The following is a 57671-nucleotide window of genomic DNA, read 5'->3' as shown; positions in this document are numbered from 1 at the left end:
ATTGAAATTCAAAAGCTCGAAAAGAAGGTTGAAACGGAAAGCAGCAGAGTTGATGACCTCGAAAAAGAAGCCGATATGCTGAAAGAGCCGGACCGTATCATGGATATCGCCCGGAAAAAAGGCCTTAAATTAGGTGATAAAAAAGTGAAAGACATACAGGAATGATGGACAATGCCGAAAAAAAATAAATTCATGAACAGAGGAGCGGCAATACTTAGTATTTGTTTTGCCCTCTTTTTCTTTGTCATCGTAGGACGATTTGCGTTTATTCAAGCGACGGGAAAAGTGAACGGTGAAGTGCTTGCACAGAAGGCGAACGAACAGTATGAGAAAAAGCGGACGATCGAAGCCCAGCGGGGATCGATCCTTGACCGGAACGGAAAAGTGCTTGCCGAAGACGCTACGACATATAAGCTTGTCGCGATTATGAGCGAAAAGATGGAACCTCAATACGTGAAAGACAAGCAGCTGACGGCTGAGAAGCTTGCGCCGATCCTCGGCATGGATGAGGGGAAAGTGCTCGATATTCTCAATAAAAAAGGAGCGTTTCAGGTCGAATTCGGATCGGCGGGGCGGGATTTGACATACGCCCAAAAAGAAAAAATCGAAAAGCTGAAGCTGCCGGGCATCGTGTTCACCCGCGATACGAAGCGCTACTATCCAAACGGAATCTTCGCTTCCAACCTCATCGGCTATTCGCAGGTCAACGGAAAAACGGGTGAAATGCAAGGCATGATGGGCCTTGAAAAAACGCTGAACGATTATTTGAAAGAAACGGACGGATACATGACGTACGATACCGACAGAACGGGCTGGCGCCTGCCGAACAGCAATGAAAGTATTAAAGCGCCAAACAACGGAGACAACGTGTATTTGACGATCGATCAAAAAATCCAGGCGTTTTTGGAAGACAGCATGACGACCGTCCAAAAAGAATACAAGCCGAAGAAGATTATGGCGGCGGTCGTTGATCCGAAAACGGGCAAAGTACTCGCGATGGGGCAAAGGCCGAGCTTCAACCCGAATGTGCGCGATGTCACGAACTATTACAATGACCTTGTCTCCTACAGCTTTGAGCCGGGCTCGACGATGAAGATTTTCACATTGGCGGCGGCGATCCAAGAAGGCGTATATAATGGAGGGGAACAATACAAGTCTGGATCATATTCGGTTTCTAAAAAAGATAAGCCGATCAAAGACCATAATGGCGGCAACGGCTGGGGCCCGATCACATTTAATGAAGGTGTTGAACGATCCTCAAACGTCGCGTTTGCGATCCTTGCCAATGATAAACTCGGCACAGACCGCTTCAATCAATATTTGCGGAAATTCCATTTTTACGACAAAACGGGCATCGACCTGCCCGGGGAAGCGAACAGCAAAATCAATTTTGAATATTTGCGTGATAAAGTATCAACTGCCTTTGGTCAAAGTTCTGCGGTTACACCGATCCAGCAGCTTCAGGCCGCGACGGCGATCGCCAATAATGGAAAAATGATGAAGCCTTATGTCATCGATCATGTCGTTGATTCTGACAAAAACAAAACGACTTATCAAAATAAACCGGAACAAGTCGGCCAGCCGATCTCTTCCAAAACGGCAAAAGAAGTGCGCGACCTGTTGGGAAAAGTCGTCACATCTGAAAAAGGAACGGGGAAGCCGTACAAGATCGAAGGATTTGATGTCGCCGGAAAAACCGGTACGGCGCAAATTGCCGGAGAAGACGGCAGATATTTGACCGGCCGCGAAAACTACGTGTTTTCCTTCATGGGTATGGCCCCGAAGGACGATCCGCAGCTTCTCGTTTATGTAGCCGTACAGCAGCCGCAATTAAAGGCTACGGAAACAGGCTCTGCACCGGTAGCAAAAATTTTCAATCCGGTGATGAAAAACAGTCTTCACTATTTAAATATCACACCAAAAGAGACCAAAAAAGAAGACAAGCAGGAAGAAAAACAGCTGGAAATGCCTGATTTCACCGGCAAACGAGCTGAATCCGCCGCAAAAGAGGCACAAAACAGCAGCCTTGTTCCTGTTACGATCGGCGATGGCTTGGCTGTGAAAGAACAGTATCCGAAAGCAGGCGAAACCGTCCTGCCGAATCAACGGGTCTTCCTGAAAGCCGACGGGAAAATCACACTGCCTGATATGACGGGCTGGTCAAAGCGGGACGCCCTCCGCTTCGGCGCCATGGCAGGCATTCATATCGAAACGAGCGGCCAGGGGTATGTGAAGAGTCAAAATGTAAAAGCAGGCAAAGAATTAAAAGCAAACTCGGTCGTAAAAGTCAGATTGAAAAACGAATAGATCCCGTCTAAAAGGCTATCGGCTCAAAGTCGATAGCCTTCCGTTTGGGTGCGGCGCCTTGAATATATGAAAAATCGGGCCGTTCTATCAAAACGCTCCAAGGCATAAAATGAAACAAGCCTAAATAAGGAGTGAACGGTCTCTTGCGCGTTTCCAATGTAACGGTCAGAAAACGTTTAATATTCGTTCTGCTTTTTGGTGTGATCATCTTTTTGATTATTGATACAAGGCTAGGATACGTTCAGTTCGTTCTGGGGGATAAACTGACGACTTTAGCAAAAGATTCGTGGAGCCGGAACCTTCCTTTTGAGCCGGAAAGGGGCGAAATATTGGACAGGAACGGTGTCAAGCTGGCGACAAACCAAAGCGCGCCATCGGTTTTGGTTGTTCCGAGGCAGGTTGAAAATCCGATCAAAACGAGCAAACTGCTGGCCAGCGTTTTGAATATGTCGGAAGAAAAAGCGTATCAACATGTCACGAAAAAAACATCGATTGAAAGGATCAATCCCGAGGGCCGGAAAATTTCCCACGAGAAAGCAAAAGAAGTCAGAGATCTCAACTTGAAAGGTGTATACATTGCAGAAGACTCGATCCGCCATTATCCGTTCGGCAGCTATCTGTCCCACGTGCTCGGATTTGCGGGCATTGACAACCAGGGTCTGCTTGGCCTCGAAGCCTTTTATGACGAAGAGCTGAAAGGTGAAAAAGGCTATGTGAAATTTTATTCCGATGCAAAAGGCAAGAGGATGCCGGGTGAGGCGGATGACTATACCCCGCCGAAAGACGGGCTTGATATGAAGCTGACGATCGATTCAAAGGTGCAGACGATCATGGAGCGGGAGTTTGATATCGCAGAAGCGAAGTATAATCCGGACGGAATGGTCGGTGTTGCGATGAACCCGAAAAACGGGGAGATATTGGCGATGGTCAGCCGGCCGGACTTTGATCCCGCAAACTACAAATCAATCGATCCTAAAGTCTATAATCGGAACTTGCCTGTATGGAGCACATATGAGCCCGGTTCTACTTTTAAAATCATCACGCTTGCCGCAGCTTTGGAGGAGAACAAAGTCAACCTCCAAAAAGATCACTTCTATGATAAAGGTTCCGTTGAAGTGGACGGTGCAAGGCTGAAGTGCTGGAAACGCGGCGGACACGGCGCACAATCGTTTCTCGAAGTCGTCCAAAATTCGTGCAACCCGGGATTTGTGGAGCTTGGTCAGCGGCTGGGCAAAGAAAAACTGTTCAGCTACATTAAAAATTTCGGCTTCGGACAAAAAACCGGGATCGATTTGCAAGGCGAAGGAACAGGCATCTTATTCCCTCTTGACCGCGTCGGTCCTGTAGAGCAGGCGACAACCGCTTTCGGCCAGGGGGTATCGGTGACACCGATCCAGCAGGTCGCCGCCGTTTCTGCGGCTGTCAACGGCGGAACGCTGTATACGCCGTATATTGCTAAAGAGTGGATTGATCCCGTAACAAAACAAACAGTGAAAAAACAGACGCCGATCGCCAAGAAAAAAGTGATTTCTGAAGAGACATCCAAACAGATCCGTTACGCACTGGAGAGCGTTGTCGCCCAGGGGACGGGACGGAACGCTTTCGTCGACGGCTACCGGGTGGGCGGCAAAACCGGTACGGCTCAAAAAGTAAAAGACGGGAAATATTTAAAAAACAACCACATCGTCTCATTTATCGGAACGGCTCCTTCCGATGATCCGAGCATCGTCGTCTACGTCGCCGTCGACAACCCGAAAGGCACGATTCAATTCGGGGGTACGGTTGCAGCGCCGATCGTCGGAAACATCATGAGAGACAGCCTTCCGCAGCTCGGCGTTGAGAAGCGGAAAGATCAGATTGAACGCGAATATCAATGGCTGGACAAAAAGCTGATCGAGGTCCCGAACCTTATAGGGCTTTCCGTGACAGAGCTTGAACCATTGCTGATCAACCTCAGGCTGAAAGCTTCCGGAGAAGGCGATGTCGTCGTTCAGCAGTCCCCTAAACCGGGCGAGAAAGTAAAAGAAGGATCAACCATTCGCATTTACCTTGACAGCGAAGACGGAGCCTCTGATTAATTCGGATCAATATGAGGAGCGGCAGCCGGCTGATGTCCGGGGGCCGTTCCTCCTAAAAAATATATCGATTTTAAAGGATTAGCTGGATGTATCCTCTTTTTTACGCTAAAATATGAACTGTATGTCTGCGCGAAGCTCGTGCGGAGAATCAATGCAGGAAAATATGACAACGAATGAAGAATGATTAGACTTGAGAGGTTTGATACGATGAAATTAACAAAGATTCTTACATATTTAAAAAATGCACCTTCCTATGCCGGCCAAGAAGACCCTGATATAACTTCAATTGAGATGGACTCCAGGGAAGTCAAGACAGGGAGTCTTTTTGTTTGTATAAAAGGCTATACAGTCGACGGGCATGACTACGCCCGGCAAGCCGCTGAAAAAGGGGCCGTCGCCATCGTGGCGGAAAGGGAAGTGGACGCCGATGTGCCGGTGATCATCGTCCGTCATACGAAAAGAGCGCTTGCCGTGCTGTCGGACGCCTTTTACGGCCAGCCGACGAAACAGCTGAAGCTGATCGGCATTACAGGCACAAACGGCAAGACATCGACTTCCCACATGGTGGAGGAGATCTTCAGAAAAGCCGGGAGCCGTACAGGACTGATCGGCACGATGTACACGAAAATCCATGACGAAACGTTTGACGCGAAAAATACGACGCCTGAAAGTGTCACACTTCAAAAAACGTTTCGGAAAATGGTGGATCAGGATGTGGATACAGCCGTCATGGAAGTATCTTCACACGCTCTCCACATGGGCCGGGTACACGGGTGTGATTACGATATCGCCGCTTTTACGAACCTGACGCAGGACCACCTTGACTACCACCAGACAATGGAAGAATATAAGCATGCGAAAAGTCTGCTTTTCTCGCAGCTTGGCGGATCTTTTAACCACGAAAAACCGAAGTGGGCCGTGCTGAATACGGATGATCCTGCTTCAGCCTATTTCGCCCAAGTGACGTCAGCACACCTTTTGACATACGGAATTCAAAACGATGCCGATGTCAAGGCTGAAAATATCAAAATGGCCCCGAAAGGGACAACCTTTGACCTGGTGACGCCCAAAGGTTCTGCCCAAGTGACGATTCCGCTTGTCGGCCTGTTCAACGTCTACAATGTTTTAACGGCTGCCGCGATCGCGATTGCAGCGGATATCCCGTTTGCTACGATTACAGAAGGAATTGAAGGGCTGAAAGGCGTCAGAGGCAGATTTGAACTTGTGGACGCAGGCCAGGACTTTCCGGTGATCGTCGACTATGCCCATACCCCTGACAGCCTCGAAAATGTCCTGAATACGTGCAGAGGCTTAACGGAAGGAAAGCTGTTTGTCGTCGTCGGCTGCGGTGGAGACCGTGATAAGACGAAGCGTCCGAAAATGGCGAAAATCGCCGTTGATCTTGCTGATGAACCGGTCTTTACAGCCGATAACCCGAGAAGCGAAAACCCGCTCGCCATTTTAAACGATATGGAAGAAGGCGTAAAAGGGGCTTACTATCACAGCATCGTTAACCGCGAGCAGGCGATCTTTTTTGCGATTGCAAACGCCAAAAAAGGCGATGTCGTCCTGATCGCAGGCAAAGGCCATGAAACTTACCAGCAGATCGGCGGTAAAACCTTTGATTTTGATGACGCTGAGGTGGCCAAAAGAGCCATTCTTGAGCTGAAATAATCGAAAAAGAACTACAGGAAAGAGTTGTTGAAATGATGGATGAAATAAATCAACATATGAAAAAAAACAGTGAATATGATAAATGCGTATGCTGCTTCTTATATCATGCGGAAAGGAGAGAAGAACGATGCTCGAACAAGTAATTTTATTTACCATTATCATGGGCTTTTTAATCAGCGTTCTTTTATCTCCGATTTTCATTCCGTTTTTAAGAAGGCTGAAATTCGGGCAGAGCATCCGTGAGGAAGGTCCGAAATCCCATCAGAAAAAATCGGGAACGCCGACGATGGGCGGCGTCATGATCATATTGTCGATTATCGCGACGACGATTGCCATGACGATGAAATTTTCCGAAGTCAGCATGAACATGATCCTCCTTTTGTTTGTTACGGTTGGATACGGTCTGCTCGGCTTTCTGGATGATTATATTAAAGTCGTGATGAAGCGCAATCTTGGACTCACATCCAAACAAAAACTGATCGGCCAAATCGTGATTGCTCTGGTATTCTATGCCGTCTACCACGTTCAAGGGCTGCCGACTGACATCCGCATTCCGGGAACAGAGCTGTCGTTTGATTTCGGCTGGATTTATCCGGTGCTCGTCATCTTTATGCTTGTCGGCGGTTCAAATGCCGTCAACCTGACTGACGGGCTTGACGGTCTGTTGTCGGGTACCGCCGCCATCGCGTTCGGTGCGTTTGCGATTTTGGCGTGGAACCAGTCGCAATACGATGTCGCCATTTTCGCAGTTGCCGTTGTCGGAGCGGTATTAGGATTTCTTGTGTTTAACGCGCACCCCGCGAAAGTCTTTATGGGAGATACAGGGTCGCTTGCCCTCGGCGGCGCGATTGTGACGATTGCGATTTTAACGAAACTGGAAATCCTGCTTGTCATCATCGGCGGCGTATTCGTCATTGAAACGCTGTCTGTCATTTTGCAGGTCATTTCATTTAAAACGACCGGCAAACGAATTTTCAAAATGAGCCCTCTTCACCATCATTACGAGCTTGTCGGGTGGTCTGAGTGGAGAGTTGTCGTCACTTTTTGGACAGCGGGGCTTCTGCTAGCCGTCTTAGGAATTTACATCGAGGTGTGGTTATAAGTGGATACTCAAGATTTATTGCAAAATCAAAATGTGCTCGTACTGGGGCTGGCGAAAAGCGGATATGCTGCCGCTTCGATCCTTCATGAGAAAGGCGTAAAGGTTGTCGTGAATGACCAGCTGCCTTTTGAGGAAAATGAACCTGCGCGGATTCTCGCGGAAAAAGGGGTGGAAGTCGTCTGCGGCTCTCATCCGACGGAACTGTTTGATCTTCATTCGATCGACATTCTGATTAAAAATCCGGGCATCCGCTATGAAAACGTGATGGTCGAAGAAGCGCTGAAGCGGGGGATACCGGTCTGGACGGAGGTTGAACTTGCCTATCATCTGACAGATGCTCCGTTCATCGGCATTACCGGTTCAAACGGAAAGACGACAACGACAACGCTTGTTTATGAAATGCTGAAAGCCGATTCGAAAAAAGCGCTCGTTGCTGGGAATATCGGCACGGCGGCAAGTGAAATGGCCAATCAGGCCCGGGGAGACGAATGGATCGTGACAGAGCTGTCGAGTTTTCAGCTTATGGGGACTTATCAATTCAGACCGAAAATCGGATTATTATTAAACGTATTTGATGCCCATCTCGATTATCACCATTCGCGCCAAAATTATGAGCTTGCCAAACAGCAGGTCTATCGACATCAATCGGAAACAGACGTTGCCGTTGTCAATTTGGACGATGAGACAGTCGTCCGGCTCGCCGAGTGTTCAAAAGCGGAGAAAGTGAATTTTTCTGTCCGCCGGACACTTGAGCGCGGAGCGTGCGTGAAAGACGGCGTGATCATGTTTAACGGCGAACCGGTCATGCCGGTGGAAGACGTCGTTTTACCGGGAGAGCACAATTTGGAGAACATTTTGGCCGCCCTTTGCATCGTTAAAACCGCAGGCGTCTCCGATGACGCCGTCCGTAAGGTGCTGACGAGCTTTACCGGTGTAAAGCACAGGATGCAATACGTCGCGACGATCAAAAACAGACTGTTTTACAATGACAGCAAAGCGACAAACATTCTTGCGACGAAAAAAGCGCTGTCCGCCTTTCAAAAGCCGGTCATTTTGCTGGCAGGGGGGCTTGACCGCGGTAATGAATTTGATGAACTAAAGCCGCACATGTCTTTTGTCAAAGCGGTGATCACATTCGGCGAGACCGCGCCGAAGTTTGAGAAGCTGGCCGAAGAAATGGGAATACAACAGGTTAAACGTGTCGATAATGTTGAACAAGCAGCAACTGCGGCGTTCAGCCTGTCAGACGAAGGAGATGTCATTCTTCTGTCCCCGGCCTGCGCAAGCTGGGATCAGTACAAAACATTTGAAGAACGTGGTGACATGTTTGTAAACGCCGTGCATATGCTTAAATAAGGGCTTGTCTCGTAAAGATAGCCCTAAGAATTAGAGCTTGGGGTGTTCGGCTTTGCAAACAAAAAAAACGTCACCGGATTTTTTGCTGGTTATCATTACGCTATTGCTTTTAACAATTGGACTGATTATGGTATACAGCGCCAGTGCGGTATGGGCGACTTACAAATACGACGACTCCTTTTTCTTTGCGAAACGGCAGCTTTTGTTTGCCGGCATCGGGGTCATCGCCATGTTTTTCATCATGAACGTCGACTACTGGACGTGGAGGACTTATGCGAAAATACTGATCATTGTATGTTTCTTTCTGCTCATCATCGTCCTTGTTCCCGGGATCGGCATGGAACGGAACGGGTCGAGGAGCTGGATCGGAGTCGGCGCTTTCAGCATTCAGCCGTCCGAGTTTATGAAGCTCGCGATGATTGCATTTTTGGCCAAGTTTTTATCAGAAAAGCAAAAGAAGATTACATCGTTTAGAAAAGGCTTTGTGCCGGCGCTCGGCATTGTCTTTTCAGCTTTTCTGATCATCATGATGCAGCCTGACCTCGGAACAGGAACCGTGATGGTCGGCACATGCATCATTATGATCTTTGTCGCGGGGGCGAGAATTTCGCACTTCGTTTTTCTCGGTCTTCTAGGTCTGAGCGGCTTTATCGGCCTTGTGCTGTCGGCGCCGTACCGGATCAAAAGGATCACTTCATACTTGAATCCTTGGGAAGATCCTTTAGGAAGCGGCTTTCAAATCATTCAGTCTCTTTATGCGGTGGGGCCCGGCGGGCTGTTCGGCCTCGGCCTCGGCCAGAGCAGGCAAAAGTTTTTTTATCTGCCTGAGCCGCAGACAGATTTTATTTTTGCGATTTTATCAGAGGAGCTCGGCTTTATCGGCGGATCGCTGATTCTTTTGCTCTTCAGCGTTCTACTGTGGAGAGGCATCAGAATCGCGCTCGGTGCGCCCGATTTATACGGCAGTTTTGTCGCCGTCGGCGTCATTTCGATGATAGCGATTCAGGTTATGATCAATATTGGCGTCGTGACCGGCCTGATTCCTGTTACAGGCATTACGCTTCCGTTTTTAAGCTATGGCGGTTCATCACTGACCTTGATGCTCATGGCGGTCGGCGTGCTGCTGAATGTCAGCAGGTATTCTAGATACTAGATTTTGGCGATAACCCTGTTGCGAGATAGCAGGGTTATCGGCATGTACATAAGGAATAAGGGGGAGAACAGATGCGGATTGTTGTTAGCGGAGGCGGAACGGGCGGCCATATTTACCCCGCCCTTGCGTTTATTAAAGAAGTGAAAAGGCATCACGAAGATGTTGAGTTTTTATATATCGGAACCGAAAAAGGCCTGGAGAAAAACATCGTCGAGCGGGAAGGGATCCCTTTCAAAGCGATTGAAATTACGGGTTTTAAAAGAAAACTGTCATTTGAAAACGTCAAAACCGTCATGCGTTTTTTAAAGGGCGTAAAAGAATGCAAAACAGAATTAAAACGGTTTAAGCCCGACGCCGTGATCGGCACGGGCGGCTATGTGTGCGGACCCGTGGTGTACGCCGCTTCAAAACTGGGAATTCCGACGATTATCCACGAACAAAACAGCCTTCCCGGACTCACCAATAAGTTTTTATCCAAATATGTTGATAAGGTAGCGATTTGTTTTGATGAAGCGAAAACACATTTTCCTGCAGAAAAAGTTGTTTTTACAGGAAACCCGAGGGCGTCTGAAGTCGTCTCTATAAAAGGGGGGCGTTCCCTGACCGCTTTAGGTCTTTCAGAAGGCAAAAAAACGGTTCTTATTTTCGGAGGCAGCCGCGGTGCCGCTCCGATCAATGAAGCGGTCATCGCGATGCAAAACGAGTTAAAAAAGCGGGATTACCAGGTTCTTTATGTCACAGGGGAAGTTCACTATGATAAAGTCACAGCTGCGCTTGACAAAGAAGGCGCCGCTCCGAATATGGTCGTTCAGCCGTTTCTCCATCAAATGCCCGAGTACTTAAAAGAGTTCGATGTCGTCGTGGCGCGCGCGGGTGCAACGACAATAGCGGAAATTACCGCGCTCGGGATTCCAAGCGTTCTGATTCCGAGTCCGTATGTTACGGCCAACCACCAGGAAGTGAACGCACGCTCACTAGGGGAGCAGAACGCCGCAGTCGTTTTAAAAGAATCAGAGCTTAATGGAGACCGCTTAATTCAGGCGATCGATCATATTTTACAAGACGAAATGACGTTGAAAGAGATGAGCAGCCGTACGAAATCACTTGGCGTGCCGGACGCCGCGGAACGCTTGTACAATGTGCTGAAAGAACTGAAACATCATGCAAAATGATAAGTCAGAAGGATTTTGGAGGTTTTCGATGGATAAGGTGATACAAGAATTAAAAGAACTTGAAGTCGGCAAAGTTCTGGAAAACGAGCCGCTCAGCAACCATACAACGATTAAAATCGGAGGACCGGCTGATGTGCTGGTGATTCCGAAAAACATTCAAGCTGTCAAAGATACGATGAAGGTGATCAAGAAGCACGGCGTCAAGTGGACGGCCATCGGCAGAGGCTCGAATCTTCTTGTCCTCGATGAAGGGATAAGAGGCGTCGTCATCAAGCTCGGCCAAGGACTTGACCATATGGAAATCGACGGCGAGCAAGTGACGGTCGGCAGCGGCTACTCTGTCGTAAGGCTTGCGACAGGCATCAGCAAAAAAGGGCTTTCCGGCCTTGAATTTGCCGCAGGCATTCCGGGTTCGGTCGGCGGAGCGGTTTACATGAATGCCGGGGCCCACGGCTCTGATATCAGCAGGGTATTGGTGAAAGCATTGATCCTGTTTGAAGACGGAACGATCGAATGGCTGACGAATGAAGAGATGGCGTTCAGCTACCGCACGTCCATCCTTCAAAACGAGCGGCCGGGCATTTGTCTTGAAGCCGTTCTCCAATTGGAGCAAAAAGAACGCGATGAGATCGTCGCGCAGATGCAGAAAAACAAAGACTACCGAAAAGAAACGCAGCCTGTGTCCAACCCTTGCGCAGGCAGCATTTTCAGAAACCCGCTGCCTGAACATGCGGGCCGGCTAGTTGAAGAGGCTGGTTTGAAAGGCCATCAGATCGGCGGGGCAAAGGTTTCAGAGATGCACGGCAATTTCATTGTCAATGCAGGAGGCGCAACAGCGAAAGACGTCCTTGATTTGATTGCATTCATTCAAAAAACGATTAAAGAAAAATACGATATCGACATGCACACTGAGGTCGAAATTATCGGAGAAAAACGGTAAACGGCCTCTCTACTTCAGATCGCCTTATGATATAATGTATGAAACAAACAAGCAAACGGCATCCTAGTATGTCGTTTGTTTCGCTAAACGGAAGCTTTTTAGCTTGCCCCGTGCTTTCATATGTCGGGGAGCGCGTCTTTTTTTGAACAAAAATAAGCAAATAAAAGTCTTTTTGTCTGCTTTATTAACCTGAGGTGAGCCTACGTGAAACCCGGTATTGATAAAGAAAAAGTAGTGAATATAGAAGAACGGATTCCCAAAATTAAAGAACAGCGAAAGCAAAAGGCAAACCGCCGGCTGATCACCTTTATTCTGCTCTTTTTCACGATGATGCTGATCATCATTTACCTGCAGACGCCGATCAGCAAAGTCTCGACGGTAGAGATTAAAGGAAACAAAAACGTTTCAAAAGACCAGATCATTTCCCTCTCTTCGATCCATAAAGGACAGACGGAATTCTGGAGTCTGAGCAAGCAAAAAGCCGCAGAAAAGATCGAGCAGAATAAACTGATCAAAAAAGCCGAAATTTCTAAACAACTGCCCAACAAAATCGCCATCTCCATCGAAGAGTATAAAAGCATTGCATTTTTGCAAAAACATAATGTGTACTACTCCGTGCTTGAAAACGGCACGGTGCTTCCTGAAGAGGTGACGCCGACTGACATCGGACCGACCCTTAATAACTGGGAGGAAGACGAAAAGCTCGTTCAAATGGCGAAACAGCTGAACAAGCTTTCCGATTCCGTGAAAAAATCGATTTCCGAGATCAACTATACGCCTCAAAAATCAAACCCCTGGCTGATCAGGCTGTATATGAACGACGGCTATATCGTGACAGCTTCGCTGAAAACGTTCGGACAGAAAATGAACAGCTATCCGGCGATCGTAAAAGAGCTTCCGAAAGGGGAAAAAGGGATTATCCATATGGAAGTCGCGACTTATTTTGAACCGCTGAAAAAAACGGATGAAAGCAAAAAGGGAGACGGAAATTGAAGAGGCACACAGTCAATCTTTCACTCGCCATGCTTGTCCTCGGCTTCCTGTTGTCTTTCTCCTATCAATTCGCAAGGGAAAACAAAGACCATGAAGAAACCGCCGAAAATTGGAAAGAAGAATATTCCCTGCGCGACCGGCTGATTTCCCAAGAAAAGCAAAATAAGAAGCTGGAACAGGAGCTTTACAAAAAACAGCAGGAAGTACAGAAAACAGAGACGGCTTTGAAAAAGGAAAAAAAAGAGTATTACAATATTGTGGAAGATGTTGAGAGGTACAGAATGTTCGTCGGGGAAATCGGCGTTCAGGGCGAAGGGATCAAAGTGACGCTGAAAGACGCTTCGTACATCCCAGAGGGTGAGAATGTCAACAACTATATCGTCCATGAAAGCCACATTTTCCGCCTGCTCAATGAGCTGTGGATTTCCGGGGCGGCCGCGGTGTCGATCAACGGACAGCGCGTGACACATCATTCCTACATATCGTGCAACGGCCCTGTCATTACGGTTGACGGCAACCAGTATCCGGCGCCGTTTGTCATTTCGGCCATCGGGGATGCGGATGTGCTGATGCCGGCGCTGAACATTGCAGGAGGGCTTGTGGACCAGCTGAGCCGCGATCATATTTCAGTCAGCATCGAAAAACAAGATAAAATCGAGATGGAGCCCCTTTTAAAGCAGGGGGAATGAACGTTGAAAAGTTGGTGGGCGGACGTTGAAGAAAAATAATCGTTTCATCAGTTTGAGCATCCTGATGCTCATTTTCGGCATTATGCTGTCCGTGCAGTTCAATTCGCTGAAGGCGCCGAAGGTCCGCGATACGCGGGACATTTGGGACCTCAGGGAGGACTTGAAGGAAGAACAGAAAAAACAGCTTGATTTGATCAGCGAAATTGACAAGTATGAAAAAATGCTGAACACATACAGTCATCAAGAAGAAACCTCGCGGACAAAAGCGTTGAATGAAACGCTTCAAAACTTAAAAAAACAGGCCGGCTTCACAGATGTTACAGGGAACGGAATCATCATCACCATTTCTCAGCTGTTTTCGGAAGAACTGACGGGAGAATCCATTCAAAATCCCCCTCCCGACCTTCTGAAAAAGCTGATTAATGAACTGAATATGTATGAAGCAGAAGAAATATCCATCAATGACAGAAGGGTTGTCAACACGACGGTGATCCGTGATATCAACGGAACAACCAAAATAGACGGATATCCTTTGGACAACTATCCGATAACGGTAAAAGTCATCGGCAAAAACGCCGATAAACTATATAGCCGAATGAATGCTTCATCCCTGCAGGATCTGTTCGCGGGAGAAAATCTGGATTTGCAAATCAAAAGGCCTGAAAAACAAATCAAAATCAAAGCTTACGAAGGTTCAATGCAAGTTGCGCCATTGAAACCGCTCGAAAAATCAAAAGGAGAGAATTCCTAATGTGGCTTCCGGTTTTAGGGCTTTTGCTCGGAATTACAATCGGGTTCAGCACGAATTTCACCATTCCGGATGAGTACTCAAATTATTTGTCCCTGGCGATTCTGGCATCGCTCGATACTTTGATCGGGGGAATAAGGGCCCATTTGGAAAGTGTATACGATGAACTAGTTTTTGTGACAGGCTTTTTCTTCAATATTATTCTCGCCATAAGTTTGGCTTTTCTGGGCGTTCATCTTGGTGTAGACTTGTATTTAGTCGGTATGTTTGCATTTGGCATGAGGCTTTTTCAAAACATCGCGGTCATCAGAAGAATACTGCTCGCCAAATGGACGGCCTCGAGGAGAAAAAATTAAAAAAAATCGGTTTTAAAAGAGGATATACATAGGATATCACGAATATTCACAGTAATCCTAAAACTAAAAACGAAGCGTATTGGTTTGTATTGATTGTTACACACTTGTAAAACCAGATTCATTGTATTGTTGTTCGGCAAATAATAGAATAGAATTGACTGAAATGTGAGGAGGTGCCATAGAATGAACAACAATGAACTTTACGTCAGTCTAGACATCGGTACGTCCAATATTAAAGTGATCGTCGGTGAAATGTCAGACGATTCTCTTAACATTATCGGAGTCGGAAATGTTCCCTCAGAGGGGCTGAAAAAAGGATCAATCGTTGATATAGATGAAACGGTTCATTCTATAAAAAAAGCGTTTGAACAAGCAGAAAGAATGATAGGTTTTCCGCTGACCCACGCGATCGTCGGGGTTAATGGGAACTACATCCATATTCAAGAAACGAACGGTGTTGTGGCTGTCTCAAGCGAGAATAAAGAAATCCACGTTGAAGACGTGCGCCGGGTGATGGAGGCCGCTCAAGTCGTTTCCATCCCGCCTGAACAGCTGATCGTCGATGTGATTCCGAGACAGTTTATCGTTGACGGAAGAGGCGATATCACAGATCCGAAAAAGATGCTCGGCGTCCGCCTTGAAGTGGAAGGATCGCTGATCACGGGCTCAAAAACGATTTTACATAACCTGCTCCGCTGTGTGGAAAGAGCGGGAATTGAAATAACGGATATTTGCCTTCAGCCGCTGGCTGCCGGATCTGTCGCTTTATCAAAGGACGAAAAAAACCTCGGAGTGGCTTTAATCGACATCGGGGGAGGATCGACAACGGTTGCCGTATTTGAAGACGGCCACCTTCTTGCGACCCGTGTCATACCCCTCGGAGGAGAAAACATCACCAAGGATATTTCAATCGGATTGCGCACCTCCACAGACGAAGCTGAGCGGGTGAAGAAGCAGTTTGGACATGCTTTCTATGAAGAAGCGTCTGAAGAGGAATCATTTGAAGTCGCCGTGATCGGGACGGACCAAAAGCAGACCTTTACTCAGCGGGAAGTCGCAGACATTATAGAAGCCAGGCTCGAAGAAATCTTTTTATTCGTGGCAGAGGAACTGCGGAACATGGGAATAAAAGAATTGCCGGGAGGGTTTGTGCTTACAGGGGGACAGGCTGGAATGCCGGGTGTCCTCAGCCTCGCACAGGATGTTCTTCAAAATAACGTCAGAGTGGCTAGCCCGAATTATATCGGTGTAAGAGAACCTCAATACATGACAGGAGTCGGCCTCATCCAATTCGCTTACCGCAACGCAAAAATCCAAGGCAGAAAAGTAGGTTTTAAGATGCCGGAACAAGCGGTTCAGGAAGTCGCGGCAACTCATCAAAAAGAAGTGCAGCAGCGACCGAAGCCAAAATCCAAGCAGCAGGCTCAAGCTGAGAAAAAGCCGAGCAAAATGAAGAAAATATTTAACTTCTTTTGGGAATAGAGATTAGTCATTCGACGGATTAGGAGGATTTAGCATGTTAGAGTTTGAAACAAATATAGACGGCTTAGCATCGATTAAAGTAATAGGAGTAGGTGGCGGCGGTAACAATGCCGTCAATCGGATGATCGAAAATGACGTTCAGGGAGTCGAGTTTATCGCAGTCAACACGGATGCTCAGGCTCTTAACCTTTCAAAAGCGGAAACGAAAATGCAGATCGGTGCGAAGCTGACGCGCGGGCTCGGCGCCGGAGCCAATCCGGAAGTCGGCAAAAAAGCCGCAGAGGAAAGCAAAGAACAAATTGAAGAAGCGCTGAAAGGTGCAGATATGGTGTTCGTCACAGCCGGAATGGGCGGCGGAACAGGAACGGGCGCAGCACCTGTCATCGCACAAATCGCAAAAGACCTGGGCGCATTGACTGTCGGCGTTGTCACAAGGCCGTTTACCTTTGAAGGAAGAAAAAGACAGCTTCAGGCGGCAGGCGGTATTTCAGCAATGAAGGAAGCCGTCGACACCCTGATCGTCATTCCGAATGACCGTCTTCTTGAAATCGTCGATAAAAACACACCGATGCTTGAAGCGTTCCGCGAAGCGGACAACGTTCTCCGCCAAGGTGTTCAGGGCATTTCAGACCTGATCGCAACACCTGGACTGATCAACCTTGACTTTGCCGACGTCAAAACGATCATGTCCAACAAAGGTTCCGCACTGATGGGTATCGGTGTAGCGACAGGTGAGAACCGCGCTGCAGAAGCCGCTAAAAAAGCTGTTTCCAGTCCGCTGCTTGAAACGGCGATTGACGGCGCCCAAGGCGTGCTGATGAACATTACAGGCGGAACCAACTTAAGCCTTTACGAAGTTCAGGAAGCAGCAGACATCGTTGCAGCTGCATCTGACCAGGACGTCAACATGATCTTCGGATCTGTCATCAATGAAAACTTAAAAGACGAAATCGTCGTTACGGTCATCGCGACCGGCTTTATCGAACAGGATCAAGATGCAACAAAGCCGCAGAGACCTTTAAACCAAGGCTTAAAACAGCATCATCATCAGCCTGCTCCGAAACGGGAGCCGAAGCGCGAGGAGCCAAGCATGCCGCACCGCAGTCCATCTCAGCCTGCCGAGGATACGCTTGACATCCCGACTTTCTTAAGAAACCGCAATAAACGCTAAAACGTCTACAATACATTGGAAAGCTGCCGACAATAAGTCGGCGGCTTTTTTTATACCCTGGACCTAGCCGCAGATCCTCCTCCAAAAGCATCAATTGTCATCCTGATGGAAGCAGCTCCCTCAAAAGCCTCGCATCTAATCTCTCTCTTTTATCCCGGATATACGGATTTTCCTTTTGTCTTGTCATCTGGCCGAACTATAAACGGTGAACAAGTCATATGTAAATAGAACGAATTTGAAACCGATAAAGGAAAAATGACAAAATACGACAATATCTATAAGTCTTTTCTTTTACCATTATTAATAGTTTCTGTTTCTAGACAAAGAAACGCAAGAAACGACTATATTTGCTATTGCTTAAAGGAGGATCTCATGTGAAGAAAAAGCCATTATTCCGCACATTCATGTGCGCTGCACTCATCGGTTCACTTCTCGCTCCGGTGACCGTGCAGGCTGAAACAGGCACGGCAGCGAAGACCAAGGAAGAAAGCAAAATATCAAGCGCTCTTTACAAACGTTTTGAGAAAGAAGATAAAGTGACTTTTTTAATTAAAATGAAAAACCAGGCGAATCTTCAGCAAGCGGCAACAGCAGCTGAAAACCGGGCGAAAGCAAGCGTTATGACAGTGAAAAAAGTAAAAGAAATCAAACGTTCAGCCGTGCTGACTTCCCTGCGTACAAAAGCTGAGAGAACGCAAAAAGACTTAAAATCGTTTTTGGAAAAAGAAGAGAAAAAAGGAACAGCTAAGCGAGTGGAATCTTTCTATATTGTAAACGGCATCGCCGTGACGGCAACAAAGGATGTTATGGAAAAAGCGGCTTCATTTCCGGAGGTTGAAAAGGTGCTGCCCAATCAAAAAATTAAGCTGGGCAACACCGAAAAACCTACGGTAGAATCGAAAACATCCGCGGATCGCACCCCTGCTTCCAACATTCAGCAGGTTCATGCGCCGGATGTCTGGAAAAAGCGCTATAAAGGCAAAGGAGCCGTCGTCGCTTCGATTGACACCGGCGTTGAGTGGGATCATCCGGCATTGAAAACAAAGTACAGGGGCTACAACCCTTCTAAACCGAACAGTCCCGACAATGAGTTCAACTGGTTTGATGCGGTAAGTAATAAGAAAACGCCATATGACGACTTGGGCCACGGCACACATGTGACAGGCACAATGGTCGGCTCAGAAGCCGGCGGCAAAAACCAGATCGGTGTCGCGCCGACAGCGAAATGGATTGCTGTCAAGGCCTTTTCAGAGGACGGCGGAGATGAAAAATCCCTTTTGGCTGCAGGAGAATGGATTTTGGCCCCGAAAGATGCGAAAGGAAAAGCGCACCCTGAAAAGGCTCCAGATGTCGTCAACAACTCTTGGGCAGGGGAACGCGGACTCAATGAATGGTATTTGGATATTGTCAAAGCTTGGCGGGCAGCTGATATCTTTCCTGCATTCGCAGCAGGCAATGTCAGCAAATTCGAACCGGGCGGACCGGGTTCAGTTGAAAACCCGTCCAACTATCCGCAATCTTTCGCGATAGGCGCAGTTGACAGCACAAACGCGTTAGCCGACTTTTCATTGCAAGGGCCTTCACCATATGGCGAAATCAAGCCCGATCTTTCCGCCCCGGGCGTCAGCATCCGCTCTGCTTATCCGGGACACAAGTATGCTGCAATAGACGGAACATCGATGGCAACCCCGCATGTATCCGGCATCGTCGCTTTAATGAGGGAAGCCAATCCGGACCTCACAGTCGATGAAATCGAGCGCATCCTGCTGAATACGGCGACGCCTCTGACTGACAAAACGTTTAAAAAATCGCCGAATAACGGCTACGGATACGGCTTGGTCAACGCTTTAAAAGCTTTTGACGCAGCTAAAAAAACTAAATGATAAAAAAGGACAAAACCGCTTAAAGGTTTTGTCCTTTTTTTATCTAATTTTAAACATGACCTTGACAAATACCGACAAAAAAATTAACCAGTTTTTACTATATTTAAGTTACATCAAAGTCAGACAAGGCATCCACAAGGAGGGGAGGACGGACAAATCCAGCCAATTTCATAAAAAAGGGGGATGTTCATTTGAAAAGAAAGCTGAGAAAAAAGGCGTTTTCCACCATTTTAAGCGGTTTATTAATCGGCTCGCTGTTCATGCCCGCCGTTTCAGATGCCGCGGCAAAGCCTGCGCTTACTTCCATGAAAGAACAAGCAGCTGCAGGTAAGGAAAAAATTTCGAAATCTCTTGTCAAACAGTTCAAAAAAGAAGATCAAGTCACATTTTTGATTAAACTGAAAGATCAAGTCGATACACCAAAAGTGGCCAAGCAGGCGGAAAAGAATGCAAAGAAAAAATCGCTGAGCGCGGCTAAAACAGAATATCAAAAGCGCTCGGCTGTTGTCTCCGCTTTAAGAGTCAAAGCGGATGAGACACAAAGTGATCTAAAACGTTATTTAAAAAAGCAGGAAAAACAGGGGAATGTAAAAAAAATCCGATCCTATTATATTGTTAACGGGATGGCCGTCCATGCGACGAAAGAGGTTATGGAACAAGTAGCGGCTTTTCCGGAAGTAGAGAAAGTGCTCCCGAACGAAAAAAGGCAGCTGATCAAACCGGCTAAACAGTCTGTGAAAAAATCAGCAGCTAAGGATGAAAAAGAAATCGAATGGAATATCAATCGAGTCGACGCACCCAAATCCTGGAAAATGGGATATGACGGAACGGGCACGGTTGTCGCGTCGATTGATACGGGCGTGCAGTGGGATCACCCAGCCTTAAAAGAAAAATACCGCGGATATGACCCGCAGCAGCCTGATCAGCCTAATCACGAATTCAGCTGGTATGATGCGGTGTCAGGCGCTTCTGAACCGTTTGACGATCTGGAGCACGGCACGCATGTAACCGGGACGATGGTCGGCTCTGAGCCTGACGGTCAAAACCAAATCGGTGTGGCGCCGGGAGCGAAGTGGATTGCCGTGAAAGCTTTTTCAGATGACGGCGGAACGGACGAAGACCTTCTTGCGGCGGGTGAATGGATTTTGGCGCCGAAAGATAAAGACGGCAACCCGCACCCTGAAATGGCTCCGGATGTTGTCAATAACTCGTGGTCAGGGGGAGCCGGGATTGATGAGTTTTACAGGGATATCGTAAAAGCGTGGCGTGCTGCCGGCATCTTCCCTGAGTTCTCTGCGGGGAACGCCGATTTCACCAATCCGGGAGGACCTGCTTCGATTGCCAATCCGGCAAACTACCCCGAAGCGTTCGCGACCGGAGCGACAGACATCGATAATCGCTTAGCCGATTTTTCACTTCAAGGTCCTTCCCCGTATGATGAGACCAAGCCTGAAATAACAGCACCTGGTGTCAACATTCGCTCTTCTGTGCCTGGAAGCGGCTATCAAGACGGCTGGGACGGCACTTCAATGGCAGGACCGCATGTCGCAGCAGCCGCAGCTCTTATCAAACAAGCCGATTCGTCGATCACCGTTGATGAGACCGAAAAGATATTGATGGAAACTGCAACACCGCTCACAGACAGCAAATTTACCGAATCGCCGAACAACGGATACGGCCACGGGCTCGTGAACGTGTTTGATGCGGTGTCCGCTGTCACAGACGGGTTGGGCAGAGCGGAAGGACAAGTCGGAAAAGAAGGCGAAGACAAAAATCCGCCGGTCTTAAACCATCAAGAAATCAATGAAATTTTCTCAGGCTCGGAAACGCCTCTTACAGTTGATGTGGAAGACGATGTCAGCATCATATCGGTCAAATTGAGCTATAAAACGGATGCTTCCGATTGGGAGACGATCGCTGCCAAACAAACTTCCGGCGATTATAAAAAAGGAACATACGAGGCAGCCTTATCCGTTTCTGAAGGAAAAGTCCTTTCCTACAAGTGGATTGTCACTGACTTCGGAGGAAACAAAACGGAATCCAAAGTGTACGAAATCCCGATTTCCCCGGCTGTGACAACAGGGTATAAACAAGATTTCGAGAATTCCGCCAACGGCTGGATCACATCAGGCGTGAAGAATTCATGGGAGCGAGGAATTCCTCAGTCAGGCCCGAATGCCGCAGCATCGGGAAAAAACGTATTCGCAACAAATCTGACAGGGCCGTATGAAAGTTCGGCCAATATGAATCTTCTCATGCCTCCTGTCAGCGTTCCAAAAAATCAAAAGCTTTATCTCACATACAAATACTGGCACGATATTGAGGAGGACTTTGATTACGGCTTCGTTTACGTACAGCCTGAAGGGAAAGATGAATGGATCCAGGCTGCTGAGTACAGCGGCAGGACGTCAGAATGGAAAGACGGACAGATCGATTTGTCGGAATACGGGGGACAGACCATTAAGATTATGTTCAACCTTCAATCTGACGACAGCATTGAGGGTGACGGGCTGTATATCGATGATGTAGCGCTTGTGAAGGAAGTGAAGAGCGCTGGTACGAAAAAACGACTGGGCGTTGAAAAACAGCCGGCCAAAATAAAGGATAAGAAAACGAAGAAACAAACGATTGATCCGAAAAAAGCAAAACCGGCAGAAGCCGTTCAAGAACATCCTGAGACGCAAAAAGCAGCTCCTGCGGCTCTTCCGGTGCGGGCTCAGGTCAGCGTGCAGGAGACGGGCAAGTCGACATATTCCAACCAGGCAACAGGCGCATACAGTTTGGCTCATGCACCTGGAACCTATACGCTGAAAGCAGAAGCGTACGGATATGAATCGAATGCCCAAACCGTAAAAATTGAGGCAAACAAGACAACGACGGCAGACTTTGTCTTAAAAGAACTGAAGAAAGGGACGCTCACCGGAACGATAAAAAATAAAAAAACGGGTGAACCTGTCCGACACGCAAAGCTGTATATCGTTGAAGATGCATCTGTAAAACCAGTTCAGACGGACGACGACGGGAACTATTCATTAACGGCCTATGACGGCTCGTATACGGTAAAAGTCTCTGCAAACGGATATTACAGCAGCGAGTTTTCCGTTGATTTAAAAGGAGATGTCTCGAAAGATATCGAGCTCGATCCTTTCATCGGCTATCCGGGGGAAATAGGCTATGACGACGGAACCGGGGAAAACGCCTGGGCTTTCTATGAATCCGGCAACGGGCTGGCCGTTAAAATGACGCTTGAAAACGGGCAGGAAAAAGCCATGCTGAAAGGCGGTTTGTTCAAATTCTGGGATACAGAATTCCCTGATCCGGGCGGCACTGATTTTGCAGTCGAAGTCTACGATGCTTCGGGTGAAAAAGGCTCTCCGGGCAAAAAAATCGCCGGCCCGTTCAAGGCTGAAGCGCTCCGCACAGGTGAATGGACGACCGTTGATTTGGGTGACGAAGCCATCATCGTCGGAAAAGACTTTTACCTCGTGTACGTCCAGACAGAAGATCTGGCCAACTCACCTGGACTTGCTACAGACGAAGACGGGGAATATTCCGGCCGCAACTGGCAGTATACGGACGGCTCATGGTCAAAAGCGCCATCAGACCAAGGCAACTTTATGATCCGCGCTTTGGTCGACTATGAATTGGCGGTGCCTGTGATCACGTCTCCTAAAGACGGATTCATCACCAACAAAAAGAACGCTGTCATCGAAGGAACATCGTCTCCGAACACGACCGTTCATCTCTTTAACGGGGATGAAGCAGCCGGAACAGCGGAAACGGCGGCAGACGGCACTTTCTCAATAGAGATTCCGTTGAATAAAGGGGAAAATGTGATCACCGCAAAATCGTCATCGGCTTCCGGATCGACGGATGCTTCAGAACCGGTCCGGATCGTCCTTGACCAGAAAAAACCGAAGCTTACCATCGACACGCCAGAAAGCGGCTCAAATCTCAATAAAGAGACCGTCACTGTGAAAGGAACAGTATCAGACGACCACTTAGAATCGGTTCATGTAAACGGCAAAAAAGCGGCTGTTGACAATGGCGAATATTCTGCGAGGATTATGCTTGACAACGGCAAAAATGAAATCAAAGTAACGGCAGCAGATGCGGCAGGCAACAAAACGACCAAAAAAATCACGGTAGATGTCAACTTTGAAGCGCCGCAAATCACCGGTTTGAAACCGGCCGAAGATCTCGAGCTCAAAACGGGAGAAACCGTGAAAATCGAGTTTGAAAGCGCCGCTGATTTGGATGCTGTCTTTGTGATCAGAATGCCGCTTACCAATTTCAAAACGGCCGCCCAAAATGTAACGGAGCTGCCGATCAGAGAAGTCTCAAAAGGCAAATATGAAGGATTTTGGACCGCGACTTCAACCGCAAAAGCAAAAGGAGCGGAAATCGAGGTCATCGTCCGGGATAATTACGGCAATGAAACGAGGCAAACGGCAAAAGGCAAACTGTACATCAATGAAAAGCTGAAATAAAGGTGAAAAGGCGCTGTCTTTAATGGCAGCGTCTTTTTCGTTTTATGATCGACAAATTCAGTACGAAAACTTCAAAAAATGTACGATTTGCGCAACATTAATTGACAGACTTTACCTTTGGGCTTGATTTATACTTAGGAAAACACACTAAGGTCATCGAGCCGCAGAAAGGGGACGGATGTGGAAATCTATTTAGATGCGATATGGCTGTTAAACTTTTGTTTTGACTTGCTGCTTTTAATGATGACCGCATTTATTTTAAAGCGAAGGGTTAAAAAGCGGAGGCTGATCTTAGGGGCGTTTGTCGCGTCAAGCATCGTTCTGTTTATGTTTACACCTTTTTCGCCGTACGTCCTTCATCCTGCAGGCAAACTGTCGTTTTCAGTTGCGATCGTTTTTGTGACATTTGGTTTTAAGCGGTTCCGATTTTTTTTGCAGAATTTGTTTTCTTTTTATTTTGCCACTTTTTTAATGGGAGGGGGGATTATCGGAGCGCATTCTTTGCTTGAAACGGATTCGATCATGGAAAACGGCGTCTTTATGACGAATTGGTCCGGTTTTGGAGACCCCGTCAGCTGGCTGTTTGTCGGTGTGGGTTTTCCGGCTGTATGGCTGTTTTCAAAAAAGCGTTTTGAAGATGCTGAAGCGAAGAAAATCCAATACGAAGAACGCGTCCGCCTAGAGGCCGGCATTGATGAACATACGCTTCATTTCACCGGATTGATTGACTCCGGTAACCAGCTCTACGACCCAATCACAAAAACGCCCGTCATGATCGTCAATATTGAAAAATTGAAAGGTGTATTGGGAGAAGAGGCGAGTGTGATCATCAAGGAAATGAGCCCGCTTGATGCCGTCGGGAAACTTGATGAAACACTGCCTTATATCGGGCGGATCCGCCTGATTCCGTACCGCGGGGTCGGCCATCAGCATCAGTTTCTGCTCTGCTTAAAGCCGGATCATGTGCTCATTTGTACGGAAAGAGAGGTGATTGAAGCGCCGAAATGCCTGATTGGCATCAGCACATCACCGCTTTCCGCTGACGGCGAATTTGACGCCATCGTCCATCCGAAAATGCTGACCGGAAACCCGGTCAAACACGTTTCTTAAACTTGAAGGCTGTTACATTATCATACTCCTGAAGACGTTTATTTAGAAGGGGGAGGAAGATGAAAAAACTAAAATTAAGGTTAACCTATCTATGGTACAAACTTTTAATAAAACTGGGGCTGAAAAGCGACGAAATTTATTATATCGGCGGAAGTGAGGCGCTGCCCCCGCCATTGTCAAAAGATGAAGAGCAGGTGCTTCTCCATAAGCTGCCTGACGGTGATCAGGCGGCACGAGCGATTTTGATTGAACGAAATCTCAGGCTGGTTGTCTACATCGCAAGAAAATTTGAAAATACCGGCATCAATATCGAGGATTTAATCTCCATCGGCACGATCGGCCTCATCAAAGCGGTGAATACCTTTAATCCCGAGAAAAAAATCAAACTGGCTACATATGCTTCCAGATGCATTGAAAATGAAATTTTGATGTATTTAAGAAGAAACAATAAAATTCGCTCAGAGGTATCATTCGACGAACCGCTGAACATCGATTGGGACGGAAATGAACTGCTTCTTTCAGATGTGCTCGGAACAGAAAACGACATCATTACAAAAGATATCGAAGCAAACGTTGATAAGAAGCTGCTGAAAAAAGCGCTTGAACAGCTGAATGACAGAGAAAAACAGATCATGGAGCTCCGCTTCGGGCTTGTCGGAGGAGAAGAAAAAACGCAAAAAGACGTTGCCGATATGCTCGGCATCTCCCAGTCATATATTTCCCGGCTTGAAAAAAGAATTATTAAAAGGCTGCGAAAAGAATTCAACAAAATGGTTTAATTTTTTTATGAAATTTGAAGCGTTGACAGTCAAGGGTTTTCGACTCGATCTTCTTATTTTTGGAAATTGGTGATGCATATTTTTCCCACCCGAGGAGATACTGAACTTTGTACAGCAGCTCCTGTAGGGAGGGAAAAAAGTGTCAAGGAATAAAGTTGAAATCTGCGGGGTTGATACATCAAAACTGCCCGTACTGAAGAACGAAGAGATGAGAAAGTTGTTCAAGCAAATGCAGGATGAAGGAGACACAACAGCAAGAGAAAAGCTTGTTAACGGCAATTTGCGCCTTGTCTTAAGCGTCATTCAAAGGTTTAACAACAGAGGAGAATATGTTGATGACTTATTCCAAGTCGGCTGCATCGGACTAATGAAATCAATTGATAATTTTGATCTGAGCCACAATGTTAAGTTTTCAACATATGCTGTACCAATGATCATCGGAGAAATCCGCAGATATTTGCGCGATAACAACCCGATCCGCGTCTCACGGTCACTCAGGGATATCGCGTACAAGGCGCTGCAAGTGAGAGAAAGGCTGATCAGTGAGACAAGCAGGGAGCCGACGGCTCAGGAGATTGCTAAAGAGCTTGAAGTGTCCCATGAAGAAATCGTTTTTGCGCTTGACGCCATTCAAGATCCTGTATCTTTGTTTGAGCCGATTTACAATGACGGAGGAGATCCGATTTATGTCATGGATCAAATCAGCGATGAGCGCAACAAGGATTCGCAATGGATCGAAGAGCTCGCCTTAAAAGAAGGCATGAGACGGCTGAATGAACGGGAAAAAATGATCCTCAGAAAACGCTTCTTCCAAGGTAAGACGCAAATGGAAGTCGCTGATGAGATCGGAATCTCCCAAGCCCAGGTCTCAAGGCTGGAAAAAGCTGCCATTAAACAAATGAATAAGAACATTCACTAAGCCGCAGTCAATCTGCGGCTTTTCACATGCTAAAAATGGAAAATGCATCATTCACTTTGTTAAATAAATAAGCTATAATAAAAGAATTATATTTTAATTTATCAGAATATTTACATAAAAAAGGAGGATTTCAGATGGTTCTGCAGCTTGAGCGTGCTTCACTAAAACGAAACGGAGAGTGGATATTAAAGGATATTGATTGGACGGTGAAAAAGGGTGAGCACTGGGCGTTATACGGATTGAACGGAGCCGGCAAAACCGCTCTCTTGAACATGCTGTGCGCTTATTATTTTCCGACAACAGGAAAAGTCACCGTGTTAGGCCGTGAATTTGGAAAAACGGAACTGGGCGAAATGCTTCGGCGAAAAATCGGCCTTGTATCAGCGGCCTTGCAGCAGAAGCTTTATCCTGAAGACAGTGCATTTGAAATTGTCTTAAGCGGCGCTTTCGCTTCGATCGGCCTTTATGAATCGCCTTCACAGTCTGTCAGGGAGAAAGCGATCGCCCTCTTGGAGGAATTCGGCTCCATCCATTATGCGGACAGGAGATATGAAACGCTCTCCCAAGGGGAAAAGCAAAAGGTGCTGATCTCAAGGGCCTTGATGGCCGATCCTGAGCTGCTGATTCTCGACGAGCCTGTCACCGGTCTTGATTTCATTGCGAGGGAGCAGGTGCTGGAGACGGTTGAACAAATTGCCAAAAAAGACAGTGCACCATCCATGCTTTACGTTACACACCATGCAGAAGAAATTCTCCCCGCTTTCAGCCAAACGCTGCTGTTGAAAAAAGGGGAAGTGTTTGCATTGGGAAAGACAAGAGAGATGATGTCCGGCGAGGTTCTCTCCGAATTTTTCGATATGCCAGTCCAGGCTGTATGGACGGACGGCAGACCGTATTTGTCCAAGAAAAAGCCTGCGAACCTCAACGTTTAAAACAGCTGATGTCTTTGGCAGCCTCCTTCCATGGAGGCTCTTTTTCAGCTTTCCTCATCTTAAAGAAGCTGGTAAGATATAAGAGAACGTCATGTTAAAAAGGAGTTCATCATGATGATCATCCAATTCATTCGCTACAGATAATGAAAGGTATAGACAAACGCTTAAACCATCCACACCTACGGCTTTGAAAAATGCCGAAGGAGCGGGTTTATTTGTCTATGCCTTTTTCATTGATCTAAATGCGAATGAATGAGGTGTAACAATGATGAATAAAAAGTTAAAAAGAGCATCGCTCATGAAGAGACATGAAGCGATGTTTCAGTGCCCGATATGCACAGCGAACATGGCGGTCACTGATTTAAAAAGCCTGATCTGTGCAAGCGGACATACGTTTGATATCGCAAGAGGAGGATATGTCAATGTCACGACGCATTCTCCTTCTGTTAAATATGATAAAGATTTATTTGAAGCCAGAAGAATGGTCGCAGCCGCCGGCTTTTTTGAACCGCTTAGCGGCGCGTTGACAGACCGTCTCGAACAAGCCGGCTTCCCGTTTTGCAACTTTGCCAGCATCCTCGATGCCGGCTGTGGGGAAGGTTCGCATTTGGCGCGGATCGCTGAAATGCTTCAAGCGCGTTCCGGAACGCCTGTCCTTGGAGTCGGGCTGGATTTGGCGAAAGCCGGGATTGTGTCGGCGACTAAACAAAAAAGAGAGGCGATCTGGTGTGTCGCTGATCTGGCTGCCGCACCGTTTCGGAATCGTTCATTCAACGCGATCCTCAATATATTGTCGCCTTCTAATGACGCGGAATTCGAGCGGCTGTTATCGGATGACGGCATCGTTTTGAAAGTGATTCCGAAAAGCGGCCATCTGAAAGAACTGAGGGGATTTTTGTACGACGGCTTGGACAAACAAGCCTATACGAGTGAGGATACGGCTGAGCGGTTCTCGTCTCATTTTGATCTGATCGACAGAACGGAGATCGCCTACAGCAAACGTTTAGACCAAAACCTCCTCCCGTCGCTTATCAAGATGACGCCTTTATCATGGCGCGCGGAAAAGGAGCGGATCAATGCCTTTTTAAAGAAGGAATCCGCTGTTATGACCGTCCATCTCGACATTTTAGCCGGCAGGAAAAAAACGAAATAAACCACTGAAAAGGCAGTCTAAATAAAGGACTGCCTTTCATATAATCTTAAAAGGACATTTGATCAGAGGAGGGTGCGGTGGACATGATGAATATTTCTGATTTTCAAATAAAGGATGTCGTCAACGTATCAAACGGAAAAAAGCTCGGCAGCATCGGCGATATCGATATTAATGTAACGACAGGCAAAATACAGGCGATCGTCATCGGAGGGACGGGGAAAGTTTTCGGATTTTTCGGAAAAGAAGAGGAAATCGTCATTCCGTGGCGAAATATTGTTAAAATTGGAGAAGATGTAATTCTTGTGCGTTTAAGCTGATCAAGCATATGAGATGATGCTGATCAATCGGCGGGCCCTTATCCGCCTGAAATCGTTGTGAACGGTGAGACCGTCTGTAAAAACGGGAATAAATGTTGCAAACAATACATTTCGTTTAGTTTTTTGAAACGAAACTAAACGAATGCATTAAGATGTGTTAAAATAGGAGCGATATGATGAAAGACTACGATGTTTGTCGAAAGGCTGATCACCATGAATACATATAACCCCTTTCGTCTTGATGCTCCGTCAATGCTTTTGATTGAGGAATGGAATCAGACGGCGGAAACCGGCGGAGCCGTCACAGCCGGATTTACGACAAAAAACGGCGGAGAAAGCGAACCGCCTTTTCACTCATTGAATACAGGGCTGCACGTTCAGGATCATGAACAGCATGTCATCAATAACAGAAAAAAGGTTGCCGACATCCTAAAAACGGATCTGCACGACTGGGTATTTGCCGATCAGACGCATGAAGACCGGATTCAAAAAGTGACGGATGGCGTTCGCGCCAGCGGCGCTTTCGGATACGATACGGCGCTGAAGGCTACGGACGGACTTTATACAGACAGGCCAAATCTGTTTTTGGCGCTTTGCTTTGCCGACTGCGTTCCCGTTTATTTTTACGATCCGGTCCGCTCGCTGGCCGGAATCGCTCACGCGGGCTGGAAAGGCACTGCACTCGGGATCGCCGCCAGCATGGTTGACACGTGGGTCAGCCGGGAAGGATCAAATCCCGCAGACATCCACGCCGTGATCGGGCCTGCGATCGGCGCGTGCTGCTACACTGTCGACGATCATGTAATAGACAAAATCAGAAATCTTCCTCTTCAACAAGAAGACAAAGCCTTTTTGACGATAAAAGAAGGGGAGTACCGTCTCGAATTAAAAGAAGTGAACAGGCAGCTGCTTGTACATGCCGGAATTCCAAACGGCCAGATCAAGGTGAGTTCCCTTTGTACGAGCTGCGAGCGTTCACTGTTTTTCTCCCATCGGAGAGACCGGGGAAAAACCGGACGGATGATGTCCTTCATCGGATTAAAGGAGGTATAGCGTACAGGTGGATGTAAAAAGCAATTTACGACATATAAATGACAGGATCAACGAAGCGTGTATCAAAGCGGGAAGAAGGCCCGACGAAATATCCGTCATCGCTGTCACGAAATATGTTTCCCCGGAACGGGCGCAGGCAGCGCTTGATGCAGGAATCAGGCATTTGGGAGAAAACCGTGATACCGGGCTGCTTCACAAGCTCGACGCTTTGAAAGACAGCGATCCGGTATGGCATTTTATCGGAACCCTGCAGACGAGAAAGGTAAAAGCAATCATTGATCATGTCTCATATATCCATTCTTTAGACAGGCTTTCACTGGCCGATGAGATTCAGAAGAGGGCAAAAAAACCGATTGACTGTTTTGTTCAGGTCAACATATCCCTTGAATCTTCAAAACACGGCATGGCAAAAGAAGAAGTGCTTCCTTTTGTAAAAAAACTGTCTGCATATGAAAACATCCGGATTGCGGGATTAATGACGATGGCTCCTTTTACGGATGATGAGACGGCAATCAGAAACTGTTTTCGCTTGCTGAGAGAGCTGCGCGACGAGGTTCGCGGGCTTGATCAATGGAACGCCCCGTGCAGCGAGCTTTCGATGGGGATGTCTAACGACTATACGATCGCAGTCGAGGAAGGCGCGACATTCGTCAGAATCGGATCTTCCTTAGTCGGAAATGAAACTGGAGGTGGACAATCATGAGTTTGAAAAACAAATTTAAAAACTTTTTTTCCTTGGATGATGAGGAATATGAATACGAGTATATTGAAACAGACAGGGAAGAAATCCCTGAAGAGCATGAATCAAAAGACAGAACCGCCTACCAGTCTAAAGCGGCTGGGAAGCAGAATGTCGTAAGTTTGCAAAGCGTTCAGAAATCTTCTAAAGTAGTATTAAGTGAGCCTCGGGTGTACGCGGAAGCCCAGGAAATCGCAGACCATATCAAAAACCGCCGCGCCGTCGTCGTGAACCTGCAGCGCATTCAGCACGATCAGGCGAAAAGAATCGTTGATTTCTTGAGTGGAACTGTATATGCTCTCGGCGGCGATATTCAGCGGATCGGAGCGGACATCTTTTTATGCACGCCTGAGAACGTCGATGTATCCGGCACGATTTCCGAGCTCATAGAAGAAGAACATCAGAGGTGGTAAATCGCAGATGATCCTATTTTATATTTATAGAGTTTTAAGTATTCTTCTAACCGTTTATTCGTTTGCGCTCATTATTTACATTTTTATGTCTTGGGTGCCTAATGCAAGGGAGTCTTCATTCGGCCGGGTGCTAGCTTCACTTTGTGAGCCTTATCTCGAACCGTTCAGAAGGATCATTCCTCCGCTCGGGATGATTGATATTTCTCCAATCGTGGCGATTTTTGTCCTGAAATTCGCAGATGCAGGGCTTCTTGCGGTTTTCAGAATGCTCGGCGCTTTTTAAAGACATCATGCCGATTTCCCGTAAGGACTTGCCGGCGGCAGCGGCACCGTTTTTCAGGAGCGTGCCTTCAATCTTTGCGGGCCGAGTATCGGGCTTGGCTGTAGGCCAGGCCTCTTTACATAGAAAGGAAAGACAATGAGCGATATTTACCAGCATTTCAGAAAAGACGAAGAGCCGTTTATCGACCAGGCTCTTGAGTGGAAAAGAATCGTGGCGGAACAGTACCGGATGAAGCTGACCGATTTTTTGGACCCGCGGGAACAGGTGATCCTGCAATCTGTCATCGGTCAGTCGGACGACGTCAGGCTTGAATTTTTCGGGGGCTTCCCTGAGGCCGAACGAAAGAGGGCTGTGTTATTCCCCGAATATGCCGAGCCGTCTGCCGAAGATTTTCAGCTTCAAGGCTGGGAAGTCATCTATCCGCAAAAATTTGCCACCATCGAGCATCGCGAGCTTCTCGGCTCATTGATGGGCATCGGATTGAAGCGCCAAAAGTTCGGCGACCTGATCTTTTCGGACGGGACATGGCAGTTTATCTGTTCGGAAGAAGTCGCTGATTTTGTTTTCACGCAGCTGACACAAATCGGCAAAGTGAAAGTTTCCCTTGAAAAAATTCCGATTTCAAAGCTTAAAGTACCGGAGCAGGATGTCGAAATAAGGGATGATACGGTTTCATCTTTGAGGCTTGATGCGATTTGCTCGGCAATGAGCAGGCAATCCCGGCAGAAAGCACAGGTTCTCGTGAAAAACGGCCTCGTGAAAGTGAACTGGAAAGTCATCGAAGACCCTTCATATGCGCTGGCGGAAGGGGATATGGTTTCGATCCGGGGGTTTGGCCGCTTCAGGATGAAAAACATTGACGGCAAAACGAAGAAGGGCAAATGGAGATTGACGTTTGAAAAACAAAAATGACGCGTTTTAACAGTTTTTTCTCCGCCCGGTCGAATTTTGCTTTATAATGTTGACTAGGACAAGTGTACATAAAGAAAAATAATGGAGGTGGGCAGCATGCCTTTGACGCCAAATGACATTCATAATAAAACATTTACGAAAGCGTTCCGCGGCTATGATGAAGATGAAGTGAACGAGTTCCTGGCCCAGGTGAGAAAGGATTATGAGATCATTCTGCGCAAAAAAAATGAACTTGAAACAAAGGTGAACGAGCTTGACGAGCGTCTCGGCCATTTTTCGACGATCGAAGAGACGTTGAATAAATCGATCCTTGTCGCACAGGAAGCAGCAGAAGACGTAAAGCGCAATTCCGAGAAAGAAGCGAAGCTCATCGTCCGTGAAGCTGAGAAAAACGCTGACCGGATCATTAATGAGTCCCTTTCAAAATCGAGAAAGATCGCGATGGAAATTGAAGAGCTGAAAAAGCAGTCAAAAGTGTTCAGAACCCGTTTCCAAATGCTGATCGAAGCGCAGCTTGACCTGTTGAAAAACGATGACTGGGATCATTTGCTTGAATATGAAGTAGACGCAGTCATGGATGAAAAGGAATAGAATTTCGTTTGCGATCTTGACATATCATCATCCGTTCGCATATAATACGTTCATAAATTGAGTGAAAAACGTTTGAGAGGGACAGACATTGATTCCTGAAAACAATGAAAGCGACCCGGGGGCGGTGTAAGCCCGGGATTGTTGGAATCGTTGTGTATCAGCCCTCAAGTTTCCTTTCTGAACCGTCCAGTAGGAAAGGACGTCCCATCACGTTACGATGTTTGAGCGGATAAGCCGAATCGGCTTGTCTAAAAGGGTGGTACCGCGAGATCAAAGCCTTCTCGTCCCTTATGGGATGAAAAGGCTTTTTTTGTTTTAGAAAAGATGTTTTGGAGGAATGGTAATGGATTATAAAGACACGCTCTTAATGCCGAAAACAGATTTTCCGATGAGAGGAAACCTGCCGAACCGTGAACCTGAAATCCAGGGGAAATGGGAAGATATGGACATTTACAGCCTCGTTCAGAAACGAACCGAAGGCCGGCCGATGTTCGTGCTTCATGACGGACCTCCGTATGCGAATGGCGATATTCATATGGGCCATGCGCTTAACAAAGTACTGAAGGACTTCATCGTCCGTTCGAGATCGATGAGCGGCTATCATGCACCGTACGTTCCGGGCTGGGACACACACGGCCTGCCGATTGAAACGGCGCTTACAAAAAACAAAAAAGTGAAGCGCAAAGAGATGACGGTAGCCGAATTCCGCAAGCTTTGCGAAGAATATGCATGGCAGCAAATCGAAGGCCAAAAGACGCAATTTAAGCGTCTAGGTGTCAGAGGAGATTGGGAAAATCCATACGTGACGCTTAAGCCTGAGTTTGAAGCGCAGCAAATTAAAGTATTTGGCGAGATGGCAAAAAAAGGCTATATCTATAAAGGGAAGAAGCCGGTTTACTGGTCCCCTTCAAGTGAGTCTGCTCTGGCTGAAGCGGAAATCGAGTACCATGATAAACGCTCGCCGTCTATCTATGTTGCGTTTGATGTGAAAGATGGAAAAGGTGTATTGACAAACGGCGAAAAAATCGTCATCTGGACGACAACGCCATGGACGATTCCGGCCAACCTCGGTATCGCCGTACACCCTGAATTGGAGTACAGCGTCATTGCTGCCGGAGGCGCGCGCTACGTGATGGCAAGCGCATTGATTGAAAGCGTGGCAAAAGCAATCGGCTTTGAAGATCATGAAGTCGTTCAGACTGTTAAAGGAAAAGACCTGGAACATATCGTCGCGGTTCATCCTTTATACGGCAGAGATTCGCTTGTCATGCTCGGTGAACACGTCACAACAGATGCCGGTACAGGCTGCGTTCATACCGCTCCGGGACACGGGGAAGACGACTTTATCATCGGTCAGAAATACGGACTTGACGTGCTTTGCCCAGTTGATGAAAAAGGACATATGACGAGCGAAGCCCCTGGTTTTGAAGGACTGTTTTACGATCAGGCCAACAAGCCGATTACAGAACAGCTCGAAGAAAAAGGCGCTTTGCTGAAGCTCGATTTCATGACCCACTCCTATCCGCATGACTGGAGAACGAAAAAACCGACCATTTTCCGTGCGACATCCCAATGGTTCGCTTCCATCAAAGACTTTAGAGACGAGCTTCTTGACGCAGTTAAAGAAACAAAATGGGTGCCTGAATGGGGCGAAACACGCCTCTACAATATGATCCGCGACCGCGGCGACTGGTGTATCTCAAGACAGCGCGCATGGGGTGTGCCGATTCCGGTATTTTATGCCGAAAACGGGGAGCCGATCATCACGGATGAAACGATCGACCACGTTTCTGAACTATTCAGGGAGCACGGTTCGAACATTTGGTTTGAAAAAGAAGCGAATGAACTGCTTCCGGAAGGCTTTACACATCCGGGAAGTCCGAACGGCAAGTTCACAAAAGAACAGGATATCATGGATGTCTGGTTTGATTCAGGTTCGTCACATCAGGCCGTACTGGAAGAGCGCGATGATCTTGTAAGACCTGCGGACTTGTATCTGGAAGGATCTGACCAATACCGCGGCTGGTTTAACTCATCGATTTCGACAGCTGTTGCCGTAACGGGTAAAGCACCTTATAAAGGTGTGCTGTCACACGGTTTTGCCCTTGACGGAGAAGGCCGCAAAATGAGTAAATCGCTCGGCAATGTCGTTGTTCCGGCAAAAATCATGAACCAGTTTGGGGCCGATATTTTAAGGCTGTGGGTTGCGTCTGTCGACTATCAAGCAGATGTCCGCGTGTCTGACGCAATCTTAAAACAAGTCGCAGAAGTGTACCGGAAGATCCGCAACACGTTCCGTTTCCTTCACGGAAACATCGCCGATTTTGATCCGGCGAAAGATGCAATCGCTGTGGACGATCTTCGCGAAGTCGATCAGTACATTCTGATCAAGCTGAACAGCCTTATTGAAAAAGTCAAGAAAGCGTATGAAGAATACGATTTTGCGGTCATTTACCATGCTGTCCACAATTTCTGTGCGATCGAGCTCAGCTCATTCTATATGGATTTTGCTAAAGACGTCGTTTATATTGAACACGCCGATCATAAAGACCGCCGCAGTATGCAGACCGTTTTTTACGAAACGCTGCTTGCGCTTGTCAAGCTGATTGCGCCGATCCTGCCGCATACTGCGGACGAAATGTGGAGCCACTTCACATTCGTATCGGAAAAAAGCGTGCAGCTTACAGATATGCCGGAAACAAGAGACATTCCGAATGCAAAAGAGACGGAAGCGAAGTTCGACAGCTTCATGAAGCTTCGCGACGATGTTCTTAAAGCGCTTGAAACTGCACGGAATGAAAAGATCATCGGAAAATCTTCGGTTGCCAACTTGACGCTGTATCCGAATGAAGAAGCAAAAGCGCTGCTTTCTTCAATCAAGGAAGACGTCAAACAGCTGTTCATCGTATCAGAGCTTGCCATCGGCGGAACGGAAGCCGAAGCGCCTGAAGATGTGCAGACGTTTGAAACAGGAAAAATCGTCGTTGCTCAGGCAGAAGGCGAGACTTGCGAGCGGTGCCGCATGGTTTCCAAAGAAATCGGCCAGGATGCCGATCATCCGGAACTTTGCCCTCGCTGTGCTGGAATTGTGAAGACGTATTATCAAAATTAACCACGAAGCGGTTCGGAGTTTTTCCGAACCGCTTTTTGCATGCCGCCAAACCCTATCATTCGTCGTCAGGCTTGCCCAGGCGTCTTGCCTGAACGCCGCCGCCATCACATCCTGTGAAAGTCCTCAGAAAGGATACCATTGCTGACATCGTTTTGTACGTCAGGAAAAATCTTTTGGGCTTGGATACCGGCATTGTCGGTAACACTAAGGTCACAAACGATAAGAGCAGGAGTTGATGTAGGCGTGAACGATCAGCTGGCGGCAATTCATACCGAACTTCTTCAAATGAAAGAAGAACTGGAAGCAAGGCTTTTTGAATACTCCTTTTTTCAGCAGGATTCTCAAGGCATCAATTCGTATCAGCAGGCAACACTTATGTATCATGTCAAAGAAGAGCTTCAGGACGTGCTTTTGGCCCTTTCAAAAATCGAAAACGGAACATACGGCATTTGCGAAGAAACGAATCAGGCCATTCCGCTGGCAAAAATGGCTATTCTGCCGACGGCGCGAACTGCGAACGATTTTTTATATCATGCCCAGTATGAAAAAAAGACGCTTCCTATTTGGGCTGAGACGGATGAGACGTTCAACCGGGCGCTCTACTCATAACATTCTGCAAGAGGGGAGGGCTTTTGCCCTCTTGCAGGATGTCAACGAATATTCCTTTACTCCTTTTCTTTTTCTTGTTAAAATGCTTAAATGAAGAGAAACAGAAACTGGAGGAACGGTTTGTGCCTTATTACATAATTGCACTGCTCATTATCGGTATCGATCAATTTACAAAATGGCTGGTCGTCAGCAAAATGGAGTATGGTGAAAGCATCTCCGTCATCGACGGTTTCTTTCAAATTACGTCGCACAGGAATACGGGTGCGGCATGGGGGATTTTGGCCGGGCAGATGTGGTTTTTTTACATCATTACGACAGCGGTTGTCATCGGCATTGTTTACTACATTCAAAAACATGCAAAAGGGCAAATCCTGCTCGGAACCGCTCTCGGCTTGATGCTTGGCGGTGCAGTCGGCAATTTCATCGACCGCGTCTTCAGACAAGAAGTTGTCGATTTTATCCACGTGACGATCGTCAATTATCATTATCCGATTTTCAACATTGCCGATTCATCTTTATGCGTCGGTGTCCTGCTCTTATTTATACAAATGCTGTTAGACGGAAAGAAGAAGAAGGAGCTGTAACATGGAGCATTATGATATGACCGTTCATGAAGAACATAAAGGTGAACGGATTGACAAGTACTTGACCGCAGTAGAAGCGGATTGGTCGCGGACTCAAGTCCAGCAATGGATTAAAGAAGACCGCGTGCTAGTGAACGGAAATGCGGTTAAAGCCAACTATAAAGTTCAGGAAGGGGATGCGGTGTCAGTCCATGTTCCCGAACCGGAACCGCTAGATGTCACGGCTGAACCGATGGATCTTGATATTTATTACGAGGACCAGGACGTCCTGGTCGTCAACAAGCCGCGCGGAATGGTCGTTCATCCGGCTCCCGGCCATTTGACAGGGACGCTTGTCAACGGTTTGATGGCGCATTGTGACGATCTGTCAGGCATTAACGGCGTGATGAGACCGGGTATCGTCCACCGGATTGACAAGGACACTTCAGGCCTGTTGATGGTCGCCAAAAACGACATGGCGCATGAGTCGCTCGTGAACCAGCTTGTCAACAAAACGGTGACGAGAAAATACACCGCGCTTGTCCACGGCGTCATCCCGCATGACCACGGGACGATCGACGCGCCGATCGGCAGGGATAAAAAAGACAGGCAGAGTATGACGGTCACAAGGGAAAACGGAAAGCACGCCGTCACTCATTTTGAAGTAATCGAACGGTTCGATGATTTCACTGTCGTTGAATGCCAGCTTGAAACGGGGCGAACCCATCAAATTCGCGTGCATATGAAATATATCGGCTTTCCTCTCGCGGGAGATCCGAAATACGGCCCGAAAAAGACGGTCGATTTCAACGGCCAGGTGCTGCATGCGGGCGTATTGGGGTTTGACCATCCGCGTACGGGAGAATATGTTGAATTTGAGGCGCCTCTGCCTGACGACATGAAAAATCTCCTCGACAAAATTCGAAATAAACGTTGACAGACGTTTTCTTTTTTGAAATAATAAATGCAGTTAAATCAGATTCTTTAACACAGTCCAGAGAGGCTGAGAAGGATACCGGACAAGCGAATCAATGAATTCGTTTAAAGACCCCTCTCTGCCTTTAAGCAGAAGGGGTTTTTGTTTTATCCTTTAAAAGATGCGAGGTGTTTGGCCATGCAAGAACAGGAAAAGGCTGTTGTGCTTGACGAACAGGCGATCAGGAGGGCGCTGACAAGAATCGCCCACGAAATGATTGAACGAAACAAAGGAATGAACAACTGTATCCTTGTCGGAATCAAAACGAGAGGCATCTATCTGGCCAAACGGCTTGCCGAACGGATTGAGCAAATCGAAGGAAACAAAGTCACCGTAGGAGAGCTTGACATCACCCTTTACAGGGATGATCTCTCCAAAAAAACGTCCAATGAAGAGCCGCTTGTCAAAGGAGCGGATATTCCGGCGGACATCACCGATCAAAAGGTGATCGTCGTCGATGACGTGCTTTACACGGGCCGGACGGTCAGAGCGGCCATGGATGCGCTCGTCGATGTCGGGCGGCCTTCATCCATCCAGCTCGCGGTGCTTGTCGACCGCGGCCACAGAGAGCTGCCGATCAGAGCCGACTATATCGGGAAAAACATCCCGACATCGAAAGCCGAGAAGGTCATGGTTCAATTAGAGGAAGTTGACGGACGCGACCTTGCGGCGATTTATAAAAAGTGAATGATCATCCTTTTTTAAATGCATTCCAGTGAGTTTGCAAAGAGGGATAGAACAAAAGAAAACCGCCTTACCGTGCGGCGGTCTTTGTCTGCCTCTTTGCGCAATTTAAGCAAAGAGGCTTTTTTAATGGGCATCAATCATTTCAGGATATGAAGACATCATAGACAGTGAGTCGATCATCAGGAGGAAAAAATATGAGTCAGAAAAAAGTGAACCTTGGTGTCAGAGAAGTACCAAAACCTTTGAATTGGATATCTTTCAGCCTGCAGCATCTGTTTGCCATGTTCGGAGCGACGATCCTTGTGCCGAAGCTTGTAGGCTTGAGCCCGGGCGTGGCCCTCATTACGAGCGGACTTGGAACGCTTGCCTATCTCTTGATTACAAAAGGACAGATCCCGGCTTACTTAGGTTCATCCTTTGCATTTATTGCCCCGATTATCGCGGCAAAAGCCGCCGGAGGCCCTGGGGCGGCCATGATCGGCGCATTTATGGCAGGCATCGCCTACGGGCTGATCGCCCTTCTTATCCAGCAGCTGGGAACGGACTGGCTGATGAGGCTCCTGCCGCCTGTTGTCGTCGGTCCGGTCATTATCGTCATCGGACTCGGGCTGGCAAGCACGGCTGTCAATATGGCCATGTATGAAGATTCGGGAGCAAAAGTGCTCGTCTACAGCGCCAAACATCTTGGCGTCGCAGGATTCACACTCGCGCTCACCATCATCTGCGCGATTTTCTTAAGAGGATTTTTCAGCCTGATTCCTGTCTTGATCGGAATTATCGGCGGATACTTGTTCGCCCTGACTCAAGGAATCGTCGACTTCCAGATGGTTCTTGACGCCAAATGGTTTGCTGTTCCGGATTTCGTGTTTCCGTTTGTCGACTATACGCCGAGCGCGGCGGCTGTCGGAATCGGAATCGCCATGGTGCCCGTTGCTTTCGTGACAATGTCAGAACATATCGGACATCAAATGGTGTTAAGCAAGGTCGTCGGCCAGGATTTCATTAAGAAGCCCGGGCTTCACCGCTCGATTTTCGGCGACAGCGTCGCAACGATGCTGGCTTCATGCATCGGCGGACCGCCGACAACGACTTACGGAGAAAACATTGGCGTACTGGCCATCACAAGAGTATTCAGCGTATTTGTCATCGGCGGAGCGGCTGTCATTGCACTGTGCTTCGGGTTTATCGGTAAAATTTCGGCCCTGATCAGCTCTGTCCCTTCCGCAGTCATGGGAGGCGTTTCCTTCCTGCTGTTTGGTATCATCGCATCAAGCGGACTGCGCATGCTGATCGATAACAAAATTGACTTGGAAAACAAGCGAAACCTGATCATTTCATCCGTCATTCTCGTCATCGGAGTGGGCGGCGCATTTATCAAAATCTCAGGGTTTGAGCTGTCAAGCATGGCGCTTGCGGCGATCGTCGGAGTGGTTTTAAACCTTGTCCTGCCTGAATCAAAGGGAGATCAGGACGGGATTGAAATAGAAGAGCATATTTAAAAACCTTTTAAATGAAGTCCAGAGAGGCTTGAAAGGGTTGCGGAGAGAGAAGTGCAAAGAAGCGCATTCTCTGATTCACTGTACCCCAAGCCGTTATAGCTTGGGGTTTTTTTACGGGAAATTAAAGCCTGAGGGGGAGAAAAAATGAAACACTTGACCGCAATGAATGAGCTTAGTCTTGAGGATATCCACGAGCTGATTGAAGAGGCGAGAGAGCTGAAAAAAGGCAAGTCCGATTCCGTCCTCTCCGGAAAGTTTGCTGCCAATCTGTTTTTTGAACCGAGCACAAGAACGCGCTTCAGCTTCGAAGTGGCTGAAAAGAAACTCGGCATGAATGTGTTGAACCTGGACGGTGTTTCAACAAGTGTACAAAAAGGAGAATCGTTGTACGATACCGTCAAGACCCTCGAATCCATCGGCGCTGATGTATGTGTGATCAGACACTCTCAGGATCATTATTATGATGAACTCATCGGACACGCCGGCATTCCAGTGATCAATGCCGGTGACGGCTGCGGTCAGCATCCCACTCAATCTTTGCTCGATTTGATGACGATTCACGAGGAATGGGGCAGATTTGCCGGACTCACGGTATCCATACACGGAGATATCAAACACAGCAGAGTGGCAAGGTCGAATGCCGAAGTGCTGACAAGACTCGGAGCAAAGGTTCTTTTTTCAGGTCCAGACGAATGGCGGGATGAAGACAATCCATATGGGACATATGTGTCGCCTGACGAAGCGGTTGCACATTCGGATGTCGTGATGCTTCTCCGGATTCAGCACGAACGTCATGAGAAAAAAGCGACAGAACGCGATTATCTTGAAACTTTCGGATTGTCGCTGAAGCGGGCGGAGCTCCTGAAAAAAGACGCGGTCATCATGCACCCTGCGCCTGTCAACCGAGGCGTCGAGATTGACAGTGCGCTGGTCGAATCTGCTCAGTCGCGAATTTTCAAACAAATGGAAAACGGTGTATATATCAGAATGGCGGTTTTGAAAAGAGCGCTTCTAAACGGCGAAAACAAAAAAAGGGGAGATCAGGCTTATGTCTTATTTAATTAAAAACGGCTTCATACTCGACGAAAAAGGTGAAAAAGTACAGCGCGATATCAGGGTTGAAGGCGATGCAATCAGCGAAATCGGAAGCCTTGAGGCCGCCTTTGGGGAAACGGTCATCGATGCCGATGGACTTTTCGTCTCGCCAGGGCTTGTTGACCTTCACGTTCACTTCAGAGAGCCGGGCGGCGAGAAGAAAGAAACGATCGAAACAGGTGCAAAAGCCGCAGCGAGAGGCGGATTTACAACTGTCGCCGCAATGCCGAATACGCGGCCTGTCCCCGATACGAAAGAGCAGATGGAGTGGCTCGTCAACCGCATTGACGAAACGGCATCTGTCAGAGTGCTCCCGTATGCTTCCATTACCATCAGACAAACAGGCCAGGAAATGACCGACTTCGAAGGGCTGAAAGATGCAGGTGCGTTCGCATTTACCGATGACGGCGTCGGCATTCAAACGGCTGGGATGATGTATGAAGCGATGAAAAAAGCGGCTTCGATCGATAAAGCCATCGTCGCTCACTGTGAAGACAATTCACTGATCTACGGCGGCAGTGTACACGATGGGGAATTTGCCAAAGCCAACGGTTTAAACGGGATTCCGTCGGTGTGCGAAGCGGTTCACATCGCAAGGGACGTTCTTCTGGCCGAGGCGGCAGGCTGCCATTACCACGTCTGTCATATCAGCACGAAGGAATCGGTCAGAGTCGTCCGCGATGCCAAAAAAGCGGGAATCCGCGTGACGGCGGAAGTGACGCCGCACCATCTGCTCCTTTCAGACAGCGACATTCCCGGTCTTGATACAAATTATAAAATGAATCCGCCGCTCAGAAGTCCGGAAGACAGAGAAGCGCTCCTTGAGGGGCTTAGAGACGGAACAATCGATTTTATCGCAACGGATCATGCCCCTCATACAGAAGAAGAAAAACAACAGACCATGAGCCTGGCGCCATTTGGAATTGTCGGCTTGGAGACGGCTTTTCCGCTCCTTTACACGCACTTTGTCAAAACGGGCAAATGGACGCTGAAACAGCTGCACGATTATATGACGGTCAAACCTTGCGAGGCGTTCGGACTTCCTTACGGGAAGCTTGAAGCCGGACGGTCCGCAGATATTACACTCATTGATCTTGAACGCGAAGAAAAAATTGACAAAAGCACCTTTCTTTCTAAAGGGAAAAACACGCCGTTTGACGGCATCAGCTGCTTCGGCTGGCCGGTTATGACAATGGCAAAGGGAAAACTCGTTTACCAAGAGGGGAGACTTGTAAAATGAAAAGACGTCTTGTACTAGAAAACGGAACGATTTTTGAAGGGGAAGCATTCGGCAGCCTGGAAAACACCATGGGAGAAGTCGTCTTCAATACAGGGATGACAGGCTATCAAGAAATCCTCTCAGATCCTTCATACTGCGGACAAATTGTCACACTGACATACCCGCTGATCGGAAACTACGGGATCAACAGAGACGACTTTGAATCCATCACCCCTTATGTGAAAGGGTTTATCGTAAAAGAGTTATGTCAACTTCCGTCAAACTGGCGCTCTGCTTATACACTTGATGAATATTTAAAAATGAAGAACATCCCGGGACTCTCAGGGATTGACACGAGAAAGCTGACAAGAATGATCAGAACAGCAGGTACGCTGAAAGGAGTATTTGCCGGCCCGGAAGAAAATGCTGAGGCTTTGGTTCAAAAGCTGAAAGAAACGAACCTTCCGACCGATCAGGTCAGCCAAGTTTCAACAAAAACGGCATATCCGAGCCCTGGGAGAGGGAAGCGAATCGTGCTCGTCGATTTCGGAATGAAGCACGGCATCTTAAGGGAGCTGAACAAGCGCAAATGCGATGTGATCGTCGTTCCTCACAATGTAACGGCAGAAGAAGTGATGCAGCTGAAGCCTGACGGCGTGATGCTGTCAAACGGACCCGGAGATCCAACGGACGTACCGGAAGCGATCGCCATGATTCAAAACATTCTCGGCAAGGTTCCATTGTTCGGCATCTGTCTCGGCCATCAGCTGTTTGCCCTCGCCTGCGGAGCAAAGACGGCGAAAATGAAATTCGGACACCGCGGTTCCAACCATCCGGTTAAAGAGCTTGCAACTGGGAGAGTATCGATTACGGCTCAAAATCACGGCTATACTGTATCGTCCGTTGAAAACACGCCGCTTGAAGTGACCCATGTGGCGATTAATGATGACACAATCGAAGGGCTTAAACATAAACACGAACCGGCTTTCACGGTTCAATACCATCCGGAAGCTTCACCGGGGCCGGAAGACGCAAACCATTTATTTGATCAATTTTTAGACATGATTGAAACCACAGAGAAAGAAGGGGAAGCGGTATGCCTAAACGCGTAGATATCAAAAAGATCTTGGTGATCGGATCAGGGCCGATTATTATCGGGCAGGCGGCGGAATTTGATTATGCGGGCACACAGGCCTGCCTCGCTTTAAAAGAAGAAGGCTATGAAGTCATTCTTGTCAACTCAAATCCGGCGACGATCATGACAGATACGGAAATGGCCGACCGCGTATATATCGAACCGCTGACGCTTGAATTCTTAACACGGATCATCCGCAAAGAGCGGCCGGACGCGATTTTGCCGACATTGGGCGGGCAGACGGGCCTTAACTTGGCGGTCGAACTGTCCGAGCACGGCATCTTGGCTGAGTGCGGCGTTGAAGTGCTCGGCACGAAATTGTCGGCGATCCAAAAAGCGGAGGACCGCGACTTGTTCAGAAGCTTGATGAATGAGTTGAATGAGCCGGTTCCGGAAAGCGAGATCATCCACTCGCTCGGCGAAGCGCGCGAGTTTGTCGAGCGCATCGGCTTTCCTGTCATCGTCAGGCCGGCATACACGCTTGGCGGAACAGGCGGAGGCATCTGCTCAAACGAAGACGAGCTGAAGGAAATCGTTGAAAACGGCTTAAAAATGAGCCCGGTTCATCAATGTCTGCTTGAAAAGAGCATCGCCGGCTACAAAGAAATCGAGTATGAAGTCATGAGAGACTCGAGCGATCATGCGATCGTCGTCTGCAATATGGAAAACATCGATCCGGTCGGGATTCATACCGGGGACAGCATCGTTGTAGCGCCGAGCCAGACGCTGAGCGACCGCGAATACCAAATGCTTCGCAATGTATCGCTGAAAATCATCCGCGCGCTTGAAATCGAAGGCGGCTGTAACGTTCAGCTGGCGCTTGACCCGGACAGCTTTCAGTACTACATCATCGAGGTAAACCCGCGGGTCAGCCGTTCATCAGCACTTGCCTCAAAAGCGACGGGCTATCCGATCGCAAAGCTTGCCGCCAAAATCGCCGTCGGTTTGTCTCTTGACGAAATGATGAATCCTGTTACAGGAAAAACGTACGCATCTTTCGAACCTGCACTCGACTATGTCGTTTCAAAAATACCGCGCTGGCCGTTTGATAAATTCGAATCGGCAAACCGCAGGCTCGGCACGCAGATGAAAGCGACGGGCGAAGTGATGGCGATCGGAAGAACATGGGAGGAATCTCTCCTAAAAGCGGTCCGCTCTCTTGAAGCGGATGTCTACCACCTGGAACTGAAAGATGCCGGTGAGATCTCAAATGAAGTGCTTGAAAAACGGATTAAAAAAGCGGGAGACGAACGGCTCTTTTACTTGGCCGAAGCGTTCAGAAGAGGATACACAGTCAGCGATCTCCACGAATTTTCGGCAATTGACCTGTTCTTCCTGCACAAGCTTGAGGGAATCATTCGCTTTGAAGAGAAGCTGAAAGCCGGGCGCGGCGAACTCGGCCTTTTAAAAGAAGCGAAAGAGCTCGGTTTTTCAGACCGCTTCATCAGCCTTCTCTGGGAGATGTCTGAAAGAAAGCTTTATGATCTTAGAACAGAAGCAGGCATTACGCCTGTTTATAAAATGGTTGATACATGCGCGGCTGAATTTGAATCGGAGACACCGTATTTCTACAGCACGTATGAAGAAGAAAACGAATCGGTCAGAACGGACAAAAACAGCGTCATCGTTCTTGGCTCGGGTCCGATCCGGATCGGCCAGGGGGTTGAATTCGATTATGCGACTGTGCATTCGGTCTGGGCGATTAAAGAAGCCGGCTATGAAGCAATCATTATCAACAACAATCCTGAGACGGTTTCAACGGACTTCAGCATTTCCGACAAGCTCTACTTTGAGCCGCTTACTGTTGAAGATGTCATGCATATCATCGATTTGGAGCAGCCGAAAGGCGTCGTCGTTCAGTTTGGCGGACAGACAGCGATCAACCTTGCCGAAGAGCTCGCGGAGCGGGGCGTCGCCATTCTTGGAACATCCCTTGAAGATTTGGACCGCGCCGAGGACCGTGACAAGTTCGAACAGACGCTTGAAACGCTGCATGTACCTCAGCCGCTTGGAAAAACGGCGACATCTGTGGAAGGTGCCGTTGAAATCGCAGCCAACATCGGCTATCCGGTGCTTGTCCGCCCATCGTATGTACTCGGGGGACGTGCGATGGAGATCGTCTACCATGAAGCAGAGCTTCTCCATTATATGGAGAATGCAGTAAAAATCAATCCGCAGCACCCTGTCCTGATCGATAAATATTTAACCGGAAAAGAAATTGAAGTGGATGCGATTTCTGACGGTGAAACGGTCGTCATTCCGGGGATTATGGAGCACATCGAACGGGCGGGCGTCCACTCGGGGGATTCGATTGCCGTTTACCCGCCGCAATCCCTTTCAGAGGACATTAAGAAAAAGATTGAAGCATACACGATTAAGCTTGCAAAAGGCTTAAACATCGTCGGCCTGCTCAACATTCAGTTTGTCCTTTCAAAAGATGAGGTTTATGTCCTTGAAGTCAACCCGAGATCGAGCCGCACGGTGCCGTTTCTCAGCAAAATCACCGGCATTCCGATGGCCAATCTCGCAACAAAAGTGATTCTCGGCGGGAAGCTTGCCGATATGGGCTATACAGAAGGCCTCCAAAAAGAGCAGGAAGGCGTATATGTGAAAGTGCCGGTCTTTTCGTTTGCAAAGCTGAGAAGAGTGGATATCACGCTCGGACCGGAAATGAAATCAACCGGGGAAGTCATGGGCAAAGACAGCACATTGGAAAAAGCGCTATACAAAGGACTGATCGCTTCAGGCATCCAAATTCCGAACTACGGCTCTGTTCTCCTGACAGTTGCTGATAAAGATAAAGAGGAAGGACTATCGATCGCCAAGCGGTTCCATGCGATCGGCTATAAAATATTGGCTACGGAAGGAACGGCCGGCTATTTAAGAGCCGCATCCGTACCTGTTAAAACCGTCGGGAAAATCGGCGAAGAAGGCACAAATCTCCTTGATGTCATTCGAAACGGGGAAGCGCAGTTCGTCGTCAATACGCTGACAAAAGGGAAGCAACCGGCAAGGGACGGCTTCAGAATCAGACGCGAATCCGTTGAAAACGGCGTTGCCTGCCTGACATCCCTTGATACGGCGGAAGCGATTTTACGGGTGCTTGAAAGCATGAGCTTCCGCGCCGATCATATGCCGGCGGTTAAAATCGAGCAAAAGGCGGCTGTCAGATGAGAAAAGGGTACATGACAGTCCGTTCAAACAAGTGTATCGCGGATCAAATTTATCAAATGGTGCTGGAAGGGGAGATTGCCGAAGTTTGCGGCGCTCCCGGCCAGTTCCTTCACATCAAGGTCTCAGACTCCCTCACGCCGCTTTTGAGGCGGCCGATCAGCATCGCCGATATCAACAGAGCCGCCCGGCAGGTGACCATCATCTTTCGCCAAGATGGGGAAGGCACGAGCCTCCTTTCTTTAAAACAGGAAGGAGATCAGATCGATGTCCTCGGTCCGCTCGGCAACGGCTTTCCGGCTGAATCGCTTGAACCGGGGAAAACGGCTCTTCTCGTCGGAGGGGGGATCGGTGTTCCACCGCTTTACGAGCTGAGCAAACAGCTGACAAACAGAGGGGTGCACACGATCCATATGTTAGGATTTGCTTCTGCAAAAGATGTCTTTTACGAACAGGAATTCAGCCGTTTCGGCCGGGTGTATGTGGCAACCGCAGACGGCACCCGCGGTTCAAAGGGATTTGTTACAGATGTCATTGAAAACGAGGGGCTTCAGTTTGACTGCATGATGGCTTGCGGACCGACGCCGATGCTGAAAGCTTTAAAACAGCGCTATCCGGATAAAGAGGTTTATCTGTCGATGGAAGAGCGCATGGGATGCGGGATCGGCGCTTGCTTTGCCTGTGTCTGCCATACGGAAGAAAGCGAAACGTCTTATGTGAAGGTATGCCTTGACGGCCCTGTTTTCAAAGCTCAGGAGGTGCTGTTATGATGCTTGAAGTCAATTTGCCGGGCCTTCAATTAAAAAATCCGATCATGCCGGCCTCAGGCTGCTTTGGATTCGGGAGAGAATTTGCGAACTTTTATGATCTTTCACGTCTCGGTGCAATTATGATTAAAGCGACGACGAGCGAGCCGCGCTTCGGGAATCCGACACCGCGCGTCGCCGAGACACAAGCCGGCATGCTTAATGCCATCGGTCTGCAAAATCCGGGTTTAGAGGCTGTCATGGAACGCGAATTGCCGTGGCTCGAACAGTTCGATACACCGATTATCGCCAATGTCGCCGGCTCGCAGATCGACGATTATGTTGAAGTGGCTGAAGAAATCAGCAAAGCGCCGAACGTTCATGCGCTCGAGCTGAACATTTCCTGTCCAAACGTGAAAACGGGAGGCATCGCCTTCGGTACGCAGCCGGAAATGGCCGGCGAGCTGACGAAAGCGGTCAAAGAGGTTGCAAGCGTCCCTGTCTATGTGAAGCTGTCACCGAATGTCGCGAACATTACCGACATCGCTCTTGCCATAGAAGAAGCGGGAGCGGACGGTCTGACGATGATCAACACGCTGATCGGGATGCGGCTCGACTTAAAAACGGGAAAGCCGATCTTGGCGAATCAAACCGGTGGATTATCAGGCCCTGCCGTTAAACCGGTGGCCATCAGAATGGTACATGAAGTCAGCCAAAAGGTCAGCATTCCGATCATCGGCATGGGCGGCGTCCAGTCAGCGGAAGATGTGCTTGAGTTTTTGCTGGCGGGTGCGAGCGCAGTCGCCGTCGGCACGGCAAACTTCGTTAATCCGTTTGCTTGTCCCGAAATCATCGCCGATTTGCCGCGTGTTTTAGAAAAATACGGATACCGTTCGTTGAACGAGTGTGTCGGAAGGAGCTGGAAGGATGAAACATACGCCGCCCATCATCGCGCTTGATTTTGCATCAGCACAGGAAACATATGCGTTTTTGGACCGGTTTCAAGAGGAAGAGCTTTTCGTTAAGGTGGGCATGGAACTTTTTTATCAGGAAGGACCTGCCATCCTTGAAAAGTTACAGGAGCGCGGCTGCCGCATTTTCCTCGATCTAAAGTGCCACGACATTCCAACGACCGTATACAAGGCGATGAAAAGGCTGGCGGGATTTGGCGTCAGTCTTGTCAATGTGCACGCAGCAGGCGGAAAGCAAATGATGGAGTCGGCGCTTGAAGGCCTTGAAGCGGGGACACCGGCAGGCCAAAAACGCCCTTCATTAATTGCTGTGACCCAGCTGACAAGCACGTCTTCAGAAATGCTTCAGCATGAGCTGCTGATTGAAAGGCCGCTTCTCGATACAGTTGTTCACTACAGCCGGCTGGCTGAAGAAAGCGGACTTGACGGCGTCGTCTGCTCCGTTCATGAAGCCGAACACATTTACCGTGCTGTGTCTTTAGATTTTCTGACCGTGACACCCGGAATTCGCATGGCAGATGACAAAAATAACGACCAGGTCCGGGTGGCGACGCCATCATACGCACGGGAAAAAGGCGTGTCGGCGATCGTTGTCGGCCGTTCGATTACACAGGCGGAAGATCCTGTGTCAGCCTACAGAAGAATAGGACATGAGTGGGAGGGAACCAAGGCATGAAAACAGACATTGCAAACCATTTATTAAAAATCAAAGCGGTTTTCCTGCGCCCGAACGAGCCGTTCACATGGGCGAGCGGCATCCTGTCGCCCATCTACTGCGACAACCGTTTGACGCTTTCATATCCGGAAGTAAGGCATGATATAGCTTCAGGGCTTGCCGGACTGATTCAAGACAAATTTCCCGGAGCCGAAATGATCGCCGGTACGGCAACCGCGGGAATCCCTCATGCCGCGCTTGCCGCTGACAGGCTGAGCCTGCCGATGTGCTACGTCAGAAGCAAACCGAAGGCGCACGGCAAAGGAAACCAAATTGAAGGCGCCGTTGTAAAAGGACAGAAAGTCGTTGTGATCGAAGATTTAATTTCAACGGGCGGAAGCGTCCTTGAAGCAGCAGCCGCCCTTACAGAGGCGGGATGTGAAGTGCTCGGCGTCGCCGCCATTTTCACTTACGGGCTTCCAAAAGCCGCCGCCGCTTTCAGCGAAGCGGGCGTTGAATACCACACGCTGACTGATTACGATACGTTGACAGAGGCTGCGCTTGCCGGTGGATATATCAGTGAACAGGATGCCGCCAAACTGAAAGAATGGAAGGCGAATCCTGAAAGCAAGTCTTGGATGGACTGATGATCAAAGCCGTATTCTCCAAATGGGAGAACGGCTTTTTTTGCGCCTTTTTGCAGATTTTAAAATAGTAAAATCGGATTATTTTTATTTTTTATTAATCCTATAAAAAAAGTCGGGTTGACTTTTATTCGAATTGTGCTAAAATTTTAAAATAACAAAAGCAAACTTATCAAGAGCGGTGGAGGGACTGGTCCGATGAAACCCGGCAACCTGCGTGTGAAGCGTAAGGTGCTACTTCCAGCAAAATGCCCTCATTTTGAGAGATAAGGAATAGCGGAGTTCCTCGTCTTTCTTTCAAAATTGGAAGAAAGATTTTAATTTTTAAGGGGCAGAGGAGGAGCTAGAAGTGAAGACAGATGAACAGCTTGAAAAGGTGATCATCAAAATGAAAGACATGCTGAAAGACATGAATTACGGATCGATCACATTCGTTGTTCAAGACGGCAAAGTCATTCAAATCGAAAAAAATGAAAAAATAAGATTGAAATAGCTGACTAGACAAACTAGAGGCGGTTTTCACAGTTTTTTTCTGCTGGAAGCCGTTTTTTTGTTGGCGAAAAAAGGGGGAACCGAAAATTTTTACTTACAGCACATGGGAGGAACCAAACATCTCTTTTCAGGAAGATGACTCTTATAAAGGAGCGCTGTCCGTCCTGAAGTGGGCGTACGGACATTACGGGGATCAGCTCGTATATGCGTGCAGCTTCGGAATTGAGGGGATCGTCCTGATCGATTTGATTTATAAGGTGAAAAAAGATGCAGTCATCGTTTTCCTTGATACAGGGCTTCATTTTAAAGAAACGTATGAAACGATCGACGCTGTCAAAGAACGATATCCAGGCCTTCAGATTATCATGAAAAAACCGGAGCTTACCGTCGAAGAGCAGGCGAAAGAATATGGGGACGAACTATGGAAGACCGCTCCGAACTCCTGCTGTGAAATGAGGAAGGTCATTCCTCTCCGCGAGACGCTATCAGGCTACCCGGCGTGGCTGTCGGGCCTGCGCCGCGAGCAATCGCCCGGGCGGAGCAAAACGAACTTTTTGAACAAAGATGAAAAATTCAAGTCCATCAAAGTTTGTCCGCTCATTCATTGGACGTGGAAGGATATTTGGAGATATGTGACAAAGCACGATCTCCCATACAATCCGCTTCATGATCAAGGCTATCCAAGCATCGGCTGCGCTCCGTGCACCTCTCCGGCCTTTACGATGGAGGATCTTCGATCAGGCCGCTGGAACGGATCGGCTAAAACAGAATGCGGATTACACGAGTAAGGAGATGAGTCATGGAACTTGCCGCCATTTTATTTAGCATGTTTTTTGCGATGAATATCGGAGCGAGCGGTGCAGCTGCTTCAATGGGAATCGCCTATGGATCTGAAGCCGTCAAAAAGAAGTTTCACGCCCTCCTGATCTGTGCAGCCGGCGTTCTCTCGGGCGCCGTCATCGGCGGAGGAAACGTCGTGAAAACGATCAGCTCAGGCATCATTCCCGAACGGGTGATTTCGCTCGAAATCGTCTGCATTATTATCGGATCGGCGGCGCTGTCGCTCTTTATCGCAAATGTACTCGGCATTCCGCTTTCGACAAGTGAAGTGACAGTCGGATCTGTTGTCGGAGTAGGTGTCGCTTATCAGGTTTTGTATGTGAAATCTTTGCTTGTCATCGTCTCATTTTGGGTCATTGTACCAATCGTCGCTTTCACGTTTACATTTGCGATGGCAAAAATCATGAAAAAAACGATCAAACGTCCTGCCGCGGGAAAAAAAGCAAAGGTTTTGGCGGTCATTCTGTTGATCACCGGGTTTTTTGAAGCCTTCTCAGCAGGCATGAACAATGTCGCAAACGCTGTCGGACCTCTGGTGGCGGCGCATGTTTTGACAGTCGGGGAAGGAACGCTCTACGGCGGACTGTTTGTCGCGCTGGGCGCTCTTTTACTGGGCAGGCGCGTTCTTGAAACAAACGGCAAAAAGATTACGAGATTTTCAAAAGGAGAGGGGATTCTCCTTTCCGGAACGGGGGCCGGGCTTGTCATCATCAGTTCAATTTTCGGTTTGCCGGTTCCGCTTGCGCAAGTCACATCATCTTCTATTATAGGGATGGGAATGGCAAAAAACGGCGGCAATGTCTTTCATAAACAAGTGGTCAAAACGATGCTGAAAGTATGGGTCGTCTCGCCGTTCCTTTCATTAAGCCTATCCTATATGCTGGTCAGCCTTTTATTAAAAGGAGACTATTATGCTCTCATCGTCGTCACAAGCGTCCTTCTGGCATCTGTCGGAACGCTCAGCCTGATGAGAGCGGTCAAAAAAGAACACAGCTCCGTCCATGAGCAAGGCGGAGGAATTTAAACACAAAGTAGGGGGAAACAAGTTTATGAGTTTAGCACCACACGGCGGTGTCTTGGTTAACCGCGTCAATGAAGCATACGATTTTCAACATATCGCACAGGAAATTGAGCTTGATTTAATGGCTTTTTCAGATTTGGAGCTGATCGGAATCGGTGCGTACAGCCCGATCCAAGGCTTTATGACAGAGAAAGACTATCTGTCCGTTGTCGAAAATATGAGACTATCAAGCGGAGAAATATGGACGCTTCCGATCACTCTGCCTGTTGACGGGCAAAAAGCTTCAAGCTTAAAAGCGGGTGACACCGTCCGCCTCACCTATAATGGGGATACCTACGGCGTCATTGAGATCGAAGACATCTATACGCCGGACAAGAAAACGGAAGCCGTCAATATCTATAAAACCGACGAACTCGAACATCCGGGCGTCAAAAAATTGTTTGACCGCGGCAGCGTTTATGTGGGCGGGCCGATCACGCTCATTAAACGAAGCGTCAAGCAATTTCCGGCGCACACATTCGAACCTCTGGAAACAAGAAAAAAATTCGCTGAACTCGGCTGGAAAACGATCGTCGGATTCCAGACGAGAAATCCGGTTCACAGAGCGCACGAATACATTCAAAAAACGGCGCTGGAGACGGTAGACGGCCTTTTCCTCAATCCGCTCGTCGGGGAAACAAAATCAGACGATATTCCGGCTGATGTCCGCATGGAAAGCTATCAAGTGCTGCTTGACGGCTACTACCCGAAAGACCGCGTCTTCCTCGGCGTTTTTCCGGCGGCGATGCGCTATGCGGGGCCGAAGGAAGCGATCTTCCATGCGCTTGTCAGAAAGAACTACGGATGCACGCATTTTATCGTCGGAAGAGACCATGCCGGAGTCGGCGATTACTACGGCACATATGAAGCGCAGGAGCTGTTCGATCAGTTCGCGCCGGAAGAGATCGGCATTACGCCGCTGAAATTCGAACACAGCTTCTACTGCAATGTCTGCGGGTCAATGGCGACGGCGAAAACGTGCCCTCACGGCAAAGAACATCATGTCATTTTGTCCGGCACAAAGGTGAGGGCCATGCTGAGAAACGGCGAGTTCCCGCCGAGCACATTCAGCCGTCCTGAAGTCATTCAAACATTAATCAAAGGCTTAACGGCCGGGGTTTCTTAAGGGGGAGCATCTCTTGGTAAATAAAGATATTGTCTGGCATGAAGCGTCCATTACAAAACGGGAATATCATGAGAAAAATCAACATAAAAGCTCAATCATTTGGCTGACGGGCTTGAGCGGTTCGGGAAAATCAACGATTGCCAACGCTGCTGCGCGTGAGTTGTTTGAACAAGGCTACCAGGTCACGGTGCTTGACGGCGACAACGTCAGGCACGGGCTGAACAAGGACCTCGGGTTTTCTGATGAAGACCGGAAGGAAAACATCCGTCGGATCGGCGAGGTTGCGAAGCTCTTTGTCGAACAGGGGACGATCGTCATTACGGCGTTCATTTCTCCTTTTAAAGAAGACCGCGGGCTTGTCAGACAGCTCGTCGAGGAAGATGAGTTTCACGAAGTCTATGTGAAATGCGATTTGGCGACGTGTGAAGAGCGCGACCCGAAAGGCTTGTACAGAAAAGCGAGAAACGGAGAAATTCCATTTTTCACGGGGATCGATTCGCCTTATGAAGAGCCTGATACGCCTGAGCTTGTTCTTGATACAGGCGCACATAACCGGGAGGAGTGCAAAAACCAGCTCGTCCAATACGTGAAAGATCAAACGAAATAAAATGCGGGTGAATAGGAAAGTGCGGCACATGCACTTTCCTATTTCATAAAGAAAACGTTTGGTTTTTGTGATATTTTCAGGCACCAAACGCTTTCTTTATGATTTATAATGAATTGAAGAAGACGTTGCAGATCGGGGGGAGATCTAAGATGGGGAAAGTATATATCGTTGGGGCAGGTCCTGGAGACCCCGATTTACTGACGATCAAAGCTTTAAAAGCCATCCAGACAGCTGATGTCATTTTGTATGACAGGCTTGTGAATAAACAGATTTTACAGCATGCCAAGGAGGGAGCGGATCTCATCTACTGCGGAAAGCTTCCGGACTACCACATGATGAAGCAGGAAACGATCAATCATTTTCTCGTCAAGTATGCGAAAAAAGGGAAAACCGTTGTCAGACTGAAAGGCGGCGATCCTTTCGTATTCGGCAGAGGCGGCGAGGAAGCGCAAACCCTCGCTGAACACGGGGTTGCTTTTGAAATTGTGCCGGGAATCACCTCGGGAATTGCCGCTGCTGCTTATGCGGGCATTCCGGTGACACACCGGGAAGCGAGTTCAAACGTCGCTTTCGTGACAGGCCATTATCAAAAAGAAGAAAATTTTGAAGAGAAGTGGAAAGCGTTAGCCACAGGGATCGATACGCTTGTCATTTATATGGGGATCAAAAACGTGAAGCAAATTGAAAGGCTTCTGATCGAAAACGGCAGAGATCCGTCAACGCCTGCCGCTTTCATCCATTGGGGAACGACGGACAAACAAAAAACGGTGCTTTGCACGGTTGAAACGCTTGCCGCTACAGCCGAAAGCGAAAAGATTGCAAACCCGAGCCTGATTGTCATCGGGGATGTCGTTCAATTCAGCTCACAGTTAAGCTGGTTTGAACCCGAGCTGAAAGATCCGGCATTAAGCGAGGCGCTTTAATATGAAACAAGCGATTTTATATATCGGCCATGGAAGCCGTCTGAAAAAAGCGCAAACAGAAGCAGCCGCTTTTTTGGAGAGCTGCAAAGAAAACATGTCCGCCCCCATTCAGGAAATCTCTTTTTTGGAACTGGTGGCACCGGATATCGAAACCGGCTTTAAAGCGTGTGTGGAAAAGGGGGCGACGCATATCGCGGCCGTGCCGCTTCTTCTATTGACAGCCGCACATGCCAAAAGGGACATCCCTGAAGAGCTTGCCCGTGCTTCCTCGCAATATCCTTCCGTCAGCGTCACTTACGGAAAGCCGATCGGCGTCGATCAGGAAGTCGTCAAAGCGGTTTTTACAAGGATCGAAGAAACGGGGACGCCATATGAACATGCAAGAGTCGTGTTGATCGGAAGGGGAAGCTCTGATCCGGATGTCAAACGGGATGTCTATGACATTTGCGAGCGGCTGAGAGACCTCACACCCGTTGACGAGGTCATTCCCTGCTTTATGACAGCCTGTGAACCGCACTACCTGGATGTGTTTAAACAGCTCAAAGAACGGGACGGAAAAACGACATTCATCGTGCCGTATCTGCTGTTTACCGGTATGCTGATGAACGAGATTGAAAGGGAAACCGCAAAGCTGAAAGAAACCAATCCGGATGTCGTGCTGACGGATTACCTCGGCTTTCACCCCCATGTTAAAAACGCCTTTTTGCACCGCATTGAGGAAGCGGTTATCAACAAAGCCGGCCGCTTTGATTTTAGAGGAGCATCAGATGCTGCCGCTTCACATTAACATTAAAGGCAAAGCCGCGGTCATTGCAGGCGGGGGGAAGATTGCAGCACGGCGGCTGAATACGGTGCTGGCAGAAGGTGCATCTGCAACCGTCATCAGCCCTGAAGCATCAGAAGAGATGCTCGGATTGATCGAAGAGCACGGCATCGAATGGAAGAAGAAAAAAGCGGAACCCGGTGATTTCAAGGATGCATTTCTGATCATTCTCGCGACCGATGATCACGAGATGAACAAGCGGATCGCCGCATCAGCCGCTCCTGATCAGCTCATCAATGTTGCGAGTGAAGCGGAGCTTGGAAATGTATATGTTCCGAAAATAATCAACAGAGGAAACATAACCATATCTGTCTCGACAAACGGAGCCAGCCCGCGTCACACGATCAAGCTGGCCGGACAGATCGATGATTTGATCGATGATGAGCTCGTCCAAGAGATCGACGAGCTTCTCCGTAAAAGAAGAGGCCTGAACCCTTGAGGTTCAGGCCTTTTGGCATTATTATTTTTTCAGCTTGATGATCAAGTCTTCATCAGGTGTTACAAAAACGGTTTGCTGGCTGTCGTAGGTGACAAACCCGGGTTTGGCGCCATTCGGTTTTTTGACATGGCGTATTTTTGTATAGTCGACGGGAACCGAAGCGGAGTTTTTCGCTTTGCTGTAATATGCAGCGATCTGCGCCGCTTCAAGAATGGTTTGCTCGTCCGGGTCGCTCGATTGGATGACGACGTGTGACCCCGGAATATCTTTCGTGTGAAGCCAGATGTGGTCGCGGGCGGCAAGCTTCATCGTCAAATATTCGTTCTGCTTGTTGTTTTTGCCGACGAGAATCGTTTCTCCTGCGCTAGATTCGTATGCTTCGAGCGTCGGCGCCTGTTTTTTCTGTTTTTTCTGGCCCCCTTGCTGTTTGGCACGCAAATATTTTCCTTCGGCGAGCTCTTCGCGGATTTCAGTTATATCTTTCGGAGAGGCAGACGAAAGCTGCTGAATCAGCTGGTCGAAATAAGCGATTTCCTCTTCTGCCAATCTGATCTGCTCCTTCACGACGTCCACCGAGTTTTTCGCTTTTTGATATTTTGTAAAATAGCTTTGTGCGTTTTCAGAAGGCGTTTTATTCGGATTAAGCGGAATCGTGATTTCTCCGCTGTTTTCATCATAGTAGTTGATGACTTTCGCCTCTTTGTCACCTTTTTTCAGCTGGTACAGGTTCGCTGTCAACAGCTCTCCGTACAGCTGATAATCTTTCGCATGTTCGGACTGCTCAAGCGTTTTTTTCAGCTTTTTGATTTTGTTTTCGTTTTTTTTCTTTTCGTTTGCCGCGAAACGCTCTAAATCATGAGCCTGCTGTTTGACGCGGTCCCGCTCTGCTTTTCCGAAATAGTAGCGGTCAAGAAGTTCGCTCAGCGTATGAAAGGATCTGTTATCGCCTTTTATATGGGTCAGTTCAAGAAGGTAAAAATATTCTTTTCCATCTTCTGTCGTGACAAGCCGGGGCTGAAAACGCCGGTTTTTGACTTCGCTGAACATCTCTGTCAAGACGCTTGGCAGTGTCGCCCTGTTGGCAAGGCCCGCACGAAAGACGGCTTCTTTCGCAAACAGAGGCGAGACGCCGGAAAAGGTATCGACGATCTGCCTGTCCAGTTTGCCTTCCTGGAAATTCAGGTGGCGGAGAATATCCTCAGTCTCCGCTTCCAGAGGGGACAGTTTGTTCTGTGCGGGAGGGAGAATGTAATCGTATCCCGGGAGCACGGTGCGGTAGCTGTTCACCGAAGGTGACAGATGCTTCAAACTGTCGATGATAACGTCTTTTTCTCCGTCGGTTAACACGATGTTGCTGTGCCTTCCCATGATTTCGACCATCAGCTTTCTTGTCAGCGTGTCGCCGATTTCGTTCCGGCTCCTGATATGAAAGACCATCATTCTGTCCATGCCGATTTGCTCGACTTGGTCGATAAAGCCGCCTT

Annotated in this window: 52 protein-coding genes, 1 riboswitch and 1 other annotated feature (2 of these 54 running past the window's edge); of the genes, 51 read left to right on the top strand and 1 reads right to left on the bottom strand. The window is 48.2% G+C overall.

Features of this window, described 5'->3' with window-relative positions:
* From ftsL to BTA31_RS05500, 51 genes are all read left to right on the top strand, one after another.
* Positions 1–165 carry the final stretch of a cell division protein FtsL gene (ftsL, locus tag BTA31_RS05750; RefSeq protein WP_043927563.1) on the top strand. It extends 189 nt beyond the left edge of the window, so only the last 165 of its 354 coding nucleotides appear in the window; its start codon lies beyond the left edge, outside the window; it ends in the stop codon at positions 163–165.
* 6 nt (positions 166–171) lie between these two features.
* Complete coding sequence (locus BTA31_RS05745) at positions 172–2307, top strand: penicillin-binding protein (protein ID WP_076789666.1); 2136 nt, start codon at positions 172–174, stop codon at positions 2305–2307.
* A 143-nt stretch (positions 2308–2450) separates the two neighbouring features.
* Entirely contained in the window at positions 2451–4385 is a 1935-nt protein-coding gene (locus tag BTA31_RS05740) for a stage V sporulation protein D (RefSeq protein ID WP_043927567.1), read from the top strand.
* Positions 4386–4592: 207 nt separating this feature from the next.
* Positions 4593–6059: a UDP-N-acetylmuramoyl-L-alanyl-D-glutamate--2,6-diaminopimelate ligase gene (locus BTA31_RS05735; protein WP_076789662.1), complete on the top strand. Its 1467-nt coding sequence runs from the start codon at positions 4593–4595 to the stop codon at positions 6057–6059.
* A gap of 127 nt (positions 6060–6186) precedes the next feature.
* The gene (gene mraY, locus BTA31_RS05730; protein WP_043927570.1) at positions 6187–7161 is read left to right on the top strand and encodes a phospho-N-acetylmuramoyl-pentapeptide-transferase; all 975 of its coding nucleotides are present in this window, start codon (positions 6187–6189) and stop codon (positions 7159–7161) included.
* Positions 7162–8517 (top strand): UDP-N-acetylmuramoyl-L-alanine--D-glutamate ligase, encoded by a 1356-nt coding sequence (gene murD / locus BTA31_RS05725; RefSeq protein ID WP_076789659.1) that lies wholly within the window; start codon positions 7162–7164, stop codon positions 8515–8517.
* Positions 8518–8569: 52 nt separating this feature from the next.
* Positions 8570–9670, top strand: a complete 1101-nt coding sequence (spoVE, locus tag BTA31_RS05720; protein ID WP_065644073.1) for a stage V sporulation protein E — start codon at positions 8570–8572, stop codon at positions 9668–9670.
* Positions 9671–9741: 71 nt separating this feature from the next.
* Positions 9742–10842, top strand: coding sequence for an undecaprenyldiphospho-muramoylpentapeptide beta-N-acetylglucosaminyltransferase (gene murG / locus BTA31_RS05715; RefSeq protein WP_076789656.1), 1101 nt, complete (start codon positions 9742–9744; stop codon positions 10840–10842).
* Positions 10843–10870: 28 nt separating this feature from the next.
* Positions 10871–11782: a UDP-N-acetylmuramate dehydrogenase gene (murB, locus tag BTA31_RS05710; protein WP_043927574.1), complete on the top strand. Its 912-nt coding sequence runs from the start codon at positions 10871–10873 to the stop codon at positions 11780–11782.
* Positions 11783–11986: 204 nt separating this feature from the next.
* Positions 11987–12775: a cell division protein FtsQ/DivIB gene (locus BTA31_RS05705; protein WP_020451304.1), complete on the top strand. Its 789-nt coding sequence runs from the start codon at positions 11987–11989 to the stop codon at positions 12773–12775.
* A complete protein-coding gene (locus tag BTA31_RS05700; RefSeq protein WP_043927577.1) occupies positions 12772–13464 on the top strand; it encodes a DUF881 domain-containing protein in 693 nt (230 codons plus the stop codon). The genes BTA31_RS05705 and BTA31_RS05700 overlap by 4 nt, the downstream gene beginning before the upstream one ends.
* 25 nt (positions 13465–13489) lie before the next feature.
* Entirely contained in the window at positions 13490–14215 is a 726-nt protein-coding gene (locus BTA31_RS05695) for a DUF881 domain-containing protein (RefSeq protein ID WP_003181557.1), read from the top strand.
* Positions 14215–14568: a small basic family protein gene (locus BTA31_RS05690; protein WP_065644076.1), complete on the top strand. Its 354-nt coding sequence runs from the start codon at positions 14215–14217 to the stop codon at positions 14566–14568. The genes BTA31_RS05695 and BTA31_RS05690 overlap by 1 nt, the downstream gene beginning before the upstream one ends.
* A 183-nt stretch (positions 14569–14751) precedes the next feature.
* Positions 14752–16050 carry a cell division protein FtsA gene (gene ftsA / locus BTA31_RS05685; protein ID WP_076789653.1) on the top strand — a complete coding sequence of 433 codons (1299 nt, stop codon included), beginning with the start codon at positions 14752–14754 and terminating at the stop codon, positions 16048–16050.
* 34 nt (positions 16051–16084) lie between these two features.
* Positions 16085–17221 (top strand): cell division protein FtsZ, encoded by a 1137-nt coding sequence (gene ftsZ / locus BTA31_RS05680; protein ID WP_065644078.1) that lies wholly within the window; start codon positions 16085–16087, stop codon positions 17219–17221.
* A gap of 374 nt (positions 17222–17595) precedes the next feature.
* Positions 17596–19104, top strand: a complete 1509-nt coding sequence (locus BTA31_RS05675; protein ID WP_076789649.1) for a S8 family serine peptidase — start codon at positions 17596–17598, stop codon at positions 19102–19104.
* A gap of 191 nt (positions 19105–19295) precedes the next feature.
* Positions 19296–23594 carry a S8 family peptidase gene (locus BTA31_RS05670; protein ID WP_076789647.1) on the top strand — a complete coding sequence of 1433 codons (4299 nt, stop codon included), beginning with the start codon at positions 19296–19298 and terminating at the stop codon, positions 23592–23594.
* Between the two features lie 180 nt (positions 23595–23774).
* Complete coding sequence (spoIIGA, locus tag BTA31_RS05665) at positions 23775–24704, top strand: sigma-E processing peptidase SpoIIGA (RefSeq protein WP_076789644.1); 930 nt, start codon at positions 23775–23777, stop codon at positions 24702–24704.
* A gap of 59 nt (positions 24705–24763) precedes the next feature.
* Positions 24764–25483, top strand: a complete 720-nt coding sequence (sigE, locus tag BTA31_RS05660) for an RNA polymerase sporulation sigma factor SigE (RefSeq protein WP_006638262.1) — start codon at positions 24764–24766, stop codon at positions 25481–25483.
* 139 nt (positions 25484–25622) lie between these two features.
* Positions 25623–26402: an RNA polymerase sporulation sigma factor SigG gene (sigG, locus tag BTA31_RS05655; protein WP_003181576.1), complete on the top strand. Its 780-nt coding sequence runs from the start codon at positions 25623–25625 to the stop codon at positions 26400–26402.
* A 134-nt stretch (positions 26403–26536) separates the two neighbouring features.
* Positions 26537–27334: an ABC transporter ATP-binding protein gene (locus tag BTA31_RS05650; RefSeq protein WP_076789641.1), complete on the top strand. Its 798-nt coding sequence runs from the start codon at positions 26537–26539 to the stop codon at positions 27332–27334.
* Positions 27335–27602: 268 nt separating this feature from the next.
* Positions 27603–28487 carry a putative RNA methyltransferase gene (locus BTA31_RS05645; RefSeq protein ID WP_076789746.1) on the top strand — a complete coding sequence of 295 codons (885 nt, stop codon included), beginning with the start codon at positions 27603–27605 and terminating at the stop codon, positions 28485–28487.
* Positions 28488–28570: 83 nt separating this feature from the next.
* Positions 28571–28804, top strand: a complete 234-nt coding sequence (locus tag BTA31_RS05640) for a YlmC/YmxH family sporulation protein (RefSeq protein ID WP_011197962.1) — start codon at positions 28571–28573, stop codon at positions 28802–28804.
* Positions 28805–29017: 213 nt separating this feature from the next.
* Positions 29018–29857 carry a peptidoglycan editing factor PgeF gene (gene pgeF / locus BTA31_RS05635; protein ID WP_076789742.1) on the top strand — a complete coding sequence of 280 codons (840 nt, stop codon included), beginning with the start codon at positions 29018–29020 and terminating at the stop codon, positions 29855–29857.
* 7 nt (positions 29858–29864) lie between these two features.
* Entirely contained in the window at positions 29865–30560 is a 696-nt protein-coding gene (locus BTA31_RS05630) for a YggS family pyridoxal phosphate-dependent enzyme (protein ID WP_076789638.1), read from the top strand.
* Complete coding sequence (gene sepF, locus BTA31_RS05625) at positions 30557–31009, top strand: cell division protein SepF (RefSeq protein ID WP_003181594.1); 453 nt, start codon at positions 30557–30559, stop codon at positions 31007–31009. The genes BTA31_RS05630 and sepF overlap by 4 nt, the downstream gene beginning before the upstream one ends.
* Positions 31010–31016: 7 nt before the next feature.
* On the top strand, positions 31017–31292 hold the full coding sequence (locus BTA31_RS05620; protein WP_043928151.1) for a YggT family protein: 276 nt from the start codon (positions 31017–31019) through the stop codon (positions 31290–31292).
* 135 nt (positions 31293–31427) lie between these two features.
* Complete coding sequence (locus tag BTA31_RS05615; protein WP_076789635.1) at positions 31428–32204, top strand: YlmH family RNA-binding protein; 777 nt, start codon at positions 31428–31430, stop codon at positions 32202–32204.
* Positions 32205–32300: 96 nt separating this feature from the next.
* Positions 32301–32795, top strand: coding sequence for a DivIVA domain-containing protein (locus BTA31_RS05610; RefSeq protein WP_043928148.1), 495 nt, complete (start codon positions 32301–32303; stop codon positions 32793–32795).
* A gap of 62 nt (positions 32796–32857) precedes the next feature.
* Positions 32858–33087, top strand: a binding site (T-box leader).
* Between the two features lie 51 nt (positions 33088–33138).
* The gene (gene ileS, locus BTA31_RS05605; RefSeq protein ID WP_076789632.1) at positions 33139–35907 is read left to right on the top strand and encodes an isoleucine--tRNA ligase; all 2769 of its coding nucleotides are present in this window, start codon (positions 33139–33141) and stop codon (positions 35905–35907) included.
* A gap of 243 nt (positions 35908–36150) precedes the next feature.
* Positions 36151–36516: a TraR/DksA family transcriptional regulator gene (locus BTA31_RS05600; RefSeq protein ID WP_043928146.1), complete on the top strand. Its 366-nt coding sequence runs from the start codon at positions 36151–36153 to the stop codon at positions 36514–36516.
* Between the two features lie 38 nt (positions 36517–36554).
* Positions 36555–37100 carry a signal peptidase II gene (lspA, locus tag BTA31_RS05595; RefSeq protein WP_268301958.1) on the top strand — a complete coding sequence of 182 codons (546 nt, stop codon included), beginning with the start codon at positions 36555–36557 and terminating at the stop codon, positions 37098–37100.
* 1 nt (position 37101) lies between these two features.
* Positions 37102–38016, top strand: coding sequence for an RluA family pseudouridine synthase (locus BTA31_RS05590; protein ID WP_076789629.1), 915 nt, complete (start codon positions 37102–37104; stop codon positions 38014–38016).
* A 177-nt stretch (positions 38017–38193) separates the two neighbouring features.
* Positions 38194–38742, top strand: a complete 549-nt coding sequence (gene pyrR / locus BTA31_RS05585; RefSeq protein WP_043928159.1) for a bifunctional pyr operon transcriptional regulator/uracil phosphoribosyltransferase PyrR — start codon at positions 38194–38196, stop codon at positions 38740–38742.
* A gap of 194 nt (positions 38743–38936) precedes the next feature.
* Positions 38937–40241: a uracil permease PyrP gene (gene pyrP, locus BTA31_RS05580; protein WP_076789626.1), complete on the top strand. Its 1305-nt coding sequence runs from the start codon at positions 38937–38939 to the stop codon at positions 40239–40241.
* 144 nt (positions 40242–40385) lie between these two features.
* A complete protein-coding gene (locus tag BTA31_RS05575; protein ID WP_076789623.1) occupies positions 40386–41306 on the top strand; it encodes an aspartate carbamoyltransferase catalytic subunit in 921 nt (306 codons plus the stop codon).
* Positions 41290–42576, top strand: a complete 1287-nt coding sequence (locus tag BTA31_RS05570; protein WP_076789620.1) for a dihydroorotase — start codon at positions 41290–41292, stop codon at positions 42574–42576. The genes BTA31_RS05575 and BTA31_RS05570 overlap by 17 nt, the downstream gene beginning before the upstream one ends.
* The gene (locus tag BTA31_RS05565) at positions 42573–43667 is read left to right on the top strand and encodes a carbamoyl phosphate synthase small subunit (protein ID WP_076789617.1); all 1095 of its coding nucleotides are present in this window, start codon (positions 42573–42575) and stop codon (positions 43665–43667) included. Before BTA31_RS05570 ends, BTA31_RS05565 begins: the two co-directional genes overlap by 4 nt.
* Positions 43652–46864 carry a carbamoyl-phosphate synthase large subunit gene (gene carB, locus BTA31_RS05560; RefSeq protein ID WP_076789614.1) on the top strand — a complete coding sequence of 1071 codons (3213 nt, stop codon included), beginning with the start codon at positions 43652–43654 and terminating at the stop codon, positions 46862–46864. The genes BTA31_RS05565 and carB overlap by 16 nt, the downstream gene beginning before the upstream one ends.
* Complete coding sequence (locus BTA31_RS05555) at positions 46861–47631, top strand: dihydroorotate dehydrogenase electron transfer subunit (RefSeq protein WP_076789609.1); 771 nt, start codon at positions 46861–46863, stop codon at positions 47629–47631. The genes carB and BTA31_RS05555 overlap by 4 nt, the downstream gene beginning before the upstream one ends.
* Positions 47631–48566 (top strand): dihydroorotate dehydrogenase, encoded by a 936-nt coding sequence (locus BTA31_RS05550; RefSeq protein ID WP_043929297.1) that lies wholly within the window; start codon positions 47631–47633, stop codon positions 48564–48566. Before BTA31_RS05555 ends, BTA31_RS05550 begins: the two co-directional genes overlap by 1 nt.
* On the top strand, positions 48535–49254 hold the full coding sequence (pyrF, locus tag BTA31_RS05545) for an orotidine-5'-phosphate decarboxylase (RefSeq protein WP_076789606.1): 720 nt from the start codon (positions 48535–48537) through the stop codon (positions 49252–49254). Before BTA31_RS05550 ends, pyrF begins: the two co-directional genes overlap by 32 nt.
* On the top strand, positions 49251–49880 hold the full coding sequence (pyrE, locus tag BTA31_RS05540) for an orotate phosphoribosyltransferase (protein ID WP_043929296.1): 630 nt from the start codon (positions 49251–49253) through the stop codon (positions 49878–49880). The genes pyrF and pyrE overlap by 4 nt, the downstream gene beginning before the upstream one ends.
* A 163-nt stretch (positions 49881–50043) precedes the next feature.
* Positions 50044–50150: riboswitch (SAM riboswitch) on the top strand.
* Between the two features lie 103 nt (positions 50151–50253).
* A complete protein-coding gene (locus tag BTA31_RS05535) occupies positions 50254–50370 on the top strand; it encodes a YezD family protein (protein ID WP_369878884.1) in 117 nt (38 codons plus the stop codon).
* Between the two features lie 85 nt (positions 50371–50455).
* Positions 50456–51157 (top strand): phosphoadenylyl-sulfate reductase, encoded by a 702-nt coding sequence (locus BTA31_RS05530; RefSeq protein WP_043925963.1) that lies wholly within the window; start codon positions 50456–50458, stop codon positions 51155–51157.
* Between the two features lie 11 nt (positions 51158–51168).
* Positions 51169–52233, top strand: a complete 1065-nt coding sequence (locus tag BTA31_RS05525) for an inorganic phosphate transporter (RefSeq protein ID WP_043925962.1) — start codon at positions 51169–51171, stop codon at positions 52231–52233.
* Between the two features lie 25 nt (positions 52234–52258).
* The gene (gene sat / locus BTA31_RS05520) at positions 52259–53395 is read left to right on the top strand and encodes a sulfate adenylyltransferase (RefSeq protein ID WP_043925961.1); all 1137 of its coding nucleotides are present in this window, start codon (positions 52259–52261) and stop codon (positions 53393–53395) included.
* Between the two features lie 13 nt (positions 53396–53408).
* A complete protein-coding gene (gene cysC / locus BTA31_RS05515; RefSeq protein WP_076789602.1) occupies positions 53409–54002 on the top strand; it encodes an adenylyl-sulfate kinase in 594 nt (197 codons plus the stop codon).
* A gap of 149 nt (positions 54003–54151) precedes the next feature.
* Positions 54152–54925, top strand: a complete 774-nt coding sequence (gene cobA, locus BTA31_RS05510; protein ID WP_076789599.1) for a uroporphyrinogen-III C-methyltransferase — start codon at positions 54152–54154, stop codon at positions 54923–54925.
* Between the two features lies 1 nt (position 54926).
* Positions 54927–55712 (top strand): sirohydrochlorin chelatase, encoded by a 786-nt coding sequence (locus tag BTA31_RS05505; protein WP_076789597.1) that lies wholly within the window; start codon positions 54927–54929, stop codon positions 55710–55712.
* Complete coding sequence (locus BTA31_RS05500) at positions 55693–56187, top strand: NAD(P)-dependent oxidoreductase (protein ID WP_076789592.1); 495 nt, start codon at positions 55693–55695, stop codon at positions 56185–56187. The genes BTA31_RS05505 and BTA31_RS05500 overlap by 20 nt, the downstream gene beginning before the upstream one ends.
* A 21-nt stretch (positions 56188–56208) precedes the next feature.
* Here BTA31_RS05500 and BTA31_RS05495 read toward each other — a convergent pair whose 3' ends face one another.
* A protein-coding gene (locus BTA31_RS05495; protein ID WP_043925956.1) for an Rqc2 family fibronectin-binding protein crosses the window boundary here: on the bottom strand, positions 56209–57671 show its 3' portion. It continues 250 nt past the right edge of the window; only the last 1463 of its 1713 coding nucleotides appear in the window; the start codon falls outside the window, past its right edge; it ends in the stop codon at positions 56209–56211.

It is taken from the genome of Bacillus haynesii (genome assembly GCF_001969855.1).
Taxonomy (GTDB): Bacteria; Bacillota; Bacilli; order Bacillales; family Bacillaceae; genus Bacillus; species Bacillus haynesii.
Note: the sequence above shows the minus strand (reverse complement) of the source record. Positions and strands in the feature narration are given on the sequence as shown.

Excerpts from the sequence above, each read along its gene's own strand:
- BTA31_RS05745 (WP_076789666.1), top strand. The coding sequence starts at position 172 with ATGCCGAAAAAAAATAAATTCATGAACAGAGGAGCGGCAATACTTAGT.
- BTA31_RS05735 (WP_076789662.1), top strand. The coding sequence starts at position 4,593 with ATGAAATTAACAAAGATTCTTACATATTTAAAAAATGCACCTTCCTAT.
- mraY (WP_043927570.1), top strand. The coding sequence starts at position 6,187 with ATGCTCGAACAAGTAATTTTATTTACCATTATCATGGGCTTTTTAATC.
- murG (WP_076789656.1), top strand. The coding sequence starts at position 9,742 with ATGCGGATTGTTGTTAGCGGAGGCGGAACGGGCGGCCATATTTACCCC.
- murB (WP_043927574.1), top strand. The coding sequence starts at position 10,871 with ATGGATAAGGTGATACAAGAATTAAAAGAACTTGAAGTCGGCAAAGTT.
- BTA31_RS05690 (WP_065644076.1), top strand. The coding sequence starts at position 14,215 with ATGTGGCTTCCGGTTTTAGGGCTTTTGCTCGGAATTACAATCGGGTTC.
- ftsA (WP_076789653.1), top strand. The coding sequence starts at position 14,752 with ATGAACAACAATGAACTTTACGTCAGTCTAGACATCGGTACGTCCAAT.
- ftsZ (WP_065644078.1), top strand. The coding sequence starts at position 16,085 with ATGTTAGAGTTTGAAACAAATATAGACGGCTTAGCATCGATTAAAGTA.
- sigE (WP_006638262.1), top strand. The coding sequence starts at position 24,764 with ATGAAAAAACTAAAATTAAGGTTAACCTATCTATGGTACAAACTTTTA.
- BTA31_RS05650 (WP_076789641.1), top strand. The coding sequence starts at position 26,537 with ATGGTTCTGCAGCTTGAGCGTGCTTCACTAAAACGAAACGGAGAGTGG.
- BTA31_RS05645 (WP_076789746.1), top strand. The coding sequence starts at position 27,603 with ATGAATAAAAAGTTAAAAAGAGCATCGCTCATGAAGAGACATGAAGCG.
- BTA31_RS05640 (WP_011197962.1), top strand. The coding sequence starts at position 28,571 with ATGATGAATATTTCTGATTTTCAAATAAAGGATGTCGTCAACGTATCA.
- pgeF (WP_076789742.1), top strand. The coding sequence starts at position 29,018 with ATGAATACATATAACCCCTTTCGTCTTGATGCTCCGTCAATGCTTTTG.
- sepF (WP_003181594.1), top strand. The coding sequence starts at position 30,557 with ATGAGTTTGAAAAACAAATTTAAAAACTTTTTTTCCTTGGATGATGAG.
- BTA31_RS05620 (WP_043928151.1), top strand. The coding sequence starts at position 31,017 with ATGATCCTATTTTATATTTATAGAGTTTTAAGTATTCTTCTAACCGTT.
- BTA31_RS05615 (WP_076789635.1), top strand. The coding sequence starts at position 31,428 with ATGAGCGATATTTACCAGCATTTCAGAAAAGACGAAGAGCCGTTTATC.
- BTA31_RS05610 (WP_043928148.1), top strand. The coding sequence starts at position 32,301 with ATGCCTTTGACGCCAAATGACATTCATAATAAAACATTTACGAAAGCG.
- ileS (WP_076789632.1), top strand. The coding sequence starts at position 33,139 with ATGGATTATAAAGACACGCTCTTAATGCCGAAAACAGATTTTCCGATG.
- lspA (WP_268301958.1), top strand. The coding sequence starts at position 36,555 with ATGTCAACGAATATTCCTTTACTCCTTTTCTTTTTCTTGTTAAAATGC.
- BTA31_RS05590 (WP_076789629.1), top strand. The coding sequence starts at position 37,102 with ATGGAGCATTATGATATGACCGTTCATGAAGAACATAAAGGTGAACGG.
- pyrR (WP_043928159.1), top strand. The coding sequence starts at position 38,194 with ATGCAAGAACAGGAAAAGGCTGTTGTGCTTGACGAACAGGCGATCAGG.
- pyrP (WP_076789626.1), top strand. The coding sequence starts at position 38,937 with ATGAGTCAGAAAAAAGTGAACCTTGGTGTCAGAGAAGTACCAAAACCT.
- BTA31_RS05575 (WP_076789623.1), top strand. The coding sequence starts at position 40,386 with ATGAAACACTTGACCGCAATGAATGAGCTTAGTCTTGAGGATATCCAC.
- BTA31_RS05570 (WP_076789620.1), top strand. The coding sequence starts at position 41,290 with ATGTCTTATTTAATTAAAAACGGCTTCATACTCGACGAAAAAGGTGAA.
- BTA31_RS05565 (WP_076789617.1), top strand. The coding sequence starts at position 42,573 with ATGAAAAGACGTCTTGTACTAGAAAACGGAACGATTTTTGAAGGGGAA.
- carB (WP_076789614.1), top strand. The coding sequence starts at position 43,652 with ATGCCTAAACGCGTAGATATCAAAAAGATCTTGGTGATCGGATCAGGG.
- BTA31_RS05555 (WP_076789609.1), top strand. The coding sequence starts at position 46,861 with ATGAGAAAAGGGTACATGACAGTCCGTTCAAACAAGTGTATCGCGGAT.
- BTA31_RS05550 (WP_043929297.1), top strand. The coding sequence starts at position 47,631 with ATGCTTGAAGTCAATTTGCCGGGCCTTCAATTAAAAAATCCGATCATG.
- pyrF (WP_076789606.1), top strand. The coding sequence starts at position 48,535 with ATGAAACATACGCCGCCCATCATCGCGCTTGATTTTGCATCAGCACAG.
- pyrE (WP_043929296.1), top strand. The coding sequence starts at position 49,251 with ATGAAAACAGACATTGCAAACCATTTATTAAAAATCAAAGCGGTTTTC.
- BTA31_RS05525 (WP_043925962.1), top strand. The coding sequence starts at position 51,169 with ATGGAACTTGCCGCCATTTTATTTAGCATGTTTTTTGCGATGAATATC.
- sat (WP_043925961.1), top strand. The coding sequence starts at position 52,259 with ATGAGTTTAGCACCACACGGCGGTGTCTTGGTTAACCGCGTCAATGAA.
- cobA (WP_076789599.1), top strand. The coding sequence starts at position 54,152 with ATGGGGAAAGTATATATCGTTGGGGCAGGTCCTGGAGACCCCGATTTA.
- BTA31_RS05505 (WP_076789597.1), top strand. The coding sequence starts at position 54,927 with ATGAAACAAGCGATTTTATATATCGGCCATGGAAGCCGTCTGAAAAAA.
- BTA31_RS05500 (WP_076789592.1), top strand. The coding sequence starts at position 55,693 with ATGCTGCCGCTTCACATTAACATTAAAGGCAAAGCCGCGGTCATTGCA.